The organism is Pseudomonas monteilii NBRC 103158 = DSM 14164 (genome assembly GCF_000730605.1).
Lineage (GTDB): Bacteria > Pseudomonadota > Gammaproteobacteria > Pseudomonadales > Pseudomonadaceae > Aquipseudomonas > Aquipseudomonas monteilii.
Genome location: NZ_BBIS01000006.1, coordinates 1 through 48,759 on the forward strand (window position 1 = coordinate 1; position 48,759 = coordinate 48,759).

The 48,759-nt window shown below is 62.1% G+C and carries 48 protein-coding genes and 4 pseudogenes; 15 read left to right on the forward strand and 37 right to left on the reverse strand.

Translation table 11 applies throughout. The features are described 5' to 3' along the window. Positions 1 to 880, forward strand: an 880-nt coding sequence (locus tag PM2_RS02090) for a calcium-binding protein (RefSeq protein WP_162181826.1), incomplete at its 5' end; no start/stop codon positions are given. Positions 881 to 936: 56 nt separating this feature from the next. On the opposite strand, the gene PM2_RS02095 is transcribed toward PM2_RS02090, so the two are convergent. Continuing rightward, positions 937 to 1,233: a chorismate mutase gene (locus PM2_RS02095; RefSeq protein ID WP_016711191.1), complete on the reverse strand. Its 297-nt coding sequence runs from the start codon at positions 1,231 to 1,233 to the stop codon at positions 937 to 939. Positions 1,234 to 1,906: 673 nt separating this feature from the next. Here PM2_RS02095 and PM2_RS02100 point away from each other — a divergent pair. Then, on the forward strand, positions 1,907 to 4,309 hold the full coding sequence (locus tag PM2_RS02100; RefSeq protein ID WP_028699964.1) for a hypothetical protein: 2,403 nt from the start codon (positions 1,907 to 1,909) through the stop codon (positions 4,307 to 4,309). An 81-nt stretch (positions 4,310 to 4,390) separates the two neighbouring features. Here the strand turns inward: PM2_RS02100 and PM2_RS31970 are convergent. Beyond that, positions 4,391 to 5,442 (reverse strand): annotated as a pseudogene (locus tag PM2_RS31970) (hypothetical protein); the annotation flags it as partial. A 112-nt stretch (positions 5,443 to 5,554) separates the two neighbouring features. Then, positions 5,555 to 6,478 (reverse strand): LysR family transcriptional regulator, encoded by a 924-nt coding sequence (locus tag PM2_RS02115; RefSeq protein ID WP_016711187.1) that lies wholly within the window; start codon positions 6,476 to 6,478, stop codon positions 5,555 to 5,557. Between the two features lie 103 nt (positions 6,479 to 6,581). Between PM2_RS02115 and nfsB the strand changes: the two genes are divergently transcribed. Further along, complete coding sequence (gene nfsB, locus PM2_RS02120) at positions 6,582 to 7,235, forward strand: oxygen-insensitive NAD(P)H nitroreductase (protein ID WP_016711186.1); 654 nt, start codon at positions 6,582 to 6,584, stop codon at positions 7,233 to 7,235. Positions 7,236 to 7,295: 60 nt separating this feature from the next. Here nfsB and PM2_RS02125 read toward each other — a convergent pair whose 3' ends face one another. Next, positions 7,296 to 8,450 carry a cysteine desulfurase family protein gene (locus PM2_RS02125; RefSeq protein ID WP_016711185.1) on the reverse strand — a complete coding sequence of 385 codons (1,155 nt, stop codon included), beginning with the start codon at positions 8,448 to 8,450 and terminating at the stop codon, positions 7,296 to 7,298. 187 nt (positions 8,451 to 8,637) lie between these two features. After that, on the reverse strand, positions 8,638 to 9,564 hold the full coding sequence (locus PM2_RS02130) for a LysR family transcriptional regulator (RefSeq protein ID WP_028699961.1): 927 nt from the start codon (positions 9,562 to 9,564) through the stop codon (positions 8,638 to 8,640). Positions 9,565 to 9,704: 140 nt separating this feature from the next. Between PM2_RS02130 and PM2_RS02135 the strand changes: the two genes are divergently transcribed. Further along, positions 9,705 to 10,937: an acyl-CoA dehydrogenase gene (locus PM2_RS02135; protein ID WP_028699960.1), complete on the forward strand. Its 1,233-nt coding sequence runs from the start codon at positions 9,705 to 9,707 to the stop codon at positions 10,935 to 10,937. A 69-nt stretch (positions 10,938 to 11,006) separates the two neighbouring features. Here PM2_RS02135 and PM2_RS02140 read toward each other — a convergent pair whose 3' ends face one another. The 8 genes from PM2_RS02140 to ribBA form a co-directional block, all read right to left on the reverse strand. Beyond that, entirely contained in the window at positions 11,007 to 12,359 is a 1,353-nt protein-coding gene (locus tag PM2_RS02140) for an SPFH domain-containing protein (RefSeq protein ID WP_033740979.1), read from the reverse strand. Positions 12,360 to 12,501: 142 nt separating this feature from the next. Then, complete coding sequence (locus PM2_RS02145; RefSeq protein WP_016711181.1) at positions 12,502 to 13,563, reverse strand: TerC family protein; 1,062 nt, start codon at positions 13,561 to 13,563, stop codon at positions 12,502 to 12,504. A 166-nt stretch (positions 13,564 to 13,729) separates the two neighbouring features. Continuing rightward, positions 13,730 to 15,037 (reverse strand): substrate-binding domain-containing protein, encoded by a 1,308-nt coding sequence (locus PM2_RS02150; RefSeq protein ID WP_028699958.1) that lies wholly within the window; start codon positions 15,035 to 15,037, stop codon positions 13,730 to 13,732. Positions 15,038 to 15,135: 98 nt separating this feature from the next. Continuing rightward, on the reverse strand, positions 15,136 to 16,284 hold the full coding sequence (locus tag PM2_RS02155) for an ABC transporter ATP-binding protein (RefSeq protein ID WP_016711179.1): 1,149 nt from the start codon (positions 16,282 to 16,284) through the stop codon (positions 15,136 to 15,138). 19 nt (positions 16,285 to 16,303) lie between these two features. After that, on the reverse strand, positions 16,304 to 17,113 hold the full coding sequence (locus PM2_RS02160; RefSeq protein WP_028699957.1) for an ABC transporter permease: 810 nt from the start codon (positions 17,111 to 17,113) through the stop codon (positions 16,304 to 16,306). A 5-nt stretch (positions 17,114 to 17,118) separates the two neighbouring features. Continuing rightward, positions 17,119 to 18,036 (reverse strand): ABC transporter permease, encoded by a 918-nt coding sequence (locus PM2_RS02165; protein WP_016711177.1) that lies wholly within the window; start codon positions 18,034 to 18,036, stop codon positions 17,119 to 17,121. Then, positions 18,033 to 19,058, reverse strand: a complete 1,026-nt coding sequence (locus tag PM2_RS02170; protein ID WP_028699956.1) for an ABC transporter substrate-binding protein — start codon at positions 19,056 to 19,058, stop codon at positions 18,033 to 18,035. The genes PM2_RS02165 and PM2_RS02170 overlap by 4 nt, the downstream gene beginning before the upstream one ends. Positions 19,059 to 19,321: 263 nt before the next feature. Then, positions 19,322 to 20,443: a bifunctional 3,4-dihydroxy-2-butanone-4-phosphate synthase/GTP cyclohydrolase II gene (ribBA, locus tag PM2_RS02175; RefSeq protein ID WP_016711175.1), complete on the reverse strand. Its 1,122-nt coding sequence runs from the start codon at positions 20,441 to 20,443 to the stop codon at positions 19,322 to 19,324. Between the two features lie 78 nt (positions 20,444 to 20,521). Between ribBA and PM2_RS02180 the strand changes: the two genes are divergently transcribed. Next, positions 20,522 to 20,815 (forward strand): DUF1330 domain-containing protein, encoded by a 294-nt coding sequence (locus PM2_RS02180; protein ID WP_019099489.1) that lies wholly within the window; start codon positions 20,522 to 20,524, stop codon positions 20,813 to 20,815. A gap of 52 nt (positions 20,816 to 20,867) precedes the next feature. Here the strand turns inward: PM2_RS02180 and PM2_RS02185 are convergent, their stop codons facing one another. Next, entirely contained in the window at positions 20,868 to 21,590 is a 723-nt protein-coding gene (locus PM2_RS02185) for a pirin family protein (protein WP_019099488.1), read from the reverse strand. Positions 21,591 to 21,817: 227 nt separating this feature from the next. Between PM2_RS02185 and PM2_RS02190 the strand changes: the two genes are divergently transcribed. Next, positions 21,818 to 22,882 carry a polymorphic toxin type 44 domain-containing protein gene (locus PM2_RS02190; protein WP_028699955.1) on the forward strand — a complete coding sequence of 355 codons (1,065 nt, stop codon included), beginning with the start codon at positions 21,818 to 21,820 and terminating at the stop codon, positions 22,880 to 22,882. Beyond that, positions 22,869 to 23,255, forward strand: a complete 387-nt coding sequence (locus tag PM2_RS02195) for a hypothetical protein (RefSeq protein ID WP_070087245.1) — start codon at positions 22,869 to 22,871, stop codon at positions 23,253 to 23,255. The genes PM2_RS02190 and PM2_RS02195 overlap by 14 nt, the downstream gene beginning before the upstream one ends. 40 nt (positions 23,256 to 23,295) lie before the next feature. Here the strand turns inward: PM2_RS02195 and PM2_RS02200 are convergent, their stop codons facing one another. After that, positions 23,296 to 24,315, reverse strand: a complete 1,020-nt coding sequence (locus PM2_RS02200; protein ID WP_016711170.1) for an alpha/beta hydrolase — start codon at positions 24,313 to 24,315, stop codon at positions 23,296 to 23,298. Positions 24,316 to 24,461: 146 nt separating this feature from the next. Here PM2_RS02200 and PM2_RS02205 point away from each other — a divergent pair, with 146 nt between their 5' ends. After that, complete coding sequence (locus tag PM2_RS02205; protein ID WP_033723881.1) at positions 24,462 to 25,346, forward strand: LysR family transcriptional regulator; 885 nt, start codon at positions 24,462 to 24,464, stop codon at positions 25,344 to 25,346. Between the two features lie 123 nt (positions 25,347 to 25,469). Here PM2_RS02205 and PM2_RS29645 read toward each other — a convergent pair. The 10 genes and pseudogenes from PM2_RS29645 to purU form a co-directional block, all read right to left on the reverse strand. Next, positions 25,470 to 25,946, reverse strand: a pseudogene (locus tag PM2_RS29645) (DUF1365 domain-containing protein); the annotation flags it as partial. 139 nt (positions 25,947 to 26,085) lie between these two features. Further along, positions 26,086 to 26,316, reverse strand: a pseudogene (locus PM2_RS31765) (FAD-dependent oxidoreductase); the annotation flags it as partial. 21 nt (positions 26,317 to 26,337) lie between these two features. Further along, positions 26,338 to 26,424 (reverse strand): annotated as a pseudogene (locus PM2_RS30635) (SDR family NAD(P)-dependent oxidoreductase); the annotation flags it as partial. Further along, positions 26,421 to 26,843, reverse strand: a complete 423-nt coding sequence (locus tag PM2_RS02220; protein ID WP_016711165.1) for a nuclear transport factor 2 family protein — start codon at positions 26,841 to 26,843, stop codon at positions 26,421 to 26,423. The gene PM2_RS02220 and the pseudogene PM2_RS30635, both read right to left, overlap by 4 nt. Before the next feature lie 115 nt (positions 26,844 to 26,958). Further along, positions 26,959 to 27,564, reverse strand: coding sequence for an aminomethyltransferase family protein (locus PM2_RS02225; RefSeq protein ID WP_016711164.1), 606 nt, complete (start codon positions 27,562 to 27,564; stop codon positions 26,959 to 26,961). Between the two features lie 3 nt (positions 27,565 to 27,567). After that, positions 27,568 to 30,471 (reverse strand): 2Fe-2S iron-sulfur cluster-binding protein, encoded by a 2,904-nt coding sequence (locus tag PM2_RS02230; RefSeq protein WP_028699952.1) that lies wholly within the window; start codon positions 30,469 to 30,471, stop codon positions 27,568 to 27,570. Further along, entirely contained in the window at positions 30,468 to 30,770 is a 303-nt protein-coding gene (locus PM2_RS02235; protein ID WP_028699951.1) for a sarcosine oxidase subunit delta, read from the reverse strand. The genes PM2_RS02230 and PM2_RS02235 overlap by 4 nt, the downstream gene beginning before the upstream one ends. 12 nt (positions 30,771 to 30,782) lie before the next feature. Further along, positions 30,783 to 32,024, reverse strand: coding sequence for an FAD-dependent oxidoreductase (locus PM2_RS02240; protein WP_028699950.1), 1,242 nt, complete (start codon positions 32,022 to 32,024; stop codon positions 30,783 to 30,785). Continuing rightward, the gene (gene folD / locus PM2_RS02245) at positions 32,006 to 32,917 is read right to left on the reverse strand and encodes a bifunctional methylenetetrahydrofolate dehydrogenase/methenyltetrahydrofolate cyclohydrolase FolD (protein WP_016711160.1); all 912 of its coding nucleotides are present in this window, start codon (positions 32,915 to 32,917) and stop codon (positions 32,006 to 32,008) included. The genes PM2_RS02240 and folD overlap by 19 nt, the downstream gene beginning before the upstream one ends. Then, positions 32,914 to 33,780, reverse strand: a complete 867-nt coding sequence (purU, locus tag PM2_RS02250) for a formyltetrahydrofolate deformylase (protein WP_016711159.1) — start codon at positions 33,778 to 33,780, stop codon at positions 32,914 to 32,916. The genes folD and purU overlap by 4 nt, the downstream gene beginning before the upstream one ends. Before the next feature lie 211 nt (positions 33,781 to 33,991). Between purU and PM2_RS02260 the strand changes: the two genes are divergently transcribed. The 4 genes from PM2_RS02260 (at position 33,992) to PM2_RS02275 (ending at position 36,608) form a co-directional block, all read left to right on the forward strand. After that, on the forward strand, positions 33,992 to 34,393 hold the full coding sequence (locus tag PM2_RS02260; RefSeq protein WP_028699948.1) for a hypothetical protein: 402 nt from the start codon (positions 33,992 to 33,994) through the stop codon (positions 34,391 to 34,393). 90 nt (positions 34,394 to 34,483) lie between these two features. After that, positions 34,484 to 34,705 (forward strand): MbtH family protein, encoded by a 222-nt coding sequence (locus PM2_RS02265; protein WP_016711157.1) that lies wholly within the window; start codon positions 34,484 to 34,486, stop codon positions 34,703 to 34,705. Beyond that, a complete protein-coding gene (locus PM2_RS02270) occupies positions 34,702 to 35,421 on the forward strand; it encodes a thioesterase II family protein (RefSeq protein WP_028699947.1) in 720 nt (239 codons plus the stop codon). The genes PM2_RS02265 and PM2_RS02270 overlap by 4 nt, the downstream gene beginning before the upstream one ends. A gap of 134 nt (positions 35,422 to 35,555) precedes the next feature. Then, positions 35,556 to 36,608 carry a DUF1615 domain-containing protein gene (locus tag PM2_RS02275; protein WP_019099834.1) on the forward strand — a complete coding sequence of 351 codons (1,053 nt, stop codon included), beginning with the start codon at positions 35,556 to 35,558 and terminating at the stop codon, positions 36,606 to 36,608. A 15-nt stretch (positions 36,609 to 36,623) separates the two neighbouring features. Here PM2_RS02275 and PM2_RS02280 read toward each other — a convergent pair whose 3' ends face one another. The 9 genes from PM2_RS02280 to PM2_RS02320 form a co-directional block, all read right to left on the reverse strand. Next, positions 36,624 to 37,487 carry a metal ABC transporter substrate-binding protein gene (locus PM2_RS02280; RefSeq protein WP_028699946.1) on the reverse strand — a complete coding sequence of 288 codons (864 nt, stop codon included), beginning with the start codon at positions 37,485 to 37,487 and terminating at the stop codon, positions 36,624 to 36,626. Further along, a complete protein-coding gene (locus PM2_RS02285) occupies positions 37,484 to 38,383 on the reverse strand; it encodes a metal ABC transporter permease (protein ID WP_016711153.1) in 900 nt (299 codons plus the stop codon). Before PM2_RS02285 ends, PM2_RS02280 begins: the two co-directional genes overlap by 4 nt. Beyond that, positions 38,380 to 39,129 (reverse strand): metal ABC transporter ATP-binding protein, encoded by a 750-nt coding sequence (locus PM2_RS02290; RefSeq protein ID WP_028699945.1) that lies wholly within the window; start codon positions 39,127 to 39,129, stop codon positions 38,380 to 38,382. Before PM2_RS02290 ends, PM2_RS02285 begins: the two co-directional genes overlap by 4 nt. Next, positions 39,126 to 40,028, reverse strand: coding sequence for a metal ABC transporter substrate-binding protein (locus PM2_RS02295; RefSeq protein WP_028699944.1), 903 nt, complete (start codon positions 40,026 to 40,028; stop codon positions 39,126 to 39,128). The genes PM2_RS02290 and PM2_RS02295 overlap by 4 nt, the downstream gene beginning before the upstream one ends. Before the next feature lie 18 nt (positions 40,029 to 40,046). After that, a complete protein-coding gene (locus PM2_RS02300) occupies positions 40,047 to 40,616 on the reverse strand; it encodes a DUF6162 family protein (RefSeq protein WP_028699943.1) in 570 nt (189 codons plus the stop codon). Then, positions 40,613 to 40,933, reverse strand: coding sequence for a hypothetical protein (locus PM2_RS02305; RefSeq protein WP_016711149.1), 321 nt, complete (start codon positions 40,931 to 40,933; stop codon positions 40,613 to 40,615). The genes PM2_RS02300 and PM2_RS02305 overlap by 4 nt, the downstream gene beginning before the upstream one ends. Then, complete coding sequence (locus tag PM2_RS02310; protein ID WP_016711148.1) at positions 40,930 to 41,469, reverse strand: PA2404 family protein; 540 nt, start codon at positions 41,467 to 41,469, stop codon at positions 40,930 to 40,932. Before PM2_RS02310 ends, PM2_RS02305 begins: the two co-directional genes overlap by 4 nt. After that, positions 41,466 to 42,659, reverse strand: coding sequence for a PepSY-associated TM helix domain-containing protein (locus tag PM2_RS02315; protein ID WP_016711147.1), 1,194 nt, complete (start codon positions 42,657 to 42,659; stop codon positions 41,466 to 41,468). Before PM2_RS02315 ends, PM2_RS02310 begins: the two co-directional genes overlap by 4 nt. 177 nt (positions 42,660 to 42,836) lie before the next feature. Beyond that, positions 42,837 to 44,171 (reverse strand): lysine N(6)-hydroxylase/L-ornithine N(5)-oxygenase family protein, encoded by a 1,335-nt coding sequence (locus PM2_RS02320; protein ID WP_016711146.1) that lies wholly within the window; start codon positions 44,169 to 44,171, stop codon positions 42,837 to 42,839. Positions 44,172 to 44,372: 201 nt separating this feature from the next. Here PM2_RS02320 and PM2_RS02325 point away from each other — a divergent pair, with 201 nt between their 5' ends. Next, positions 44,373 to 44,807 carry a hypothetical protein gene (locus tag PM2_RS02325; protein ID WP_028699942.1) on the forward strand — a complete coding sequence of 145 codons (435 nt, stop codon included), beginning with the start codon at positions 44,373 to 44,375 and terminating at the stop codon, positions 44,805 to 44,807. Between the two features lie 42 nt (positions 44,808 to 44,849). Here the strand turns inward: PM2_RS02325 and pbpG are convergent, their stop codons facing one another. Together pbpG and PM2_RS02335 are read right to left on the reverse strand one after the other, a co-directional pair. Next, positions 44,850 to 45,776 (reverse strand): D-alanyl-D-alanine endopeptidase, encoded by a 927-nt coding sequence (gene pbpG, locus PM2_RS02330; RefSeq protein WP_025752676.1) that lies wholly within the window; start codon positions 45,774 to 45,776, stop codon positions 44,850 to 44,852. 392 nt (positions 45,777 to 46,168) lie between these two features. After that, on the reverse strand, positions 46,169 to 46,843 hold the full coding sequence (locus tag PM2_RS02335; protein ID WP_016711143.1) for a polysaccharide lyase family 7 protein: 675 nt from the start codon (positions 46,841 to 46,843) through the stop codon (positions 46,169 to 46,171). Positions 46,844 to 47,081: 238 nt separating this feature from the next. On the opposite strand from PM2_RS02335, the gene PM2_RS02340 reads away from it, so the two are divergent. Continuing rightward, positions 47,082 to 47,408 (forward strand): DUF1654 domain-containing protein, encoded by a 327-nt coding sequence (locus tag PM2_RS02340; RefSeq protein WP_016711142.1) that lies wholly within the window; start codon positions 47,082 to 47,084, stop codon positions 47,406 to 47,408. Positions 47,409 to 47,445: 37 nt separating this feature from the next. Here the strand turns inward: PM2_RS02340 and PM2_RS02345 are convergent, their stop codons facing one another. Next, positions 47,446 to 48,270: a S24 family peptidase gene (locus tag PM2_RS02345; protein ID WP_016711141.1), complete on the reverse strand. Its 825-nt coding sequence runs from the start codon at positions 48,268 to 48,270 to the stop codon at positions 47,446 to 47,448. Between the two features lie 164 nt (positions 48,271 to 48,434). On the opposite strand from PM2_RS02345, the gene PM2_RS02350 reads away from it, so the two are divergent. After that, the gene (locus PM2_RS02350) at positions 48,435 to 48,749 is read left to right on the forward strand and encodes a hypothetical protein (RefSeq protein WP_016711140.1); all 315 of its coding nucleotides are present in this window, start codon (positions 48,435 to 48,437) and stop codon (positions 48,747 to 48,749) included. The last annotated feature ends 10 nt before the right edge of the window (positions 48,750 to 48,759 follow it).

Here is a 48,759-nt window from a genome sequence, read left to right on the forward strand (position 1 = left end):
GGCCAATTATACCCTGAGTGGCAACGTCGAAAACCTGACTTATATCGGCGTGGGCGACTTCACTGGTGCTGGTAACACGCTGGACAACATCATCATTGGCGGCGCTGGTAACGATGTGCTCAATGGCCTTGAAGGTGTCGACCGTCTGGTGGGAGGTTTGGGCAACGATACCTACGTGGTGGATAACGCTGGGGACCGGGTGATTGAGTCTGCGGGGGCCGGTACGGATGCCGTGCGTACCGCGCTGGCCAGCTACACCCTGGGTGCCAACGTGGAAAACCTGACTCATATCGGCGTGGGTAACTTCAGCGGTAGCGGTAATACGCTGGACAACATCATCACCTCAGGCGCTGGCAACGACCAACTCAACGGTGGTGCAGGCAACGACCAACTGCTAGGCAGCAGTGGCAACGACACCTTGAACGGCGGTGACGACAACGACAGCCTGGATGGTGGCCTTGGCGACGACATCCTGAACGGTGGCACAGGCAGCGACACGCTGTTCGGTGATGCTGGCAACGACATCTTGTCGGGTGGTAGCGGCAGTGACTTCCTCAACGGTGATGTTGGCGACGACACGGTCAACGGCGGTGCCGGCGATGACACGATGATGGCCACTGATGGCAATGATGTCTTCCAGTTCGCCGCCGGTTTCGGCAATGACCTGATCATCAACTTCGACAGCAACGCGACCGGTGGCCAGGACCTGCTGGATATCACGGCCTTCAACATCACTGCGGCGACCTTTGCCGCCAGCGTCACCATCGCCGATGTTGGCGACGATACGCTGGTCAGCATCGGTGCTACCGACTCCATCCGCCTGGTAGGGGTGGTGGATGCAACCACCGTAACGGCAGCGGACTTCACCCTGGCCAGTTGAGGAGCCCCAGGGTAGGTTGTTGGCTTCAAATACCGGGGCTGCTGCGCAGCCCCGGTTTATTTGCCGGCCAAACCGGCATGCACGCTCAACTCTTCATCGATGAACGCTGCAATCATCGCCCGATAAACCCGCTCCACCACCTCTGGCGAAGCCCCCGTTTCTTCGGCAATCCCTCGCACCTTGGCAATCACTTGCTCGACCCGTGCCGGTGCGCGAACGTCATCGGTGGTCTTTTTGAAAGCGGCCGCCTGGGCTACCAGTTGGCCGCGCTGGGCGAGCAGGGCGACCAGGTTCTGATCGATGTGATCGATGCGCGTGCGAACGTCTTCGATCGATGTGCAGCGTACGTCCATGTGTGAAGCTCCTTGAGGGGGTTGCGGGACAGTACCACAGGTGCTGAGGCTCAGAAGTCGTAGCGCACGTTCAACATAGCGTTCCTGGGGGCCCCGTAATGCCCATAGTTCCCCGCAAGGCCTGCTCCCAAGCGCCGCCAGTTTCAGCTGCCAGCCATTGGCAAGCCCAGCCTTGCAGTTCACAGCCCGTCAATGCCCCACAAGTTCCCCTAGCAAGCGCTGCCAGGTGTTCCTGCAATTCGCCGGTGTTCAGCGATTCGGTAAGGCTGAGCCAGACCTCTTGTGGCGGGATCAACACGTTGGCGGAAAACAGCCCGGCATTGGCGACCACCGCCCAGAGGCCGAGTAGGGCCAAGGGCGAGAGGAGCCAGGAAAGGGAGGAGCGCGCGCGCATGGCTGGCCTTGGAAATGAAGGGGACAGAGCTGTATCGCAAGAGCTGTGCCAAGGGGCCGCCCCCCGGATTGCGGAGCCGGCAGGAAGCGCTGGTGCTGGGGCAACAACGAAGTGCTGCTACAGCAGCAGCGCGGCAGCAGTTTGGCGACTGTCGTAGGGCAACGCACCTGGCAGAACTGCCAGTTGTGGCAAAGGCCGTATGTGCTTGAAATGAAGCACTGTCGCCCCGAACCCTTGGTCGGCATTCTGGCCCCGAAAGAGCACCCTCTGGAGAAAGTCATGGATCATTCAACCGCCGAACTGGTCACCTGGTTAGCTGAGGAAACACGTCTGCTGGGCTGGGATATGGTGCTTTTCATTGATGGCAGCAAGATCAATGCGGTGTTGAAGCAAGAGTCGTTCAGGCGCTTCGGTACGGCGAGCGATGTGCCACTGATTTCCGGGCATATCAGCAATGGGGCTGACTACCGTTTTGCCTTGTCCAGATGCAGTCTGGCTTTGCCGAGACTGGTTTTCGATGTGGCGCTTGCCGGGCACAAGGCGCACATGCCAATGGTCATTGCCGAAGCCAATGCGTATTCGCTGATGAACAAGGGCAATCAGTGGTATGTGCGTCAGCTGGATGTGATGGGCCCCTTGCAAGAAGCCTCCCTGAGCCTGGATATCGACCTGGAGGAATCGGGCAGCTACGTAGATGAAGATGACTCGATAAAACTTGACCTCAGTAAAACCGAGAACTTTTCCATGCCGTGCTACACCGGCGAAACGCGCCTGCTGACCGAGTTTTTCAGGCAGAAATTTTCGGCGCTGACCGATGAACAGCGTCAGTTTCCGATTGGCCAGTTGGCAAAGCGCAATGTCGAGTTGCACCAACCGGTCTCGTTCGGCCTGCGTACCCAGGCCAGGGGAAGGACGCCAACCGATGTGGAAGGTGCTGTAGTGCTGCTTGTCGACATGGAGGATGGGGCGGGAGGAGCCTACCCGGGCGCGGATTACAAGTACGCGATACCCAATGATGTAAACTATTCGGCAACCATCCTGTTCGATACGGAGCGGCTGTTGCTTGCCCAGCTGGTAAGCGCTTTGAGCGGCGTGGTCACGGGTGCTGAATATGAATGGCGCCGGCGCAATGGCGAGCCGCCGTCGGTTTCTTGCAAGGCTGGCTATATTTCATTGCCGAGGCAATGGGCGAAAGAGATAGCGATTGTCTCTGCATTTGGCAGCTACTGGGAGGTTTCGGGGAACTTTGAGTTTGATGAGGCCAGAATAGACATGCGCGATGCGTTATCCATCAGCAAGGTGGGTAACCAGTGGAAGATGAACCTGTCTTTACGTGGCAGTCTGACGGTCAGGTTCAATGATATCAATGACACCACAGGCGAAATACGCGAGAGGCTGGTCAGAGAAGACTACTCCATGGCTGATTTCCTGAAGCCAGTGCAGGCAGGTTTTCAGTATGACGCAGAGTTGGTCTACAGGTTTACTCGCGAGGGTGAAGTACAACTGGTTAACGAATCCTATGGGTTTAACCAGCGGACTGGTTTTCAACCGGTTTTCGGCGCAATAAAGCCTCCCCGTGCAAGTGACTCCAGCGTGCCTGCAAACGATTTTCTCGCGCAGTTGGTGAACCCGGCGATCGCCAGGCTGACCACCAGTCTCGGGACGCGAGTTCGCAGTCCCGGTGTTTCGGGGTTCACCACTTTGCAGGATGTACTGGTAAGAAAACTGAACAAAAACCTAGTTTTATTGACTGGCACATCAAAAATAGCAAGCGATGTCCTGAGGCTCAATTTTCATCGCACCCTCATCGGTACAAAACTCGAGGCCCCGCTCGACATAGCTTATTTCGGCAAGGTAAACCCTGCTACCAACTACTTCACCATCAGCCCGATGGAAACTTTGCTGCTTGCAGGTGAAACCAGGACATTTGTGACGGAGCCCGCTGCGCCTCTTGTGCTCTGGTCCGTTAAAGCAGTGTCCGGCCTGGCGTACGGTGTACGCCTCTCTATCACCAACGGGGTCTTTACCGCGCCGAGGGCCAGCGATATGACGAAGTCGTACGCGCAAGTGCTGGTAACGGCCACCAGTATTTTATTCCCGGCAATTCAAAGCAGGGCCTTGATCACCGTGGTTCGCGAAACGTTGATGGCCAGCCCCTCGGTCGTGGTTGCCCAGCCAGGCAGCAAGGTCAATTTCAACTCCTGGGCAATCGGCAACCCCGCTGCATTGGAATGGCAATATCAGGACAAACCTTTGGGCAAGGGCCAAGCGGTGACGGTCACCTGCCCAGCCGACCCTGGCACGGTTGCCTTTGTCGTCGAGGAAGTCCAGGTGAAAGACCCTGAAAGCCAACAGACCAGTACGTGTGTGCTGATCACCGAGATGGCGAGGAAAACACCCATGGCTGTAAGCGCCAATGTCGACACGGCAGGTGCAAAGGCGGTGCTGGAGGCAAGGGTCAATGGAAACCTGGTCGCGCCTGACAAGATCGATTGGGCCGTGCTCTACGGCCCCGGTGAAGCCCCGGCTGGCGTCTACACACCGGGCAATGGCGATACAGCCCGCTTCGCATTGATCAGCGCAACCTACGACAGCGGTGCCCTCGGTATTTTCGAAGGGTACGCCCTGCTGGCCTTGCCACTTGCCGAACATCGGGACATCACGACGGTTCAGTCAGACTAAGCCATTGGCAGATGATGACAACCTGCACGGGGAGGGCTGTTGTGCAGCCCATCCCCGAGGAGGTCGTCATACGATCTCCTATCAGAAGTCGTAACTCACGCTGGTGTAGTAGAACGCCCCCTGCGCGCATTCCGGGCTGGTGATGGAGTACTTGGGCACGCCTTACAGCTGCGCACCCTTCGCTTTGTCCGGGTGGCTGTCGAACAGGTTGATCGCACCCGCCGACAAGGTCAGGCCCAGGTCGAAGCGGTACGACACGTCCAGGTCGGTCACCCACTGCGGGCTGAAGGTCTGGTCCAGCGTCGGGTTGGCGGCGTTGCGGTTCCTCCACTCCCCATAACGGCGCTGGGCCACGGTGACGCTCCAGCCGTCATACAGCCAGTTGGCACTGAGGGTCAGCTTGTCTTCGGGGATGCCATCTTCGATCAGCCCCTGGGTGTTGCGGCCGATGATCTGGTTGCCGGGGATGCTGCCCACATCATCCAGCCCGGTTATACGGGTGTTTTTGCGCGTTAGCCGACGTTGTAGTAGCGGCCAACCGGCAGCGAGCCGTTGCTGCCATCGCCTTTGAACTGGCGGCTGTGCAGTTTGAGCAGGGCGTCCAGGTCGGGGTTGAGCTGGGCCAGGAACTGCAGACGGATAGCTTTCTTGTTCACATCACCGTAGGTGTTGCCGTCGAAGTCGTTGCTCTGGAAACCGTCACGCTCTTCGCAATACAGCGCTACTCGCCCGGCCAGTCTTTCATCGACCAGCGCACCGCCGATGGCACCGGTGACAATACGCTCGTTCTTGCTGCCGAAGCCGACAGTGCCATAGCCGTCGGTGTCGAAGGTGGGCTTCTTCGAGATCACGTTCACTGCGCCGGCCGTGGTGTTCTTGCCATACAGGGTGCCTTGCGGCCCGCGCAGGATTTCGATGCGTTCCAGGTCGAACAGCGGCCCGCCACCGGCGATGGGCGCGTTGAGGTAGACATCGTCCGCGTAGATGCCCACCGGGAATACGGTTGTCGCACCGGTATCGCCGGTGCCCAGGCCGCGGATATACCAACGAGGGCGGCCGTCGCCGTCGGGGTTGTTGGCCGAGGCGTTGGGCACGAAGGTGGTGATGTCGCCCATCGAGCGCACGGCATCGGCGGTGTTGCAGGTTGGGCAGCAGTCGGGTGCTGGGCGGGTGCTGCTGGGGCAGCAGTGGTGGCGTGCAACCTGTTGCGAGCATTTTTGCGCTCTGCTCGCTGCCTGCTGGCACTCAGTCCGGGACGATTGTGCAACCGTTGTTCAGTGCGCGAGCACGCAGGGCCTCGAAGTGGTCGCGCAGGCACAGGTGCAGTTGCGACACCGCAGGCGTGAGTTGTTTGCGGTGTGGGCAAACCAGGGTTACAGGCACGGATTCACCCAGGTATTCGGGCAGGATGATCTGCAGTTCGCCGGCTGCAATATTGGCGCTTACGTCCAGCCACGATTTGTAGACGATGCCTTCACCTTGCAGGGCCAGACGGCGGATTACGTCGGCATCGTCGCTGACCAGCGGCCCGCTGACCTGCACGGTACGGTTGCCCACCCGCCACTTGTCGTAGACCCGGTTGTGCTGCATGTACAGCAGGCAGGCATGCTCTTGCAGGGCTTCGGGCGTGATCGGGTGGCCGTGGCGGGCCAGGTACTCGGGCGATGCCACCAGCACCCGGCGATTCCAGCTGGCCAAGGGCAGGGCGATGTAGTTGGCGTCCTGGTTGAGGCCATAGCGGATGGCCACATCCACCGGGTCACGATTCAGGTCGGCAATCTGGTCGGACAGAAAGAAGCGCAGGTGCAGGGCCGGGTGCTCCCGGCGAAAGGCGCTCAGCCAGGGCAACAGCATGTTGCGGCCCAGGTCGGAAGGCGCCGACACCTGCAGGGTGCCACGCAGGGTGCCGGCGTTGCCATGCAGGTCTTCGCGCCCTTGGCGAAGGCTATCCAGCACGTTCAGGGCGGTCGGCAAGTAGCGCTCGCCTTCGGCGGTAAGGCGCAGGCTACGGGTGGTACGGGCAAACAGGCGCACATCGAGGTCGCGTTCGAGGCGTTTGATCGCAGCAGCCACTTGCCCCGGCAGCAGACCGGCTTCATGGGCGGCGGCCGTGAAGCTGCCCAGTACGCTGCTGCGCACGAACAGTTCGAGGTCGGTGATGCGCAGCATCTTCACTCCAAGTGTGAAAGTGTTGCTGCATTGTGCCGGTTTTTCTTTGCTGCAGGAAAGATAAGATGCCCGGCAAATCCCCTGTACATTCCGGAGTTGTTGCATGGATACCGTCTCGCTGGCCAAGCGCCGCTACACCACCAAAGCCTACGATGCCTCGCGCCGCATTCCCCAGGCCACTGTCGACGCCTTGCTCGAGCAACTGCGCCACAGCCCGTCCTCGGTCAACTCCCAACCCTGGCACTTCATCGTCGCCGACACGGCCGAAGGCAAGGCCCGCCTGGCCAAGAGCACCACGGAGCGCTTTGCTTACAACACGCCGAAACTGCTCGATGCTTCGCACGTGATTGTGTTCTGCACCCGTACCGAAATGCCCGAGGCGCACCTCAATGCCGTGCTCGAGCAGGAAGCTGCCGATGGCCGTTTCCGCGATGAGCAGGCGCGAGCCGCGCAGAACCAGAGCCGCCGTCACTACGTCGACCTGCACCGTCATGACCAGAAGGACGTGCAGCACTGGATGGAGAAACAGACCTATCTGGCATTGGGTACTGCATTACTGGGGGCTGCGGCACATGGCCTGGACGCCACGCCCATCGAGGGCTTCGACAGCAAGATCCTGGATGCCGAGCTGGGGCTGCGTGAACGTGGCTTCACTAGCGTGGTGATCCTCAGCCTGGGCTATCGTGCTGAAACGGACTTTAATGCCGGGCTGAACAAGTCACGCTTGCCGGCGTCGCAGGTGTTCACTTTCCTGTGAGGTCACCGGGGCGCTGGGTGCCACGGTGACGCCGTGCGGCAGGCCGCGCCAGGGCGCGGCTTACCACAACGCTGCGGATGCTGCTGTCAGTACCCGGGCAAATACGTCGATCGCTTTGTCCACTTCGGCCTCGGTGCTGAAGCGCCCGATGCTCAAGCGCACACTGTTGCGTGCCTGGTGCTCGTCCAGCCCCAGCGCCATCAGCACATGTGAGGCTGCATGGCTGGCCGAGTTGCAGGCCGAGGTGGTCGATAACGCCAACTCGCTGGCCAGCGCCGCACTGTTGAAGCCCTTGCTGTCGATGCACAGGTTCAGGGTATGGGGAATGCGTTGGCTGGCGCAGCCGTTCAGGCTGACGCCGGGCAAGGCCAGCAGGCCTTCGCGCAGACGCTTTGCCAGTTGTTCCAGGTGCTGGTACTCACTGTCACCGGGTTGGCCGGCCAAGGCAAAAGCGCTACCCATGCCCGCGATCTGGTGGGTCGCCAGGGTGCCGGAGCGCAGGCCCTGTTCATGGCCGCCGCCGTGCATTTGCGCACGCATCAGCGCACGGGCGCGTGACCCGACGTACAGCGCGCCGATGCCTTTTGGCCCGTAAACCTTGTGTGCCGAAAACGACATCAGGTCCACGGCCATCGTGTTCAGGTCGATGGCCAGCTTGCCCACGGCCTGCGCTGCGTCCACGTGCAGCAAGGCACCGTGGGCACGCACCTGCTCACCAATGGCGGCAAAGTCGGTGACCGTGCCCAGCTCATTGTTGACTGCCATCAACGATACCAGGCGGGTATCGGGGCGCAGTGCGGCCTGTACGCTGGCGGGCTGTATCAGGCCGGCGGCATCCGGGGCCAGGCGGGTAACGGCCCAGCCTTGGCGCTCCAGTTCGGCCACGGTGTCGAGCACGGCTTTGTGTTCAAGTTGGCTGGTGATCAGGTGCCCAGGCTGGCCGGCGCCTTGAGCAATACCTTTTAGCGCCAGGTTGTTGGACTCGGTCGCGCCCGAGGTCCAGACCAAGCGCTCGACGTTTGCGCCGACGCGCTCAGCCACTTGCTGGCGGGCTTGCTCCACGGCTTGTCGGGCAGCCTGGCCGAAGGCATGACCACTGGACGCCGGGTTGCCGAAGTTGGCTTGGCTGCCAAGGCTGGCGAGCATGGTTTCGATGACCCGGTCGTCGACTGGAGTGGTGGCGGCGTAATCAAAGTAGAGCGGGGCGCTAGGCATTGAGGCAGGTCCATGTCTGTCGCCGTGAAATCGGCGATTGATGGAGTAAGCGTATCCGCCATCCGAGAGAAATTTTTTACTTCCCACAGTGCGTCTTTGGGTGCTGCCACATAGATTTTCTATTTATTTGTAGCTTTGTAGGATTTTTTCCTCCTTGGTGGTCATGAGCGATCCCTTGTGCGTATCTTCAGGCGGGCTCCGAGGCGCTTTCTTCCTCAGCTACCACGCGTTCGCACAGTTCGGTGATTTGCTCACGCATCCACCGGTTGGCCGGGTCTTGGTCGGTGCTTTCATGCCAGTACAGGTGCGTTTCGAGCGCGGGTACTTCCACTGGCAGGGGGTGATAGCGCAGCTGATGGCGGCGGGCGAAGCGCTCGGGTACGGTCATCGTCATGTCGGTTTGCTGCAATACCTGCGAAGCCATCAGGTAGTGCTGGGAGCGCAAGGCCACTTTGCGCTGTACGCCCATCTTGCCCAGCGCCAGGTCGACATAGCCCAGGCCGTTACGGCGGCTGGAGATATGGATGTGGGTCATGCCCAGGTAGCTGTCGAGGGTCAGCTTGCTGTCGGCCAGCGGGTGGCCCTGGCGCAAGGCACAGACATAACGGTCTTGCATCAGCTTGACGTGGCGTACCTGCGGGTCGGTGTTCAGCGGGGCATCAATGGCGAAGTCCAGGCGGCCGGCGGCGAGCTCCTTGGTGGTTTCGCGGCGCTTGCACAGGAAACTCTCGATCAGCACCGCCGGCGCCAGGCGGCGCAGGCGCTGAAACAGCGGCGGCAGGATTACCGCCTCGGTCAGGTCGGTCATGCTGATGCGAAAGGTCTTGTTGGCTTGTTGCGGGTTGAAGATACGGCTTTCCTGCACCGACGTGCGCAACAGCGCCAGGGCGTTGCGCACCGGGCCGATGATGTTCTGTGCCATGGGCGTGGGCACCATGCCCTGCGCGGTGCGCACGAACAGCGGGTCGTTGAAGGTTTCGCGCAACCGCGAAAGGGCGTTGGACACCGCTGGCTGCGTGATACCTACAATCTGCCCGGCGCGGGTCAGGTTGGCTTCGGTGTAGATCGCATCGAACACGATGAACAGGTTGAGGTCGACCTTGCTGAGGTTCATGGGCGCCGCTCTTTGTTGGAGTTATTGGCGGATCATATATCGGTTATGAATGTTTATACACGCGGAAAATAGACTAGGTGGATGGGCGCATGCTGCTCTAGGCTCTGGCCCATGTACTCCGAACCGTGAAGGTAGCCCCGATGGATTTCGCCTATTCGCCCAAGGTCCAGGCACTGCGCGAGCGCGTCACTGCGTTCATGGACGCCTATGTCTACCCCGCCGAAGCGGTGTTCGAGCGCCAGGTCGCCGAGGGCGACCGCTGGCAGCCCACTGCAATCATGGAGGAGCTCAAGGCCAAGGCCCGCGCCGAAGGGCTATGGAACCTGTTCTTGCCTGAATCGGAATACGGCGCCGGCCTGAGCAACCTGGAATACGCCCCGCTGGCGGAAATCATGGGCCGCTCGTTGCTTGGCCCGGAGCCGTTCAACTGCTCGGCGCCGGATACCGGCAACATGGAAGTGCTGGTGCGTTACGGCAGTGAAGCGCAGAAACGCCAATGGCTGGAGCCGCTGCTGCGTGGCGAGATCCGCTCGGCGTTCGCCATGACCGAGCCGGACGTGGCCTCCTCGGACGCCACCAACATGGCCGCCACGGCAATGCGTGACGGTGACGAGTGGGTGATCAAGGGCCGCAAGTGGTGGACCTCCGGCGCCTGCGACCCGCGTTGCAAGGTGATGATCTTCATGGGCCTGTCCGATCCCGAGGGGCCGCGCCACCAGCAGCACTCGATGGTACTGGTGCCCACCGATGCGCCCGGTGTGAAGATCGTCCGCCCGCTGCCGGTGTTTGGCTATGACGATGCCCCGCATGGTCACGCCGAAGTGCTCTTCGAAAACGTGCGGGTGCCGTATGAAAACGTAATCCTTGGTGAGGGCCGCGGTTTCGAGATTGCCCAGGGTCGCCTTGGCCCGGGCCGTATCCACCACTGCATGCGTTCGATCGGCATGGCCGAACGTGCGTTGGAACTGATGTGCAAGCGCTCGGTGGAACGCACTGCCTTTGGTCGGCCGCTGGCACGGCTGGGTGGCAACGTCGACAAGATTGCCGACTCGCGTATGGAGATCGACATGGCCCGGCTGCTGACGCTGAAAGCGGCCTACATGATGGACACCGTCGGCAACAAAGTTGCCCGCAGCGAGATCGCGCAGATCAAGGTGGTGGCGCCGAACGTGGCCTTGAAAGTGATCGACCGGGCGATCCAGATACATGGCGGGGCAGGGGTGAGCGGCGATTTCCCACTGGCCTACATGTACGCCATGCAACGCACCCTGCGCCTGGCTGACGGGCCGGATGAAGTGCACCGGGCGGCAATTGGCAAGTATGAGATTGGCAAGTATGTGCCGGTGGAGATGTTGCGTACCAGCGGGCGGTGACAGGCGTTGATTGTTGTTAGCCTGTACCGGCCTCTTCGCGGCTTTAGCCGCGAAGAGGCCGGTGAGGGCTTACTTGGTTTTCAGGTCAATCACCAGATCTTTGGCGGCCTTCGTAGCCAGTACACTCATGAGCTTGCTCATTTCATCCTGCCGCCCAACGCCTGATTCGGGGCCCCCCATCATCACGCTCGGCACTGGCGCCCTTGCAGCAGCCTCTGCCCAGGCCCGGTTGATCTTCACCATCGCATCCAGTTTGGTTTGCAGGGCTCCATCCGCCTTGAGCGTGGCCTCACGGGCGTAGGCTTCGGCATCGGCCGTGATCTTGGTCGCTTCTGCAGTGACACGGGCCTTGTCCCGAAGCAACTCGGCCGTCTGTTTGTCGATCTCGGCGCGCCGCTTCTCCCGTTCCGCGTTGATTAGCGCAAGCTGTTTTTCGGTCTCGGCTTCGGTGGTACGTTCAATCTGCTGGCGCAGGCTTTCCTGACGTTTGGCCTCGACGTCCTTGGCACCACGAGCAGAGACCAGTTCCTTCTCTTCTTCTTCCTTGAGCCGGTTTTGACGAGCCACGGCCAGTTCGGCCAGCGCCTGTTGTACGCGGACCATACGTTGCTGATACTGCGGGTTGGGGTCGATATGAGTGACACGCGCGTCGACTACTTCGACGCCAAACAGGCGGAATTGCTGTTGCTTGCGCAACTCCCGACCATCTTTGTCGAGCTTCTTTTCGATGACGAAACGCGTAGCGCTGTTGTCGCCAAAACTACCCTGTTCGGTGCCAGCCTGCAGAATCGCGGTTTGGGCCGGATGATTATCACGTTGAACGCGGATCTCCTTGCGACTGGTCAAGTACAGGCCGTTGCGCAGCTGATTCTCGAACTCGGCACCGAAGTGACTACGGTTACCCGCATAGTAATCGTCGGCACTCATCAGTGAGGCCGTGGCTTGCAGTGTTTCCTTTACCGCCGGCAATAATGCACGTTGCAGGAAGTTGTCTGGCGTGCGGTACTCTTGGGCGATTTTCAAGAAGGCTTCACCCGAAGGCAGGCGAAACTGGGTACTGAATTCTGCCTTCGCATCGACATTGCCCAGAAACACGATGGGCAGATTGTCCAGTGTGATGGACGGATGGCCGCCGCGAGTGTCTTCCGGGTTGTCCATGCGCAAGGAAGATTGGACGCCGATGGTACGGCGCCAGGCTGTACTGCGGCCAAACCATTTTGTGGCGTAGCCAACGTCTTCAACCACTTTCTCTTCGCCAAAGATCGTACGTACGTGGGTCATCTGACCCGCTTCGTTATAGAAAAACACTTCATTGAACATTGCTGCGAGTACGCCAGCGGCCAGGATCGGGATGCCAACGACTGTAACCAGCTTGCGGTTGATACGAAATTGGGAAAGGTCAGGAATAGACAGCTTTTGCATGGAGCACTCCTTGTGCGGAAAGTCACCATGCTGGCGAAGCTGTTCCTGTGTTCACAATCAGACCACTCGCATACCTTGCGTAGGAAAAATCGTTGGATTGATTAGGAAAAAATCCACCCTGGTTAGGCTGCATCACAGCAACTCAGACCCGCAGTTGCGGGTCTTCGTCTTTTTCTCGTGCCATGGTCGCATTCGAAACAGGATTCGGTTGCTCAAACTCGGCCGCCACTTTCTGTCCTCTGGTCTTGACCAACGAAACCACCACCCCACCCAGCAGCAACCCGAATGTCACCCCTAACGACAGCAACGCCGGCACCTTGCTCACCATGCCGTGGTAGAAAATCTTGCAGCCAATAAAGATCAACACCAACGCCAGCGCGTACTTGAGGTAAACGAACCGGTGCATCAGCGCCGACAGCGCGAAGTACAGCGAGCGCAGCCCAAGGATGGCGAAGATGTTGGAGGTGTAGACAATGAACGGGTCCTGGGTAATGGCGAAGATCGCCGGCACGCTGTCGACGGCGAACACCAGGTCGGCCAGTTCGATCAGCACCAGCGCCAGAAACAATGGGGTGGCATAGCGCAGGGCCTTACTGTGCCCAGGCGGGGTCTTGCGCACGAAGAAGTGCGAGCCGTGGATCTGGTCGGTGACCCGCATGTGCCGGCGTACGAACTTGATGATCGGGTTGTTGGCCAAGTCCGGGTGGCTGTCTTCTTTTGACAGCGCCATCTTCACCCCAGTGAACAGCAGGAAGGCGCCGAACAGGTACAGCACCCAGGCAAAGTTCTGCACCAGCGCCGCGCCCACGCCGATCATGATCGCCCGCAGGAACACCACCCCCAGGATGCCCCAGAACAGTACGCGGTGCTGGTAGCGGCGGGGGATGGCGAAGTAGCTGAAGATCATCGCCATGACGAACACGTTGTCCATCGACAGCGACTGCTCGACCAGGAAGCCGGTGTAGAACTCCAGCGCCGACTGGGCGCCCAGCTGGTACCAGACGCCGGCGCCGAACAGTACACCGACGCTGAAATAGCCCGAATACAGCAGCAGGCTTTCGCGCATTTCGATTTCCCGGTCGTGCCGGTGCAGCACGCCCAGGTCGAGCACCAGCAAACCGATGACGATGGCCATGAACACCAGCCACAACCAGGCGCTGGTACCGAGAACGGGGGTGGTGAGGAATGCGTGCAGAGCTGTCATGAGCCCCTCCTTGAATGTCGACGTTGCAAGGCAACAGTGATCCGACATGGCGGCTTGGCAGCCGTCAGAGGGGCCCGGTATCACATGGGCTAGAGCCTAGACCCGTTTGCCATGGGTGCCGAATGGGGAGCTGTTACATTTCTTTGCCAGGGCCGCAATCACGGCTTCAATACACCCACACCTCTACCCGACGGTTACGCAGGCGCCCTTGCTCCAGTTCATTGCCGGCCACTGGCAGTTCATCGCCCATGCCTGTTACCTCAAGCACCTCGACACCATCGCGTGCCAGCTCGCGGCGCACGGCCTGGGCGCGAAGGCGGGAGAGCAGGGCAGCGCGCCCGGGCGTTTCCTTGGGGTCGCCAAACCCTACCAGCACGGCCTTGCTCTGCAACTTGCCTGCCTGGCGCAGGTATTCGACCACCCGCTGCACATCGCGCAGGGCCTTGTTGTCGAGGCTGGCACTGCCTTCCTGAAAGCGGAAGTTCACGCTCAGCCGCTGCGCTTTCTGGGCCAGGGTGCGATAGCGTGGCGGCATGTCGGCCAGGGGCGGAACCGGCTGAGCCTTGATCTGCTGTGACACGAAACCCTGCTGGGCAACGATCGCCTGGCCAGCCGGGCTTTGGGCGAAATCGGCCAGGGCCTTGGCCTGTGGCTTGGGGTTGGCCGGCAGATAGAAGTACAGGCGCCGTGACAGCGGGTAGTCTTCGCTGGCCACCAGCGCGCGCTCTGGCAGCATGGCGGGTGCGTCGCCTTCGGCCACCGCTAGCACCTTGGCACCATGCACTGCGGCCAGGCTACTGAAGCCGATGGCCTGACGGTCGGTGGCTACTTGCGAAGCCAGCTCGTCGCTGGACTCGAAGCGCCGCGCCTTGGCTGATAGTTCGTCGTGCAGCGGCTCCAGCACAAGCGCCTTGAACGTCTCGTACGTGCCGGAGCGGTCGTCACGGGCATAGAGGTGGATGGCGCCGCCAGCAATGCCCAATTGTTCCCAGCGCTGGATCTGCCCGGAAAAAATCTGCGCCAGTTGCTGGGTGTTCAGTTGTGGCAGCGGGTTGTCAGGGTGGACGATGACCGCCACGCCGTCCAGGCCGATGATTTGTTCGGCGCTGGCAGCGCGCAGGTCGCCCAGAGCACGTAACTGATGCAATTCGCTGTCGTTGATCGGCCGCGAGGCGGCCGCCAGGTCGGCGTCGCCACGGCCGAGGGCGATGAAACCGGTGCTGGACCCGTGAGCGGCAACATCGATGCGTATTGGCTGGGCATGATCGTCCTGCGCGGTGATTACGGTCTCGTTGGGGACGTTGCCCGGTTGCTGTTGGATGGCGGTGGCTCGCTGCGCACGCAATTGCCCCTGCACCAGTGCCGGCAGCAAGGCGGCGCCGATGGTGTTGGAGCCCTGGACGCGCAGGTGAGCGGGCTCGGCCGGGGTCGCTAGCGGTAGCAGGGTGAGCAGCAAGACAAGCAGGCGCAGCATGCCGGGTGACCTATGGCATAGAGTTGGCCGGCAGATTACGACAGTGGCGTGATGATAATGTGACAGTCGGTAGGGGCCGCAAAGCGGCCCCCGCGATCTCAATGCGCCCCGGCCGACTTGCTCAAATCACTTTCGGCCCACTCGGTATAGATACATGCATCCGCCACCGCCCAGCGCACTTTCACGCTATCGCCAGGTTGCATAGGCATACCCGCAGCCGACAGCGCCTTCACCGTCAGTTCGGTACCACCCGCCGTCACCACATGGCAGGTCTGGCTCTCACCCAGGAACAGCACTTCGCCAACCTTGGCACTGACTTCGTTCCAGCCCGCCGGCAGCGGCTCGCGTGCAGCCTGTTCGGCGGTCAGGGCCAGGGCTTTTTCCGGGCGCACCATGATCAGGGCATCCTGCGAGGCAGTGAGGCCCGGGGTCAGGCGAATGGCCACCGGCTGGCCCTCGAAACTGCCCGCGCCATTGCTGCTGGCCTTGATACGCAGGAAGTTGGAGTTGCCCAGGAACGACGCGACAAAGGCATTCGGCGGGTTCTGGTACAGGTCGTAACCGGTGCCCAGGCCGACGATCTTGCCATGGCTGAAAATGGCGATGCGCTGGGACAGGCGCATGGCTTCTTCCTGGTCGTGGGTGACGTAGACGATGGTGATGCCGAGCCGACGGTGCAGCTGGCGCAGCTCATCCTGCAGGTCTTCGCGCAGTTTCTTGTCCAGCGCACCGAGCGGTTCGTCCATCAACAGGATGCGCGGCTCGTACACCAGCGCCCGGGCAATGGCCACACGCTGTTGCTGGCCTCCGGACATTTGCGAAGGCTTGCGGTGGGCGAACTTTTCCAGCTGTACCAGCTTGAGCATGGCATCGACGCGCTTGACGGTTTCGGCCGCGTTGAGCTTGCGAATGGCCAGCGGGAAGGCAATGTTGTCGCGCACGTTCAGGTGCGGGAACAGCGAGTAGCGCTGGAACACCATGCCGATATCACGCTTGTGTGGCGGCACGTTCACCAGCGACTGGCCATCGACCAGGATCTCGCCACTGCTGGGCGTTTCGAAGCCGGCCAGCATCGAAAGGGTGGTGGATTTGCCCGAGCCGCTGGAGCCGAGGAAGGTCAGGAACTCGCCGTCCTGGATTTCCAGGTCGAGGTTGTCCACGGCGGTGAAATCGCCGTAGTGTTTGTTCAGGCCGCGCAGGCTGACCAGGGTCTTGCCGGGCGCGTTGTCTTTGATCACTGCACTCATTGTTGTTTTCTCCGCGCGCTCAGGCGTTTGTTTCGGTGCGCCGGCGCAAGGCGGCGGCAATGAACATCACAAGCAGCGATAAGTCGATCAGCAGGGTCGAGGCCACGGCGATGACCGGGCTGAGGTCCTGGCGCAGGGTGGTCCACATCTTCACTGGCAGGGTCTGCAGGTCGGGGCTGGCCATCATCACACTCAGCACCACTTCATCCCACGACACCAGGAAGGCGAACAGGCCGCCGGCGATCATCCCCGGGCGAATGGCCGGGAAGGTGACCTTGAAGATGGCCTGCAGGCGCGAGGCGCCGCAGATCACCGCGGCATCCTCGATCGACTGGTCGAACAGTTTCAGCGAGTTGATGATCGAGATGATGGTGAAGGGCAGGGCAACGATCACATGGCTGACCACGAAGGCGAACAGCGTGCCGGTGTAGCCGAGCTTGAGGAACAGGGCGTACACCGCCACGGCGATGATCACCAGTGGCACGATCATCGGCATGGTGAACAGCCCGTACAGCAGCTCGCGGCCCGGGAAGCGGCCCCGTACCAAAGCGAATGCACTGGGCAGGCCCAGCAGCACGGCGGCAATGGTGGTCAGCACGGCCACCTTGAGGCTGGCCAGCGCGGCGTCCATCCACTCCGGGTTGGAGAAGAACTGGCCGTACCACTTGAAGGTCCAGCCCGGTGGCGGAAACACCAGCCACTGGGACGAGCCGAACGACAGCAACACGATGAACACCACCGGCAGCAGCAGGAAGGCCGCAATGACCCCGGTGGTCAGGTACAGGCCCGTGCGCAGCGGGCGGCCCATGGCATTGGGAGACAGGAGCATGGCGGTTACCTCGCGTTGCCAACCGGGGATTCCGGCTGCAGCTTCAGGTACAGGTAGAAGAGCACCAGGGTGATCACCACCAGCAGTGCGGCGGCGGCGCTGGCCAGGCCCCAGTTGAGGAACGACTGCACCTGCTGGATGATGAATTCGGGCAGCATCATGTTCTGTGCCCCGCCCAGCAGCGCCGGGGTGACGTAGTAACCGAGCGACATCACGAACACCATCAGCGCCCCGGAGAACAACCCCGAGCGGCACAGCGGCAGGAACACCTTCCAGAAGTTGGTCCATGGGCTGGCGCCGCAGATGGAACCGGCCTGCAGCACCATCGGGTCGATGGCGTGCATGGTCGCTTGCAGCGGTAGCACGATGAACGGGATCATGATGTAGCTCATGCCGATCACCACGCCGGTGAGGTTGTGCACCATTTCCAGCGGGGTATCGATGATACCCATGGCCATCAACGCCTTGTTGATCACCCCCGAGCTTTGCAGCAGCACCAGCCACGAGTAGGTACGCGCCAGCAGGCTGGTCCACATCGACAGCAGCACGATGTTCAGCAACCAGCGGCCCCAGCCCTTGGGCACCAGGGTGATTGCCCAGGCCAGCGGGAAGCCCAGCAGCACGCTGATCAGGGTGACCACGCCGGCCACCGAGAAGGTGTTGAACAGCACCCGTGCGTAGGCCGAGTTGGCGAACAACTGCTCGTAGTTGCCCAGCCCCGGCGTTGGCTCCAGCACCCCGCGCAGCAACAGGCCGACCAGCGGGGCGAAGAAGAACAGGCCAAGGAACAGCAGGGCCGGCAGCAGGTTGCGGCTGCCTTTCCAGCGCTGGCTCAGGCTGGCGCGGCGTGGGGCGGTACCCGAGGCGCCGGTACCCGTGGGGGCACCTTGCGCGTTATGCAGGGCGTTGATGGCGACTTTCATTTGACCAACCACTCATTCCAGCGCGCGGCGATGGCCTGACCGTTCTTGGCCCAGTAGGCGAAGTCCAGGGTGACCTGGTCCTGGGCGTAGGCGGTCGGCAGGTTGGGTGCCAGGTCTTTGTCGAGCTTGGACACGCTGTCGACATTCACCGGTGCGTAGGCAGTCTTGTTGGCAAACTCGGCCTGGCCTTCGGCGCTGCTGGCGTTGGCCAGGAACTTCATGGCCGCGTCCTTGTTCTTGGCGCCTTTGGGGATGACCAGGAAGTCGGCCATGACCAGGTTCTGTTTCCAGCTCACGCCCACTGGCGCGCCATCTTGCTGCAGGGCGTAGACGCGGCCGTTCCAGAACTGGCCGAGCGAAGCCTCACCCGAGGCCAGCAGCTGTTGCGACTGGGCGCCACCGCCCCACCAGACGATGTCTTTCTTGATGGTGTCGAGTTTCTTGAAGGCGCGGTCCAGGTCCAGCGGGTACAGCTTGTCGGGCGCTACGCCGTCGGCCAGCAGGGCCAGTTCCAGCACGCCGGGGCTCGGCCATTTGTACAGGGCGCGTTTGCCGGGGTAGGTCTTGGTGTCGAACAGCGCGGTCCAGTCAACCGGCTTGTTGGCACCGAGCTTGCCTTCGTTGTAGCCCAGCACGAAGGAGAAGAAGAACGAGCCAACGCCGTGGTCGGAAACGAAACGCGGGTCGATCTTGTCACGTTTGATCTGGTTGAAGTCGAGGGGTTCCAGCAGGCCTTCGCTGGCGGCACGCAGGGCAAAGTCGGCTTCGACGTCGACCACGTCCCACTGCACGTTGCCGCTTTCGACCATGGCCTTGAGCTTGCCGTAGTCGGTTGGGCCGTCCTGGACGACTTTGATGTCGGTGGCTTTGGTGAAGGGGACGGCCCACGCTTCTTTCTGGGCGTCCTGGGTGGTACCGCCCCAGCTGACGAAATTCAGGCTGTCTGCGGCCACTGCGGCTTCACAGGCCAGGGTCAGCAGGCTGGCGGACAGCACTGCGGTTACACGTTTGCTCAACAGCATGGTTACGCCCTCGTTGCTTTTGTTATTCGAGGCGGGGCTTGTGGTGCGCCCGCCAACAGTGTTCGGGGAGCAGCTAAAACAAAGTGTCTGGGTGGCCGTTTGTGATTGTAGGTGCCGGCCTGCAGATTCAAGGTCTACGGGATATCATATTATGGTATTCCAAAATTTTGGCAAGAGGTATGAGGCGACCGGCCATCACTCCGCCCGTTCAGAAACGCTGCGGGGCCCCGCAGGGCCCCGCCAAATCAGATGCTTATGTGTTTTCAGCCGAGCATCCCGGGCTCGAAGGGAATGCTCTGCACCACCTCCAGTTCATACCCCGCCAGCCCGGCATACTTCAGCGGAGGCCCCAGATGGCGAAGCTTGCCCACGCCTAGGTCCTGCAGAATCTGTGCCCCGGTGCCCACTTCGGAGTACACCTTCGATTGCCCGCGCTGATAAGGGCGCAACGGCTGGGTCAGCTGCGGCACGCGCTCCAGCAGGGCTTGGGAGGATTCATGGTTGGCCAGGATCACCACTACACCAGCCCCTTCCTCGGCCACCTTCTGCAAGGCCGCCCATAACGTCCAGTTGGCTGGCCCAGCGTATTCGGCACCTACGAGGTCGCGCAGCGGGTCGATCACATGCACTCGCACCAAGGTCGGCTGCTCGCGGCGGATATCACCCATGACCATGGCCATGTGCACGCCGCCTTCGATGCGGTCTTCATAGGTGACCAGGCGGAAGGTGCCATGCACGGTCGGCAGTTCGCGTTCGCCGATGCGCTTGATGGTCTGCTCGGTGCTCAGGCGGTAGTGGATCAGGTCGGCGATGGTGCCGATCTTGATGCCATGCTGCGCGGCGAACACTTCAAGGTCCGGGCGGCGGGCCATGGTGCCGTCGTCGTTGAGCACTTCGACAATCACCGAGGCCGGGCTGAAGCCGGCCAGGCGGGCCAGGTCGCAGCCGGCTTCGGTGTGGCCGGCACGGGTCAGCACGCCGCCTTCGCGGGCGCGCAGGGGGAAAATGTGGCCGGGTTGCACCAGGTCTTCTGGGCGAGCGTCAGGGGCCATGGCCGCGGCCACGGTGCGTGCCCGGTCGGCGGCGGAGATGCCGGTAGTGACGCCAGTGGCCGCTTCGATCGACACGGTAAACGCCGTGCTGAACACGCTGCCGTTGGCGGGCACCATCTGTTCCAGCCCCAGGCGTTGGCAATGTTCATCGGTCAGGGTGAGGCAGATCAGGCCACGCGCTTCGCGGGCCATGAAATTGATGGCCTGGGCGTCGCAACGCTCGGCGGCGATCAGCAGGTCGCCTTCGTTTTCCCGGTCCTCGTCATCCACCAGCAGGACCATCTTGCCTTGCCGGTAGTCCTCGAGAAGTTCCTCGATGGTGTTGAAAGCCATGTTGCACGCTCACTGTGGTGGGGTGATTTTTATGGTATACCATCATACACAAATATCGCCGTAACAGGAGAGCAGCGCATGAAGGCCTATTGGATCGCCCATGTGGACGTGACCGACCCCGAGCAATACCAGCAGTACACTCAGCGCGCCCCGGCTGCCTTCAAGGCGTTCGGCGGCCGCTTCCTGGCCCGTGGCGGGCGCAGCGAGGCGATGGAAGGGCGGCATACCCCTCAGCGTAGCGTGGTGATCGAGTTCGATTCGTACGAGCAGGCGGTGGCGTGCTACCGGTCGGAGCTGTATCAGGAGGCCTGCAGCCATCGCCAGGGCGTGGCCAAGGCCGAGGTGATCATTGTGGAGGGGTTCGAGGCTTGAGTTGCATTTGTCGGCCCTTTCGCAGTTTTACCCGCGAAAGGGCTGACTCGGTTCAAGGCATACCTGGCAATTCATGCGGACGCAGGTCAAACACCAGCACCTCGGCATCTACCCCATTGCCCAGCTCAAGTACCTGTTCCTGCCTGACCCGCACGCCATCCCCTTCATTCAGCAGTTGCCCATTGAGCTCGATGCTGCCCCGGGCCACATGCACATAGGCATGGCGGTTTTCCGGCAAGGTCAGCGTGGCGCGTTCGTCGCCGTCGAACAAACCGGCATACACCCGCGCATTCTGCCTGACCTGCAACGACCCCTCGGCACCGTCCGGCGAGATGATCAGGCGTAGCTTGCCGCGCTTTTCCTCCGCACTGAAATGCTGTTGCTGGTAACGCGGTGTTGCGCCTTGCACGTTCGGCACGATCCAGATCTGCAGAAAGTGCACCGGCTGCGCCTGGCTGTGGTTGAACTCACTATGGGCCACGCCGTGGCCTGCGCTCATCAGTTGCACATCGCCCGGGCGTATCACCGAGCCGGTACCCAGCGTGTCCTTGTGCTCCAACGCGCCTTCCAGCACGTAGCTGAAAATTTCCATGTCGCGGTGAGGGTGTTGGCCAAAGCCCTTGCCAGCGATGACGCGGTCGTCGTTGATCACCAGCAGGTCGGAGAAACCTTGCTCGTCCGGGTTGCGGTAATGGCCGAACGAGAAGGTGTGGAAGGACTTCAGCCAGCCGTGGAAGGCCAGGCCACGGTCTTGGGCGTTGCGTAGGGTGAGCATGGTGATTCTCCTTGAAAGCCGGGGCCGGGAGGGCTGGCGGGCTATTGATGGAGATAACTTTACTGTCACCTGAATGTTGGAAAAATAGTGTTGGTGTTGAATTACTGTCTCGTGACAAGTGACAGTCGGACATGGCCTTTTGTAGGACATTTCTGTTTTGGGGACTGATCGGTTCCCGTCCATTGCGTGGGTGATAGCTTCCAGACTTTCCATGCAGGGAGCTACTTATGACACGTGTATCGATACACGGCAAAGGACAGGCACTCGATGGCGACCTCACCACCACCGGTGCGGTGTGCATTGCCAGCAGCACCCACTACCGTGCGAACAACCAGCGGGCGCTGAGGCTGGGAGATATCACCACTGAGTGCCCGAATTGCAAGAGGCCCGGCGTCATTGTTGAGGGCGTCCCGTTCTTCAACATCGAAGGAAAACCAGCGGTGGTAGAGGGGGCGCTGGTCAAGTGTGGCTGTTCAGAGGGTAGTAACCGTGTCATGGCCATGGGAGGACCAGGCTTAGCGGCAACCCCCTCGGCGGCACAGCAGGCAAGCCAGGCGCCCATGTCAGGTCAAGCCGACTCCACTTCCCCCTTGAAAGCTTCGCTGTCAGAAGCAAAAGCGCAGCCTGTAATGTGCAAACATTCTGACATGATGGAGCAGGTTGCCAGCTATATCGCCGGAGAAATGAATCGCAATATCACACATCCATCCGTGCTGAAAATGCGGAAGCTAACCAGCTTTGACGCGACAGAGGAACATGCAAAATTTCAAAAGCTGCCTTGGTATGCACGTCTTTTGCCGCCTGACTTTCAAGCAATGATGGTGGGTAACACTGCTGCCGCGATGGCGCTTTGGACAGAGAGGGTTGGTCAGAACAGGCCCTGGGATCACAAGGTGGCGATCGCACACCGGTTTGGTAGGGTTTGGCATAAACACGGTGAAGTCGACTACTACTACGACATCTGGTCGAACATCCACTATGGCTATGTAGGGCGGGCGGGGGGCCTTTCAGAAAGTGTTCTTCTGGATGGTGCCGGGCTTGAGCAGATTGCATCAGACAGCATTCGGAAGGTTCAAGATTGGGATGAACAAGATGGGCCTCGTCGCTACGCAGACATCGACGGGATGCGGGCTTGGGATGATATAGGCGATCGTGTTTCCATCAGTATTGGCATCAAACTGTATACGCAGCACCCAAACGGTGGGATTACGGCAAAGGTGCTCATGGAAGAGGTATTAGCATTGCCACTGTCAAGCTGGGGAGGTAGCGTACGTGATCATGTCTGCAACTAAACCGAAACGGCATCTCTGGCGCTGGGTGGTTGCGATAATGCTCGCCCCAATCGTCTTTTGGTATGTCGCCACACCCTGGGTAAGTTTTCATTTTTCTGACAAAGGCCAGGGTCGCCTTGGCTATATCTTGAATGTTCAGCACGACATATCAAAAGGTGAGATCTACCCAGGTGAAACCACCGGCGGCCCCGGCCACATCTTCCCGAACGACCAATTTTTCATGCAGCTCGATTGGAACAACGGTGGAAAGTGGCACTGCATTCGGGCCAAACCCAAGTGGCCCAGGATCGATATCTACATCGGGGCGGACGGTGGCATAGATAGCCGCACCGATGGCAGATTCATTGAAGCCTGCGGGCCATTTCCGCAATAGAAGCAAAAGACCCGCCTAGGCGGGTCTTTTGATTATCGACTCACTGCAGATGCTCTTTAAGTTCGGTACCCGCCTGCCTCATCGCCGCCTTTACCGCCGGCACCTGGCTCAACGGGTTCAACAGCCCATAGTCATGAATCATCCCGTTGTAGCGCACCGAAGTCACGGTCACGCCGGCCGCATTCAGCTTGCGGGCATACGCCTCACCTTCATCGCGCAGCACATCGAATTCGGCGGTCTGCACCAGTGCTGGCGGCAACCCTTTCAGCTGTTCACTGCTGGCCCGCAGCGGCGAGGCGTAGATCTGGTTCCGTGCCTTGGCATCGGTGGTGTAGTTGTCCCAGAACCACTTCATCATCCGCGTGGTCAGGAAGTGCCCTTCGGCAAACTGTTTGTACGATGCCGTCTCGAAGCTGGCATCGGTCACCGGCCACAGCAGCAACTGGAAGCGCAGGGCAGGGGTGCCGGCTTCTTTGGCCTTGAGTGCTACCACCGCAGCCATGTTACCGCCCACGCTGTTGCCGGCTACGGCCAGACGTTTGCCGTCAACGCCGATTTCCTTGCCATGCTCGGCCACCCAGCGGGTAGCGGCATAGGCCTGGTTGATCGCCGTCGGGTAGTGCGCTTCTGGCGAGGGGGCATAGTCCACGTAGACCGCTACCGCACCCGAGCCGACCACCAGGTCGCGGATCAGCCGCTGGTGGGTCGGGAAGTCGCCCAGCACCCAGCCGCCGCCGTGGAAGAACATGAACACCGGCAGGTCGCCCTTGACGTTGGCCGGGCGTACCACTTGCAGCTTGATCGACTCGCCGTTGGCTTGAATGGTGCGCTCTTTTACCTCGATACCGGAGAGGTCGACTTTGACCGAAGCCTGGGCGCCGCTGAGCACTGCGCGGGCGTCTTTCGGGCTGAGTTGCTCCAGTGGCTTGCCACCGCCTTGTTCCAGGGCTTGGAGGAAGGCCAGGGTGTGTTGCTCGACACCTGGGCTGCCAGCGGCGAAGGCGCTGGAGACGGACAGGGTCAGAAGGGAAGCGGTGAGGACTTTGTGGACAATGTTCATGAGCGAATCCTTTTCTATGCAAGTGTTGGTAATGGGCGTCTTGCCTGGCCTGCCGGGCCATCGCTGCGACTTGTGCGTAGATTAGGCAGATGCATTCGCGGGAAAAAGCCGCTATAAAGCGTTTGACTGTCACTATGAGCGAGACAATGAACCCCTACGAAGACATGCGCATTTTTGCCCAGGTCATGGAAGCCGGCAGTTTCACCGCCGCCGCCGATCGCCTGGGGATGTCCAAGCAATCGGTCAGCCGGCGCCTGATGCAGCTTGAAGAGCGTCTTGGCGTGCGCCTGCTCAACCGCTCCACCCGGCGCCTGGACGCCACGCCGCTAGGCCAGCACTACTACCAGTCGGCGCTGCGTTTGCTGGGTGAAGTGCAGCAGGTGGAGCACGACATCAGCGGCCAGGCCCAGGCCTTGCGCGGCACCTTGCGCCTGAGCGCGCCACTGTCATTTGCCATGGCACACCTGGGTTGCCTGCTGACCGAGTTCCTGCAATTGCACCCTCAGGTGGATGTGGAGGTAGACCTGAGTGACCGGGCCGTAGACCTGATCGGCGAGGGTTACGACCTGGCACTGCGCATTGGCGCGCTGGAGGATTCCAGCCTGATTGCACGGCGTATTGCCCGTGTCGAGCGGGTGTACTGCGCGAGCCCGGATTACCTGCGAGCGCGGGGCGTGCCGACAGCACCGGACGAACTGGCAGGGCATGACTGCCTGCCTTATGGGCATTCGCGTCAGGTGCAGTGGCAGTTCCGCCAGGGCGGCAAGGCTCAGGCGATTCAGGTGGCAGGGCGGATGCGTGCGAACAACGGTGAGTTGCTCCGGGATGCAGCCATCGCCGGGATGGGGGTGACGTATCTGCCGACCTTCATTGTGGGGCAGGCGTTGGCGGCGGGGCGGCTGGTGAGTGTGCTTGAGGACTGGACGCCGCCGGCATTGCAGCTATCGGCGGTGTATCCGCAACACCGTCAGGTGGCCCGGCCGGTACAGGGCTTTGTCGATTTTCTGCGTGAGCGGCTGGTGCAGCTGTAGGCTTGCACCGGTCCAGCAGCGGTGCCCGACGCGCCTGCGGTGCGGCCCAGAGCAATTGAGCCACGCCGATGGTCCGCTCCTCGAAACCGCCCTGGCAATAGCACAGGTAGAACTCCCACAAGCGCTGGAATGGAAAGCCTTGGCCACGGAAAATGCCCGGGCCAGGTCGCCGTCCACGGGGAGCACATAGTGGAAGCGTTCACGCCATGGGGTGTTGCGTACCTCCAGCAGCACGGCTATCAGCTGGCCCTGTCGGTCATGACAGAAGTAGGTGCTCACCGGGTTGAAGGACAACCCCCAGCAGCGCGGTTGGGTAAGCAGGTGCACGGCGCCTTCGGGCACCTGGCCAATCGCTTGGCCGACCAGTTGCCGGGCGGCTTCGGCCAAGGGCTTACCTTGGCGGGTCAGCGCTGGCAGGTAGTCGGTTTCGCGCCAGCACAGGGGGGCCAGCCGTGAGGGCCCAAGCCAGCGGCACAGGTTCGTCAACTGCTGTTGTTCGTTCAGGTCCAGGTAGAGTATGCCGATCCGGTAGCGAAACGCATGCGGCCTCGGGCTCAGGCGCTTGTGGCTGACCCACCCATGGCACAGGCTGCTGTTCACAGCTGCTCTCCAAAATGCCGGGCCACGTTCAGCGCGCTCAGCACACCGTCTTCGTGAAAGCCGTTGGCCCAGTAAGCGCCGCAGTAATAGCTGTGCAATGGTCCTTGCAGTTCGTGCTGGCGGGCCTGTGCCGCCAACGCGGCCAGGCTGTATGCGTGAGCAGGCGGATGAAGTGCGGGTAGGTCCAGTCGTTGAACACGATGAAGCCGGTATCGACGGCATAGTGTTGGCCCTGCCAGTGCATATCCACGGTATGGGTATGCCCGCCAACCCGCTGCGCTGCCTCGAACACCGTGACCTCGTTTCGGCGTGACAGCAGGTGGGCGCAGGTGAGGCCGGCAATGCCGGTGCCGATGATCGCGATGCGCATGGGTCAGCCCTGTGAGGGGCGCGCTAGATGGCGGCCTTGCTCCAGCAAGTGCAACGCCAGTGCCGCGCCGATGCCGCTGCTGGCGCCGGTGAGCCAGCAGCGGCTCATGCCAGCCTGCCTTTGAGCCAGCGAATCGCGCTGCCCATGACGGGCACATGCTCGTAAAGCAGGGCGCCGGCATCGAAGTAATCCTGGTGAAAGTGCACCCGCTCCTGCCAGCGCAGGTGGCTGCAACCTTGCAGGCTGATCAGTTGTCCACGGGCAAGCTGCGGGTGGCGATAGTGCAGGGTCCAGCGGATGTAGCCATGGCCCGGCGCCAGTTCGTCGGTGCCTTCGAACCGGTAATGCACGTCAGGCACCTTCGCGTACAGCTGGGCGAAGTAGGCCCGCAATGCGCGAAGGCCAGTAAGCTGGTGCAGTGGGTCGCGGAACGCGACATCCTCGCTGTACAGGTCGTTCAACAGGTCGAGGTTATGCGAATTGAGCGTGGCAAAGCGTTCGGCGAAGTACTGGAGGTAGGTGGACATGCACAATACCTGTACAAAACTAAGTTGTTGTACAAGGTATAGTGCAGGTCGCTGTGTAAAGCTATACAAAATAAATTTTCGTACAATTCTGCAGGGCTACTGGGTCAGACTGCTATCAACCCAGTAATGCGCCCAACTCGACCAACCCGCCATCGAACTCATCCATCGCATCCAGCACCGCCTCACGGAAGTACGCTAACGACGCCCGATCGAACAACAACTGCAAGGCCGGCTGTTCATCACTCCCCACATTCACCACGATCACATTGATCCGCGCCGCAGAGGTTTGCGCCACGGCACCGATGGGAAATGCCTGCAAACGCAGGTCGACTCCGCACAACTTGGCCATGACCGTACTGCCATGCGCCCCCGACAGCTGCAACCAGGCATGGCTGTCCTGGCGCGGCAGCAGGTAGTTACGTTGGGCATCCTGCGCCCACTCGGCCTCTGTGGCGGCCACCCGCGTGCCTTCGTCAGCCAGGCTGCCCAGCAGCAGGTACTCGGTCTGTGACAAACGCGCTACCCAGCCGCCGTCGTCCTGGCGCACGGCCTGGTTCGGCTGCTGCGGTAATCGGTAGCCACGTTGTTGCAGGTAGGCGGCGCTGTCGAGGCCGCGAAAGCCGGCCCGCGCCACCTCGGTCAGGTCGGTCAACGCGCAGGCGTGCAACAGCTCGGCCCGCGGGCTGCGAGGGATAAACGCTTTGGCTTGCAAACGGGTCATGGTTCAGAGCTCCTGGCGCAGGTTGTCGGGGTCGTGGAACGGCAGTTGCACTACCTTGGCATGCACCATCGCGCCGCCCTCCACGCGGATCGGGATGTGCATGCCGGGGGTGGCCTGGTGGGCGCCGGCATAGGCCAGGCCGATGATCTGCCCCAGGGTTTGCGAATACTCGCAGGAGGTGACGTTGCCGCTGATGTCCGGTCCGTCCAGCACCAAGTGGCCCTCCAGCGGCTGCGTGCTGCCTTTGGGCAGGGTGAAGCCGACCAGCTTGCGCTTGAGCGGCTGTGCTTCGAGGATTTCGATGGAGCGCTTGCCGACGAAGAACGGCTTCTTGCGGCCAATGGCCCACTGCATGTCGATTTCTGCGGGGTGGGTCATGCCGTCGGTGTCCTGGCTGATGATCACATGGCCTTTTTCCAGGCGTAGCAGGCGTTGGGTCTCGACGCCAAACGGGCGAATGCCCAGGCCCGCGCCGGCCTGCATCAGGGCGTCCCACAGGCGCTCGGCATGGCGCGCCGGCACATGCACTTCATAGCCCAGCTCACCGACGAAACCGACCCGCAGGATGCGCGCCGGGATGCCGGCCACCTTGCCCTGCCGTACGCCCAGGTACGGGAAGGCCTCGGCCGAAAGCTCGACATCGTCACACACCTTGGCCAGCACCTGGCGCGATAGCGGCCCGGCCAGGTTGACGGCAGCCAGGGCGGCGGTGACGTTGGTGATGTCCACGTCCAGGCGCCACTGCGCATTCCACTTCAGCATCTGCTGGTAGATGCGGTCGACGCCGCTGGTGGTGGCGGTGACATAAAAGTGCTGCTCGCCCAGGCGCGCACAAACGCCATCGTCGATCACCACACCGTGTTCGTTGGTCATCAGCGCGTAGCGGGTGCGACCGATGGCCAGTTTGGCAAAGCCGAAGGTGTACAGGCGTTCCAGCAGCTCGGCGGCGTCCGGGCCGCGTACGTCCAGGCCACCCAGTGTGGACACGTCGATCAGGCCGACCTTCTCGCGCACATGGCGGGCTTCTTCCTGCATGCAGCGCTCGCGGTCTTCGGGTTTGCCGTAATAAGCCGGGCGCTGCCAGATACCGGCCGGCATCATCTTCGCCCCGGCTTGCAGGTGACGGCGGTGCATGGGCGTTTGCCGATAGGGGTCGAAGGCACGGCCGGCGACATGTGCCAGCTTTTCTGCCTGGAACGGTGGGCGGGCGGTAGTCACTCCGGTCTCGCTGATGCTGCGGCCGGTGGCCTGGGCCACCAGGCGCGCCGTGGGCAGCGCCGAGTGGCGGCCCTGGGAAGGGCCCATGCCGACCGTGGAAAAACGCTTGACCAGTTGCACGTCACGGTAGCCGCTGCGGGTAGCGTTGACGATGTCGCGCACTTGCAGGTCTTCGTCGAAGTCGACGAAATCTTTGCCTTTGGGGTGGGGGAAGATCGGCCAAGGGAAGTTGACCTTGGCTTCGGCGCCGAACGCCGACAGGGCTGGTGCTTGCAGGCCCAGCGCTGTCACTGCGTCGGCAGCCCCGCGTGTGGCATCGGCCAGCACGTTGGCCAGCGCGTGGCGGCCGTTCACGGAGCCGGCGATATCCAGCCCGGCCGGCAAATGGCTGATGGCGAATTCGTCGCGGTTGACGTCATAGGCCAGCTTGCCACCGGCTTGGCACAGCAACTGGTATACCGGCATGTAGCCCGCCGACATGCACAGCAGGTCGCACGCCAGGCGCAGCCCGTGCGGGCCGACCTTGCCCTGGCCGGTGATCGGGCGAATGTCCACGCCACTGACATGGCGCATGCCCGCTTCATGCAGGGCTTCATACACGGTGCTGCCCAGGTGTACGGGAATATCGCGGCGCTTCAGCTCGGCAGCCAGTGCGGCATCGGCCGGCGCGGCGCGCATGTCGACCACGGCGGCTACGGCCACGCCTTGCTCCTGCAGGTCGAGGGCGGCGAGGTAGCCGTCATCGTGGCCGGTGAGGATGACCGCGCGCTGGCCCGGCTTGACCGCGTACAGCTTCATCAGCCGCTGGGCAGCGCTGGTCAGCATCACACCCGGCAGGTCGTTGTTGCGAAACACCACCGGCTGGTCGAACGAGCCGGCTGCCACCAGGCAACGGGTGGCGCGCACCTTGTACAGACGCTTGTGCTGGATTATCGGCAGGTAGTTGTCGGTGAACCAGCCGTTGCAGGTAGCCTCCAGCAGCACCTGGATGTTCGGGTGGCCCTCGACGGCGGCCAGCAGCTCTAGACGCAGGCTGGCGGCGCGGGTGCCGGCGATGTCGAAGCGGGCGTAGGTGAGCGAGCCGCCAAGCACCGGTTGTTGTTCGATCAGCAGCACTTTGGCCCCGGCGTTGGCTGCGTCCAGGGCCGCACGCAGGCCAGCAGGGCCGGCGCCGATAACGGCCACGTCAACGAACAGATAGGCTTTGTCGTAATACTGCGGCTTGAAGCCGAGGTCGAGCACACCCAGGCCGGCTTTCTTGCGGATCAGCGGCTCCCACACTTTCCACATGCCCTTGGGCTTGTAGAACGAGCGGTAGTAGAAGCCCACCGGCATGAAGCGCGAGAACTTGCCCAGGTAGGCGTCGCGGTCATGCTGCAGGCTGCCGTTGAAGTTCTGCCCTTCGATCACCTGGCCTTCGCGGACGGCCTCCAGGTCGGCCAGTACGTTGGGTTCTTCAGGCAACTGCACCAACGTGTTGGCATCCTGCCCGGCCATGCTCAGCGGGCCGCGTGGGCGATGGTATTTGAACGAGCGCGACAGCAGCCAGCGGCCATTGCCGAGCAGGGCGCTGGCAATGGTGTCACCGGCAAAGCCCTCGCAGGCCTGGCCGTCGAACTGGAAGCGCACGGGCCGCTCGCGGTCGATCAGCAGGCCCATGGGCGCGGGGAGGCGAGTGTGGCTGTTCATCCGGCAACCTCCGGGGTGGCGGGGGTGAAGTCGACGCGACGGTCGAACAGTGCTTTCGGGTCGAAGGTGCGCAGCACCTGGTCGCTTACTGTGTGACGCTCGGCCAGGAACCAGTAGCTGGAGGCGTTGTGCAGCCACCACTCGGTCACCACCCCGGCCAGGTTGTCGGTGTTGAACACATAGTCGGCCCACTCGGCATCGCTGCAACTGGCCGGGTCGGGCATGTGCTTGAACTCGCCGCCGTAGGTGAACTCGCTGATGTTGCGCGGGCCGTTCAAGGGGCAGGTCAGGATCTTCATCGTCGTGTGCTCCTAATGGCTGGCCGCCGTGGCGCCCATTTCGTTCACTTGCTGGAAGCGGCTGAAGCGCTCCAGGGCGAAGGGCGCGATCATTTCGGGTACTTTGCCGCCGCTGGCGACAAGCTCGGCCATGGTCTTGCCGCAGATGGGCGTGGCCTTGAAACCCCAGGTGCCCCAACCGGCGTCCAGGTAGTAGTTGTCGACCGGCGACAGGCCCATGATCGGGCTGTAGTCCGGGGTCATGTCGGTCATCCCGGCCCACTGGCGCATCAGCTTGGCGTTGGCCATGAACGGGAACATCTCGATGGCGTGGGCCAGCAGGCTTTCCTTGAGGTCGAGGGTGGAGCGGGTGTTGTACAGCGGGTACGGGTCGGAGCCACCGCCGAAGACGATCTCGCCACGGCTGGTCTGCTGTACATAACAATGCAGCGCCGACGAACTGACCAGCGGGTCGAGGAACGGCTTGAAGGGCTGGGTGACCATGGCTTGCAACGGGTAGGTGTGGATCGGTGCGCGGATGCCGGCCTTGGCCATCAACAGCGAGCTGGCGCCGGCCACGGCCTGGACCACGCAGCCGCACTGCACGGTGCCACGGTTGGTCTTCACCGCTTCGATGCGGCCATTGCGAATCAGCAGGTCCTGTACTTCGGTCAACTGGTGGATTTCCACGCCGCGCTTGGCCGCCTGCTTGGCGTAGCCCCAGGCCACCGCGTCGTGGCGTGCGGTTGCGCCGTCGATGTGCCATAGGCCCGCCAGCACCGGCAAGTGACCGGGGTCGAGGTTGAGGCTGGGCACCAGTTCACGAATCTGTTGGCGGTCGATCATTTCGGTACGACCGCCGAAGTGCTTGTTGACCTCGGCGCGCTGGCGGAAGGCGCGCACGGTAGCGTCGGTGTGCGCCAGGGTGAGCTGGCCGCGCTCGGAATACATGATGTTGAAGTCGAGCTCGTTCGACAGGTTCTGGAACATGCGCACCGATTCTGCATAAAAGCGCACGCCCTCGCTGGTGAGGTAATTGGAGCGGATTACCGCCGTGTTGCGCGCGGTATTGCCGCCGCCCAGGTAGGCCTTTTCCAGCACGGCGACATTGGTGATGCCGTGATACTTGGCCAGGTAGTAGGCGATGGCCAGGCCGTGGCCGCCGCCGCCGATGATCACCACGTCATAGCCTGGTTTGAGTTCGCACGGTGGCGGCAGGTCGACCTCCACCGGGTAGTCGGCGCTCAGGCCGTATTTCAGCAGGGCGAAAGGCATACGGTGCGCTCCTGGTGGGCGGCCTGTTGCTGCAGGTCGAGGGCGAGCAGGGTGTTTTTCATCAAATAGGCGATGGTCATCGGGCCGACGCCACCGGGCACCGGGGTAATGCCGGCCACCTGGGGCAGGGCGGCAGCGAAGTCGACATCGCCGACCAGGCGGCTGTGGCCGCCTTCATCGATGCGGTTGATACCGACGTCGATCACCACTGCGCCTGGTTTCAGCCAGTCGGCACCGATCAAGCGCGGTTTGCCTACGGCTGCCACCAGAATGTCGGCCTGGCGGCACAGCGCCGGCAGGTCGTGGCTGCGCGAATGCACCACCGTCACTGTGCAGTCGGCCTGCAGCAGCAGGGCAGCCATGGGTTTGCCGACGATGTTCGAGCGGCCCACCACCACCGCGTGCTTGCCGCGCAGTTCGCCACAGGTGTCACGCAGCAGTCGCATGCAGCCGCTGGGTGTGCACGGGGTGAGCACATCGCGGCCCTGGGCCAGGCCACCGACGTTTTCGCTGTGGAAACCGTCCACGTCTTTCAGCGGGTTGATGGCCTGCAGCACGCGGTGCGCGTCGATGTGCGCGGGCAGCGGCAGTTGCACGAGGATGCCGTTCACCTCGGTATCGCGGTTCAGGCGATCGATCAGGGTCAGCAGTTCGCCCTGGGTGGTGTCGGCGGGCAGGCGATGCTCCAGCGAGCGGATGCCTACTTCGTCGGCGCGCAGCACTTTATTGCGCACGTACACCTGGCTGGCGGCATCGGCGCCCACCAGCACCACAGCCAAGCCCGGTTGCACGCCGCCCTGACGCAGCTCCTGCACCTGCTCGCACACCTCGGCCAGTACACGCGCGGCAGTGGCCTTGCCGTCGATCAGCTTGACGCTGGGAATGGCGTTCATTTGAAGATCACCGTGCGGTCGTGGTTAAGGAACACCCGGTGCTCAAGGTGGTACTTCACCGCGCGGGACAGGGCAATGGTTTCGGTGTCGCGGCCGATGGCCACCAGGTCGTCCGGGGCATAGGCGTGGTCCACGCGCTGCACTTCCTGCTCGATGATCGGGCCTTCGTCCAGGTCGCTGGTCACGTAGTGGGCGGTGGCGCCGATCAGCTTGACCCCGCGCTGGTAGGCCTGGTGGTAGGGCTTGGCACCTTTGAAGCCGGGCAGGAACGAGTGATGGATGTTGATCGCCCGGCCTGACAGTTGGCGGCACAGGTCGTCGGACAGAATTTGCATGTAGCGCGCCAGCACCACGAGCTCAGTGCCGGTGTCTTCGACAATGCGCAACAGTGCGGCTTCCTGTTCGGCCTTGGTTTCCTTGGTAACGGGCAGGTAGACGAAGCGGATGCCCTGGCGCTCTGCCATGGGGCGCAGGTCCAGGTGGTTGGACACCACGGCGGTGATCTGCATGTCGAGCTCGCCCTTGGCATGCCGGTACAGCAGGTCGGACAGGCAGTGGTCGAACTTGCTCACCATCAGCAGCACGCGCATCGGCCGGGCGCTGCTGTGCAGGCTCCACTGCATGTCGAAGCGTTGGGCCACGTCGGCAAAGCCCGCCTCCAACTGCGGTGTGTCTCCTGTGGTACCGGTGTTGTAGCGGAACACTGCGCGCATGAAAAAGCGCCCATTGTCCTCGTCGTCGAACTGCGCCATCTCGCTGATGTAGCAACCGTGCTCGGCCAGGTAGGTGGTCACCGCAGCGACGATGCCGGACACGGCCGGGCAACTGACGCGCAGGATGAAGTGATCGGGAGCGGGGTGCATGTCGGATAGGCCTCGTGAGGGGGTGGGGCAGATCGGGCACAAGGGCAAAAGAAGCTTCGCGAGCAGGCGAAGGGTGTTTCTTGATAGGAATATAAATTTCCTTCAGGCGATTTATAGGCGAAGTGAGGGGTGTCGGTCTAGGGGGTTTGTGAAATTTTTTATCCTGACAGGAAAGTTTTTTGAGGGCGCTTTGTAGGGCTATGCTTGCACCATGACCACACTACCCCCCTTGCGCCAACCATGCCCCCCTGGTGCCTGCGACTGCGGCCGCGAACATCTGGGCGAGCATCCGCAGGCCGCACAACGCATCCTGCTACTGACCCGTCAGGAAGAGAAACGCCTGCTCGAACGCCTGGAAAACCTCAAGGACCTTGAGGACCTGCAACGCCTGCAGCAACGGATGTACGACAATCTCGGCATCCGCGTGCACATCGCCCCCGGGTTCAACGAAGTGCGCACCATGCGCGGCATTGTCATCGAGCTGGATGACCAGCCAGGATTGTGCCGCAGGACCCGGCAATCGATCCCGGCGGCCATCCGGCGCGGGCTGGAGCGCAATCCGCAGGTGGCGTTCCGCCTGCTCGATGCACACGACCTGTTGCGTGATGCCTGAAACGTTAATTTTTCAGCGGCCGGTTACGTCTACTTGAAAGCCCCCCTGCGCCACGCGCATAGCGGCATTCATCATTCAAGGAGACAGGCAATGACTTCCGTATTCGACCGCGACGATATCCAGTTCCAGGTAGTGGTCAACCACGAAGAGCAATACTCGATCTGGCCCGACTACAAGGCCATCCCCAACGGTTGGCGTGCCGTGGGCAAGAGCGGCCTGAAGAAGGAATGCCTGGCCTATATCGATGAGGTCTGGACCGACATGCGCCCACTGAGCCTGCGCCAGAAAATGGCCGAAGCCGCCGCCCAGTGACCGCACTGAACCTGCTGTGCCTGCCGTATTCTGGGGCCAGCGCCATGGTCTACAGCCGCTGGCGGCGCAAGCTGCCGGCGTGGCTGCAGGTGCGCCCGGTAGAGCTGCCCGGGCGTGGCGCACGCATGGCCGAGCCGTTGCACACCGACATGCAGGCGCTGGCCCGGCAACTGGCCGCCGAGCAACGCCTGGCGGCCAATGGGCCCTATGCGTTGCTCGGCCATAGCCTGGGGGCGTTGCTGGCCTTCGAGCTGGCCCATGAACTGCAGGCGCTGGGCTGCCCGTCACCACTGGCATTGTTTGCCTGCGGTACCGCAGCGCCAACCCGGCGCGAGGATTACGATGGCAAAGACTGGCGCGAGCCCAAAAGCGACGCCGAGCTGATCAGCGAGTTGCGCGAGCTTCAGGGCACGCCTGAAGAAGTGCTGGCCAACGCCGAACTGATGAGCCTGACCTTGCCGACCTTGCGCGCGGATTTTCTGCTCTGTGGCACTTACGCCTACCGTCAGCGGCCGGCCCTGCAGTGCCCGCTGCACGTGCTGGGCGGCGTGGACGATCGGGCCAGCGAAGAGCAGTTGCAGGCCTGGCGCAAGGAAACCCAGGGTGACTTCTCGCTGCAGATGTTCCCGGGTGGCCACTTCTTCATCCATGAGCACGAAGACGCCGTGCTCGATGCGCTGACCGGATCATTGCAGCCGCTTCGGCTGTCTGCCTGATTGACGTCACCTCTTGCCTGAGGGAGGCTAGGCCTTTTTCCAGGCAAGGGGCAGACAATGCTGATCGATCCACACAAGGCCGCACTGCTGGTCGGTGAACAGCCCTGAACGGCCGGTTACTGGCTGTCGGGTTGATGGCGTTGGCGCTGCTGCAAGGCTGCGTCGGGCACCGTGACGAAGCACCCGAGGCGGACCCGGCCAAGGTCCGTGCGCAACTGTTGCGGCTATTGCCGGCCCAGACCAAGGACCGCGAGGGCTGGGCCAGGGACATTCAGGTGGCGTTCGAAACCCAGCGCATTACCCCAAGCAAAAGCAACCTGTGCGCGGTGCTGGCCGTGACTGAACAGGAATCCACTTTCAGCGCCGACCCGCAGGTACCCAACCTGGGGCGGATCGCCCGCGAGGAAATCGACCGCCGTGCGGCACGTCTGCATATCCCCAGGCTGTTGGTTGACGGTGCGCTGAAGACGCCTTCGGGCAACGGCCAGAGCTACCAGCAGCGCTTGCAGGCGGTGCGCAGCGAGAAGCAGCTGAGCGCGTTGTACGACGAAGTGATAGCCCGCGTGCCACTGGGCAAGACCTTGCTGGACGGGCTCAATCCGGTGCACACCGGCGGGCCGATGCAGGTCAGCATCGACTTTGCCGAAAAGCATGCGCAGGGTTACCCCTACAGCCACGATGGCAGCATTCGCCAGGAGGTATTCAGCCGGCGCGGCGGCATGTACTTCGGTATTGCCCACCTGTTGGGCTACCCGGTCAACTACGAGCGCCAGCTGTACCGCTTTGCCGATTTCAATGCTGGTTGGTACGCCAGCCGCAACGCCGCATTCCAGGCCGCACTGAACAAGGCGACTGGTGTGACGCTTGCCTTGGATGGCGACCTGATTGCGCCGGGTGCGATCATGCCCGGGGCCACCGAACTGGCCGCGCGCAAGCTGGGCGGGAAGCTGGGGCTGCGCAACCCGCAGATTCGCAGCCAGCTGGAGGAGGGCGACAGTTTGGCGTTCGAGGACGGCAAGCTGTACAGCGGGGTGTTTGCCTTGGCAGATGCCAAGGCTGGCAAGCCGGTGCCACGGGCGGTGCTGCCGGGGATCGAGCTGAAGAGCCCGAAGATCACCCGAAAGCTGACCACGGCGTGGTTTGCCGGGCGGGTGGATGAGCGCTACCAGCGGTGCATGAAGCGGTAGCCGGTACAGGCAACATCAGCTTTCGCCCAAGGCCCCAACCACTTGGTCGACGCTGGCCTTCAACCCGGCAAACGCATCCTCAGGGTCGCTCTCCACCACCACCAGTTTCGCCCCGGCTGCCTTGATCACCTCGGCTACCGCCGCGTCCGGCTGCCGATGGTCCAGCACCAGTGCCACATCCTGCGTTTTCAGGTTTTCCTCCAGCGCCTTGAGCGCGGCAGCGTCCCATTCGGTCGGCAGCGGCTGCTCTACCACATCCAGGTTCAAGCCGCTGGCCAGGTAACCCAACCGCCCGGACAAGCTCACCACCGTCAGGTTGTCGACCTTGGCCAGACGTGTCTGGCTGCTGGCCGATAATTCAAGCAACTGACGCTTGAGCCCTGCCAGGTTGCCCTGGATCTTCGCTTTGTCATCCGGTGCCAGCCGCTCGAGATCATTGGCCACTACATCGGCCATGCGCCCGAGGTTGGTCGGGTTGAGCCAGGGGTAGGCGCCGTAGGCATCATCACCTGTGACCGCAATGCCGGGCAGCGCGCCATCCACCGGCCGTGCGGCATCGATTTCGACGATGCGGATGTTGCTGCGTCGGGCCATCGGGTACAGCGGGTCGTCACGCCAGATCGAGCGTACACCGATCACCGCGTCGGCCTGCTGTGCGGCTTTCTCCAGGCTGGGGCCACCGCGCGAGCTGAAATACGACGGCTGGCGGCTGGCCGGCAGGTTGGCCGGTGCCGCACGTTTGAGTTGTACCGCCGTGCCGTCGAGCAGGGCGCTGGCCAGGCTGTGGGTGATGGGCAGGGTGGTCAGCACTTGCGTGGCAAAAGACAGCGACGGCAGGCCGGCCAAGGCCAGCGCCAGAGTCAGGCGTTTCAGGTTCATGCCGGGTTTCCTTGCAGGCGTGGGACGAGGGCGCGGGCCAGGGCGGCCAGGGCAAAGCAGATGCCGGCGACCAGGATGATCGCGGCGCCCGACGGCACGGGCAGGTCGAAGACGATTGGCAGCAGAATGCCGAGCAGGGTGCTCAAGGTGGCGATCAGTACCGAGACGAAGAAGAACCCCTTGAGCGACTGGCTGACCAGGCGTGCAGCCGCAGCGGGGATGACCAGCAGTGCACCGACCAGGATGGCGCCGATTACCTTCACGGCAGCCACGGTTACCAGGGTTACCAGCACCACGAACAGGTAATCCAGGGTTTTCACCGCCACCCCGCGCACGGCTGCCAGTTGCGGGTTGAAACTGGCCAGCATGATGCGGTTGTACAGTGGCACAGCCAGGGCCAGCACCAGCACCGCGACGATACCCAGCACCACCAGGTCCTGGCCGCTGACGGTCAGCACCGAGCCGAACAGCACGTTTTCGAGGATGTGCACATTGATCTTGCCGGCCAGCATCAGCAGCAGGCTGGCACCCAGCGCCAGCGACACCGATAGGAACACGCCGATCAGCGTGTCCGGTGAAAGACCCGTGCGGTTGCGCAGGAAGTTGAGCAAGATGCCGAACAGCAGGCAGTAGCCGAACAGGCTGCCATAAGGGCCGGTGTAGGGCTCACCGAGCAGGATGCCGATGGCTACCCCGGTCAGTGCAGCATGGCCCACGGCTTCGGAAAAGAACGCAAAGCGCTTGACCACCACCAGGGTGCCCAGGCCGCCCAGTACCGGGCCAATCATCAGGCCAGCCAGCAAGGCATTGACCACGAAGCCGTAGGCCAGTGCCTCAGGCAAGTAACCAGCCGTGGCCCAGTCCTGGACCAGTTGGCGAAATGCTTCAAAACTCATGAGGCAAGGCTCTCGCTACGCGGGTGAACAGAGAACAGGCCAAGCAGGCGCTCTGGTGTGAGGGCCTGGGCCGGTGGGGCATCGAACAGCACCTGGCGGCTCAGGCCAGTGACCCGGTCGGCCAGGCGCAGCACGGCCTCCAGGTCGTGTTCTATCCACAGCACCGTGGTGCCGGCCTGGCGCCAGCCCTGCAGTAACTGCTCGAACACCTGGATACCGGCTTCATCGAGGGCCGACATGGGCTCGTCCAATACCAGCAACTGCGGCTCGGGGATCAGGCCTTGGGCCAACAGCACACGCTGGCGTTCGCCACCAGACAATGCGCCCATGCGCCGTTTGCGCTTGTCGAGCATGCCGACCCGCGCCAAGGCCGCATCGATGGCCGGCTGCACGCGGCGCGACAAGCCGAGAAAAGCCGGGCGCCGCTGGCACATGGCAGCCATGAAGTCATCAACGGTCATTGGCAACCCACGGTCGAACTCCAGCGCTTGCGGCACATAACCGATCACCTCACGCTCGCCTGGCCAATGCAGGGTCAGCTGGCCGTGGTGTGGCATTTGCCCGAGCAGGGTCTTGATCAGCGAACTCTTGCCACCGCCGTTGGGGCCGACGATGGCATGCACGCTGCCAGCAGCAACGCCAAAGCTGACGTGTTCAAGGATGCGGGTACGGCCCAGGGTGAGGTCGACGTCGGCGAACTCGATGCGTGGCCCACAGGCCTTCACCAGGTTGGCGGCGGCGGTCATGCGCGGTTCTCCTGGATGGCGCGCACCACGGTGTCGAGGTTGCGCTTCATCTCCACTTCGTACTTCTCTTTGGTGTATTCACCGTAGGAAATGTGCGTCAGCGGGTACAGGCGCACGCCGGATTCACGCTGGATGGTTTCGACATAGGCGGACGGGAAGTCCATTTCCGAGAAGATCACCTTCACATGCAGGGCTTTGAGCTGGTCGATGGTCTTTTTCAGCTGGGCCGGGCTGGGCTCGATGCCGTGGGCCGGTTCGACCACGGCGGTCACCTCCAGGCCGAAGTCGCGCACCAGGTAGTCGTAGGCAGCATGGATGGTGGCAACCCGAAAGGTGGCGCTGGGTGCTTCGGTTACCTTGGCCAGCGCCTCGGCACGCAGGGCGCGCAGGCGCTTGGCGTAGGCACGGGCGTTTTGCGTGTACAACTTGGCGTTGTCCGGGTCGAGCTTGCCCAGTTCGCGGGCGATGTTGTTGACCTGGGCGATGGTGGTGCTGATCGACAGGAAGGTGTGCGGGTTGACCACCTTGCCGGCGCCGCGCGCTGCAATGCCCGTGGCCGCCAGCAACGGCACGTTCTGGTTGGCCTCGATGGTGGCGATGCCGGGTTTTTCGCTGGCGGCGATCATGCGGTCGGCGAAGTCGTCATGGCCGACGCCGTTGAGCACCACCACGTCCAGCGTGCCGATGCGCTTGATGTCCTCGGCCCGTGGCTCGTAGGCATGCGGGTTGAAGCCCGCGGGAATCAGCGGCACCACTTCGGCCTTGTCGCCGACGATGTTGGTCACATAGCTGTAGTAGGGGTGCAGGGTGATACCAATACGCAGCGGCTTGCCGTTATCGGCCAGGGCCAGTGCCGGCAGGGCAAAGGCCAGGAGCAGGGCGAGGGCGGAGCGGAACATAGGCGGGAGTCCTTGGGTTCAGTGACGGTGTTCGCGGGTAACCCCGGCGTCGTAGTGGCTGACCACCTGTTGCCAGCCCGCAGCGATCAAGGCCGCCTGGCCGAGATCGTCCGGGAAGACGGCAGCGCTGTCGCGGCGCAACCAGACATCGGCCTGGCCGGTGCTGTCCGTCGGCAGGATCAGCAGCAGGCTGCCGGCGACTTCAGGGGCCTGACTGCGGCCCAGGTAGGCGCCGGATTCCAGCCACGACCACTGATGACTGCCACGGCTCTGGCTGCCGGCATCCACCACGAATGGCGGCAGGCCTTCTTCGGCCAGTGTCTGCACGCTCGGCATGGCGGCGTTTTCTTCACGCAGCGCCTGGATCTCGTCGAAGGCCACCCGCAAGTCGGTGTACAGGCCTTGCTCGGCAGCGGTGAGGTCGCGGCGGGCGTCAATCTGGTGGCTGGCGATGGCCTGTTCGTCTTCGCGCTCGCCACGCAACAGCACCACACTGGCGGCGAGCACCACGATCAGCAGGTTGGCCAGCAGCACGTACAGGGTTTCGTGCCCGGCGCCGGCCGGGCGAATCACTTGAGCGCGGCTCATGGCTGGGCGATATCGGCGTAGTCGACTTCCACCACGTGCCCGGGGCCGGCATCGAACAGCACGTAGAATTCGCCTTCCGGGCGCTTGAAGGTGAGCGTGGAGTCGTCGCCCAGCTTGCCGCCGACCAGTACTTGCTCGTCATAGCCGATCACGTCCAGGGTCACCCCAGCGGCACCGCTGCCGTCCGAGAAGCCACCGGTGCATTTGACCTGGCCGCTGGCCAGTTCTTCGCATTCGCACATCGGGTTGTGTGCCAGGGCAGGGCCAGCGGCCAGTACCAGCAAGGGCAGGGCGAGGGTGCGCATCAGGTGTTTCATTTCTTGCCTCCTTGTTTCTCGAGCCAGGCCACGGTGGCAGGCGATGCCTTGGCCAGGGGGACGGATGCCTGGTGCATGCTGCCGTCCCAACCTTCAAGGGTGATCCAGATTTGCGCGTCGGGTTTGGTACGCGGCGGGATGGGCAGGTTGGTGCCCATGCGGTAGGGGGCGCCAAAGAAGATGGTGCCGGCAGCGCGCAGGCTGCGGGGTTTGCCGATGCGCAGGTAAACGGCCTTGACGTCTTTCATGCAGGCTTTGCACAGGGACGCGCTGAAGGACTTGAAGTGGCCGGCGGGGCCGTCTTCGCGTGGCGCTTCGTCACGCAATTCAGCCAAGTCCAGCGTGTAAGGGCCGGCCTGGATGCCACTGACCACGTTCGCCCCCAGGCCCGCGTCACCACGAAACAGCTTGGCGTCGCTGAAATACTTGGGCATGAAGCCCAGCGGGACGAGGATCAGCAGGATGTTCAGATGAAAGCGCCACTTCAGCCACCACTGCTTCAGCGGGCTGGCGGGCACGGCCTGGGCGTGGCTCATGGTTGGGTCTCCAATGTGGTCTGGCGGCGTGCGGCACGGGGAGCACGGTCGCTGCGCTTGAGGGCGGCTGCGGTGGCCTGGGCGGTACGCTTGGTCCAGATCAGCAAGCCGCTGAGCACCATCAAGGTGAGTACCAGGCCGAAGAAGAACCAGATCAGCTTGATGGGCAAACCGCCAAAGTCACCGGTGTGCAAGGGGCGCATGGACTCAGTGACGAATTCCAGCGTGGAGCGGTCGCTGAGCAGGAACTGGCTGTCGACGTTGCTTGTGTAAGGGTTGACCGCTGCACTCTGGAACATCAGCGGATACCAGCCGCGCCCGCCCATGGAAACGTGGCTGTAGGCGGTCGCCGGCAACGAAATGAAGGTAATGTCCAGGCCTGGAATCGCCAGGCCGGCGATACGTGCCGCCTCATCAAGGTCAATGCGCGGGGCAGGGGTGCCATCCGGCATTTGCGGCACATCTTCACGGGCGATCACCGGCACGATAGGCCGGCTGGAAATAGTGATGTGGTTGTCTGAAAGCAGTGCCTGGATCAGGAACCAGGTGCCGGTGATGGAAATGACCGCGATGAACCAGATCGACCACACCCCCGCCAGGCGATGCAGGTCGCCCCAGAAGATGCGTGAGCCGTGCCCGGTGCGCACCGGTTTGAAGAAGCCTTTCCAGAACTTCTTGTACACCACCAGCCCGGTGACCAGAGAGGCCAGCATGGGCAGGCCGAGAAGCGAAACCAGGTACCAGCCCCAGCTGAAACCATTGGTGAACGGCACCAGCCACCAGCCGTGCAATGCACGGGTAAAGGCTTCGAAGTTGAAGTCAGGGGACTTGCCCTGGATGACGCCGGTGTAGGGGTTGACGTACAGCGTCGGGCTGGTGCCGTCGGGGTACGTGACATCGGCCAGCAGGGCAAAGTGCGAGCCGTCGGGCTGCCTGAGCGACTCCACGAACATGTCTGGCTCGGCTTTGCGCATGGCGTCCAGTACCTGCTGGAAGCTCAGGCGCTCGGCATCACCGTCGGGCTTGCTCGCGCGGACATCCGGGTTGGCCAGCCAGACGATTTCCTGGCTGACCACGGCGAGCATGCCGGTGAAGCACACGATCAGCACAAAGAACCAGATCGGCAAGGCGAGCCAGCTATGCACCAGGAACCACAGCCTGGATTTGGATTTTTTCGGTGATTTGGCCATCAGACGGTCTTCTGCAATGGGTGGTCGAGCGTGTGCCCAACCAAAGAGGGCTGTACTGATAAGGACGAATGAGAATCGAAAACCTGCCGCTTTAAATGCAAGCAAATGTTTCAGAAAGCACAAGGCCGAGCTGCGCGCGAAGCGACAGGCCGGCCTTGAGGGTGCGTAGCACAGGGGTCAGGCGCGGGTCAGGGCCGCGGCTGGATGTGCTTTGCCGTGCAATTGCGCCAGGTCCTGATACAGGGCGCGGCCAATTTCTGCGGCACGGGCCGGCAGTACCGAGAGCAGGGTGTCACTCAGGCCGTGGCTGTTTTCGCAGAAGCCCTGCAAGTACACCGAGGCCTGCAGGTCGGGGCTGGCCAGCACGCGGTAGTTGCGGTCGACGCTGAAGTCGTCCAGGTAGCCGGCCAATGGCGCCAGCAAGTCACGGTGCGAGCGGCGCTCGTAGCCGGTGGCAAGGATCACGGCATCGTAGCGGTGGGTTTGCTGCTGGCCAGTAGCGAGGTCGCGCAGGGTCAGCTCCAGGCCTTCGCGAGTGGCCACCACGGCTTCCACCTGGCGCCGGCACAGCACGTTGTGGCGGTGCTGGTGGGCGACTTTCTGCCGGTAGAGGATGCCGTAGATGCGTTCGATCAGGTTCAGGTCGACCACTGAATAGTTGGTGTTGTGGTACTCGCCCAGCAACTTGCTGCGCTGGTCGGCGGGTTCGTTGTAGACCAGGTCGGTGTAGTCCGGCGAGAAAATCTCGTTGACGAACGGGCTGTCGTCGGCCGGTTTGAGGGCTGAACCGCGCAGGACCATGTCGACCTTGACGGACGGGTAGCTGTCGTTCAGGTCGATAAACGCCTCGGCGGCGCTCTGGCCCGAACCGATCACGGCGATGCGCATCGGTTTGCCGTCGGTGCACGGCAGCTTGTTCAGGCTGCTCAGGTATTGGGAGTGGTGGAACACCCGTGGGTCATCCTTGAAGGCGCCGAACTTTTCCGGAATTTTCGGCGTGCCGCCGCTGCCGACCACCACCGAGCGGGTGCGGCGGCTGTATTCGCGGCCCTGTGCGTCGCGTGCGATTACGCGCAGGTGGTTTACCCGGCCATCCTGCAGTTCCGGTTCGATACGCAGCACTTCCTGGCCATACACGGCCTGGGTGGCGAAGTGTTCGGCGGCCCAGCGCAGGTAGTCGTTGTACTCCAGGCGGCAAGGGTAGAAGGTGCCGAGGTTGATGAAGTCGGCCAGGCGCTGCTTCTGGTGCAGGTAGTTGACGAAGCTGTAGGGGCTGGTGGGGTTGCGCAGCGACACCAGGTCTTTCAGGAACGAGATCTGCAGCTCACTCTGGGTGGCCAGGGTTTCGCCGTGCCAGCGGTAGTCCTGTTGCTTGTCGATGAACTGCGCATCGAGGGCATGGCCCTGGGACTCGGCGAGTTCTTCCAGGGCGATGGCCAGGGCCAGGTTGGAAGGGCCGAAGCCCACGCCGATCAGGTCCTTGATAGTTTCCGGGTTTGCAGACTGGCTCATGGCTGCGGTTCCATAATGGTCGAATGTGGACGCCGCCGGGAGGGGCCGGCGCTTGCGTTTGTACATTGGGTGGAACGAGCCAAATGATGGGGAATTTACTGGCGGGCGGCCGACCCACTGCTACACGGGCTAAAGACCTGCGCGCTGAGGCCGATAGGCAGAACCATGCAAGGACCCATTTTGCGACGCAGGGAGACAGACATGACAGGAATTGCAGCAGTCAGCATCAGCACCACGGCCCAGGCGTTGAGCACGACTCAGAGCGCCGAGAGCCAGGACGCGAAAAAGGCTGAAGAGGGTGGCACAGTCGCTCAGACCGACGCCTCCAGGGCGAACGGTGGCGGCCAGGCCCAAGGGGCCCAGGGCAGCAGTGAAAGCTCGGAGCCTGCGCACATCAAGCAATTGCGCGAGATGATCAAGAAGCTGCAAAAGCAATTGGCCGACGAACAGAAACAACTGGCCCAGTTGATGGCGCAGAAGATGGAAGAAACCGCCAAGATGGCCGCTGTGAGTGCCAAGCAGGCGAGCATCGCGACCATCAATGGTGAAATCCTGCAGGCAACTGCGCAGTTGCTCGAAGCGCTGCAGACGTCAGGTGGCAGCAGTGCAGGGGGGATGGTCAATACGCAGGCATGATACGACTGGGGCCTGCAAAGGCCCCAGCGAGACCGTTTGAGTTTACTCGGAAACCAGGCGTCCCTTGTTCTGCCGGTCTGCCTTGTACTGCATGGCCACTGCGGGTGCCGGTTTGGCGGCACCGGTTTCCAGCCACTGACGCATGCGGCTGGCATCGGCGAAGTGGGTGTACTTGCCGAACGCATCCAGGATGACCATGGCCACCGGGCGGTTGTCCATGCGGGTCAGCAGCACCAGGCAGTGCCCGGCTTCGTTGGTGAAGCCGGTCTTGGTCAGCTTGATGTCCCAGTTGCTCTTGTTCACCAGGTGGTCGGTGTTACGGAAGCCCAGTGTGTAGTTGGGCTTGCGGAAGGCCACGGTTTTTTCGCGGGTGGTCGACAGCTCGCTCAGCATCGGGTACTTGCGCGAGGCCATCAGCAGCTTGGCCAGGTCACGGGCGGTGGACACGTTCTGCGTCGACAGGCCGGTCGGCTCGACATACCGGGTATGTGCCATGCCCAGGCTGCGGGCCTTGGCATTCATCGCCTTGATGAACGCCGGATAGCCACCTGGGTAGGCGTTGGCCAAGGAGTTGGCGGCACGGTTTTCCGATGACATCAGGGTAATCAGCAGGGTTTCGCGGCGGTCAAGCTGGCTGCCCAGGCGCACGCGCGAATACACGCCTTTCATTTCCGGGTTGTTGGCAATGGTCATGGTGAGCATCTCATCCATGGGCAGTTTGGCATCCAGCACCACCATCGCGGTCATTAGTTTGGTCACCGAGGCAATCGGCACCACGCGGTCGGCATGGCTGGCGTACAGCTCCTGGTTGGTGTTCAGGTCGATCAGCAAGGCGCTGCCTGAAGCCAGGTGCAGCTTGGACGGGTCGCGTTGAACCTGGGCCGGGGGTTGTGCAGCAGCGGTCGACGGAAGGGTCGCGGTTCCTGTGAGCAACAGCAGCAGGCTGAGGATAGACAGGGATGTTTTCACGTTGAGGCTCACTAAAAGTTGGTATGTCGTTGGCTGTGCAAGGGTTTTCCCCCTAAACCGCTGCATTGTGGAGTATGGCCCAAACGCTGTCGAATGCCTTATGACTAAAGGGCGCAAGGTGAAGGAAATTTAATCCTGTAGCGGAGCAGTGCCTGATTTCAGGCGTACGGCCGCGATGGCCGCTCGGCGCGGCCTTGATCAGGTCGGATAGCAAATCAGTCTGTACGCAGGATGGGAAACAGCTCTTTTGGGTTGCGTGATTCTGCGTTCATCAATGTACACGCGGCCGCCGCTTCGGACTTGTTGACATATCACTGGCTCGGCGTGTCACGGCGATCCCGGCGCAACCCGTGTTGGGCAGGGCACCGGGATGCCTTTCGGGCTTGCATCGTTCAGCGGTGGATCAGCGACAGTTCGCTGATGATGCAGATCGAGCCGTCATCGGCCGGTGTTGTATCGGTGTAGTCAACCTGGTTGTAGATGCCGCCGTGGAATTCGAACAACCGTGGCGCCCAGGTACTGTCGAGTTGCAAATTACCTGACGAGCCGGAAACACCATTGTATTTGGCCGTCACGTTGACCACGCCGGCAGACGTGGTGTGGATGCTGACGATGAACCTGCCCCCCAGCGGCACGCCTTTCAGCACTGTCGAGTTCACCGGGTCGGCCTGGTTGTAGGTGCGCCGAAAACCCAGCGTGATGTTGCCCTTGTTCCAGAACACCTTCACCGGCGGGCTATCGTCCCCACGTACGTGCATCTGGGCGATGACCACCTTCTGCGCAGCGTTGACCTTGGTCAGCGTCATGGTTTGGTAGTTCCAGTGATCCTGGGCACTGGCCAGTGTCCAATCCTCAGTTTCCGTCCACTCGCAGCGGGTCCTGCGGGTGCTTTTGCTTGAGGCGCCTTTAGTGGGGGCTGAGAACTGGATCGAACCATCGCTGAGGACCTTGACGATGCTCGGGTAGCTGGCAATCGCTTCGGCACCGTTGAGTTCGAGTGCAACGGGGTTGGTCGAGGATACGGCTACCGGCGTAGCGATGATGAGGTTGCTGATGTCTACGGTCATGTGAACTCCTGACGCAAAGCGAGGATTGGCTGGGGGCTCTGGCGGCCGCGTTTGCGGCTGCGGGATAAAAATTAGCGCTAGGCTAAATTTAAGTCAATCGCTTAAAGCTAAATAAATTTCGCTTTGCGCAAAATTACCCACTCGGGAAAATTTTCAGCGAGGGGCTTTACGCTGGATTTGGCGGTGAGATAAGCTTTTCTCGGATACTGTACAGATATACAGCTTTCAGGGTGAGAATATGTCTATGCACATGCAGTCAACTTCCCGGCAGCGTCAGGCAATGACCGGAATCGAGCGTCTTAGCCTGCGGGTGTCGTCGATGATCAACCACCCGGTCGCGCAGACCCAACGCTGGGTTGTGGTGCATCGCCTGGATACCGACGGTGATGCGGAGTGGGAAGAGGTGATGGGCCTGTTGTCCGAAACGTCCGAGTTGGACCTTACGTTCAACGATGACGAGAGCGTTACCGTACGTTGGGCGCGCAGCAGTGTGGAGGAGCGCGATGATTTCATCGTTGAGCAGGACAGCAAGGCGGAGGAGGTCGAAGCGCAGGCGCCGTTCTGAGCCTCATGAAGAGCCCGCCTGGGGGCGGGCTTGGGCGTTATACCAAGTGTGCATTCCACACCAGCAGCACCCGGGCCTGGATGTAGGTTTCTTCGCGGCGAATCATGCGGTCCTTGTGCCGTGAGTTGTCTGAGATCATCTCGAAGTGGTCCTCATCCGCGATTTGCAGCCGCTTGATGTAGATGTGATCGCCCCAGGAAAAGAAGTAGATCCCGTCGCCCACGAAATCCCGGATGCTCACGTCCACGATCAGTGGGTCACGGTGCTTGATGGTCGGCTCCATTGACTGGCCCCAGCCGGTCACCATCTTGAGGTGGTGGTGTTCAGTGAATTCCACGCCCAGCTCGCGAAGATGGCTGGGACTGACGCGAACGTCCTTGAACATTTCCGGGTAATCGTGGGGGATCTGGCCACCGCCCATGGCAGCCCGCACGTCGTAGTGGGCAATCCATACTTCATCACCCACCAGGCCAGGGCGGACAAGCTCAGCTTTCACCCGTGTGGCGTCCAGCGGCTCTTCAGCTGCGGCCAGCAACCGCTGCCGGGTTTCTTCGGGGATGCCTTTGCCACTTCTGGCAAGCATCTGCTTGACCAGGTCGGCCGCAGAAAGCTTGCCGTCGCCGGTTTCGACCGGCAACTGTACCGAGTCACCTGTCGACAGTGCGTCGAACCACCCGCGTGGCAGCCCTTCGATGCCCTCAATTCGGCGGGCCACGTCATCGCCCAAGTTTTTTGCGGTCTTGTCAGAAAGGATCTGGCTCAGGTGTGCAGGCGCCATCCCCCAGCGCTCTGCGCAGGATCCCTTTCTCTGGCTGCCGATCAACTTGACCAGGTTGTGTTTGCGAATGCCGTAGATGTCCATAGGGCAAAGCATGCCAGTGTTTAGCTCGCTGCTAAATGTGCGCATGGCTAAATTGCCTCTTGTGGTGAAATTAGCTGCAGGCTAAATTAAAGCGGCAAACAAGGAAAGCCAGCGAGACACTTTTCTCTAGGGCTCATCACATCATCATTGGTAATGAGGTTCACATGGATCCGACCGACCTCGGCCCGGGCACAGTCACTTGGCTGAGCGGTACGGGCACTGTGCTGCTAGGTGCGTTTCTGTGGCTGCGCAAGTGGTTGTCCAAGGATGCGGCCGAGCGTGCGATGGACAGCGCGGATGTTGCAGTCATTCGCCGCCTGACCGAGCTGCTGGACATTGAGCGGGATGCCCGCCGAGAGGCAGAAACCAAAGCGGACCAGCTGGCCAGGGAGCGCAACGAGCTGGTGCTGACGGTAGGGCGGCTTCAGGGCAAGATCATGGTGCTGAGCAGCCAGTTGAGTCGTAGCTCGCAACGCTGAGGGGCCCAGG

Bases quoted from the DNA above. Each gene is read 5' to 3' on its own strand.
- PM2_RS02340 (WP_016711142.1), top strand. From the start codon at position 47,082: ATGTCTATGCACATGCAGTCAACTTCCCGGCAGCGTCAGGCAATGACC.
- PM2_RS02180 (WP_019099489.1), top strand. From the start codon at position 20,522: ATGAAGGCCTATTGGATCGCCCATGTGGACGTGACCGACCCCGAGCAA.
- PM2_RS02185 (WP_019099488.1), bottom strand. From the start codon at position 21,590: ATGCTCACCCTACGCAACGCCCAAGACCGTGGCCTGGCCTTCCACGGC.
- PM2_RS02190 (WP_028699955.1), top strand. From the start codon at position 21,818: ATGACACGTGTATCGATACACGGCAAAGGACAGGCACTCGATGGCGAC.
- PM2_RS02100 (WP_028699964.1), top strand. From the start codon at position 1,907: ATGGATCATTCAACCGCCGAACTGGTCACCTGGTTAGCTGAGGAAACA.
- PM2_RS02300 (WP_028699943.1), bottom strand. From the start codon at position 40,616: ATGAGCCGCGCTCAAGTGATTCGCCCGGCCGGCGCCGGGCACGAAACC.
- folD (WP_016711160.1), bottom strand. From the start codon at position 32,917: ATGAACGCCATTCCCAGCGTCAAGCTGATCGACGGCAAGGCCACTGCC.
- PM2_RS02130 (WP_028699961.1), bottom strand. From the start codon at position 9,564: ATGAACCTCAGCAAGGTCGACCTCAACCTGTTCATCGTGTTCGATGCG.
- PM2_RS02345 (WP_016711141.1), bottom strand. From the start codon at position 48,270: ATGGACATCTACGGCATTCGCAAACACAACCTGGTCAAGTTGATCGGC.
- PM2_RS02235 (WP_028699951.1), bottom strand. From the start codon at position 30,770: ATGAAGATCCTGACCTGCCCCTTGAACGGCCCGCGCAACATCAGCGAG.
- PM2_RS02305 (WP_016711149.1), bottom strand. From the start codon at position 40,933: ATGAAACACCTGATGCGCACCCTCGCCCTGCCCTTGCTGGTACTGGCC.
- PM2_RS02350 (WP_016711140.1), top strand. From the start codon at position 48,435: ATGGATCCGACCGACCTCGGCCCGGGCACAGTCACTTGGCTGAGCGGT.
- PM2_RS02335 (WP_016711143.1), bottom strand. From the start codon at position 46,843: ATGACCGTAGACATCAGCAACCTCATCATCGCTACGCCGGTAGCCGTA.
- PM2_RS02220 (WP_016711165.1), bottom strand. From the start codon at position 26,843: ATGTCCACCTACCTCCAGTACTTCGCCGAACGCTTTGCCACGCTCAAT.
- PM2_RS02290 (WP_028699945.1), bottom strand. From the start codon at position 39,129: ATGACCGCCGCCGCCAACCTGGTGAAGGCCTGTGGGCCACGCATCGAG.
- PM2_RS02230 (WP_028699952.1), bottom strand. From the start codon at position 30,471: ATGAACAGCCACACTCGCCTCCCCGCGCCCATGGGCCTGCTGATCGAC.
- PM2_RS02125 (WP_016711185.1), bottom strand. From the start codon at position 8,450: ATGCCTAGCGCCCCGCTCTACTTTGATTACGCCGCCACCACTCCAGTC.
- purU (WP_016711159.1), bottom strand. From the start codon at position 33,780: ATGCACCCCGCTCCCGATCACTTCATCCTGCGCGTCAGTTGCCCGGCC.
- PM2_RS02285 (WP_016711153.1), bottom strand. From the start codon at position 38,383: ATGAGTTTTGAAGCATTTCGCCAACTGGTCCAGGACTGGGCCACGGCT.
- PM2_RS02195 (WP_070087245.1), top strand. From the start codon at position 22,869: ATGTCTGCAACTAAACCGAAACGGCATCTCTGGCGCTGGGTGGTTGCG.
- PM2_RS02135 (WP_028699960.1), top strand. From the start codon at position 9,705: ATGGATTTCGCCTATTCGCCCAAGGTCCAGGCACTGCGCGAGCGCGTC.
- PM2_RS02205 (WP_033723881.1), top strand. From the start codon at position 24,462: ATGAACCCCTACGAAGACATGCGCATTTTTGCCCAGGTCATGGAAGCC.
- PM2_RS02160 (WP_028699957.1), bottom strand. From the start codon at position 17,113: ATGCTCCTGTCTCCCAATGCCATGGGCCGCCCGCTGCGCACGGGCCTG.
- PM2_RS02310 (WP_016711148.1), bottom strand. From the start codon at position 41,469: ATGAGCCACGCCCAGGCCGTGCCCGCCAGCCCGCTGAAGCAGTGGTGG.
- PM2_RS02275 (WP_019099834.1), top strand. From the start codon at position 35,556: ATGGCGTTGGCGCTGCTGCAAGGCTGCGTCGGGCACCGTGACGAAGCA.
- PM2_RS02165 (WP_016711177.1), bottom strand. From the start codon at position 18,036: ATGAAAGTCGCCATCAACGCCCTGCATAACGCGCAAGGTGCCCCCACG.
- PM2_RS02170 (WP_028699956.1), bottom strand. From the start codon at position 19,058: ATGCTGTTGAGCAAACGTGTAACCGCAGTGCTGTCCGCCAGCCTGCTG.
- PM2_RS02240 (WP_028699950.1), bottom strand. From the start codon at position 32,024: ATGCCTTTCGCCCTGCTGAAATACGGCCTGAGCGCCGACTACCCGGTG.
- PM2_RS02315 (WP_016711147.1), bottom strand. From the start codon at position 42,659: ATGGCCAAATCACCGAAAAAATCCAAATCCAGGCTGTGGTTCCTGGTG.
- PM2_RS02280 (WP_028699946.1), bottom strand. From the start codon at position 37,487: ATGAACCTGAAACGCCTGACTCTGGCGCTGGCCTTGGCCGGCCTGCCG.
- PM2_RS02145 (WP_016711181.1), bottom strand. From the start codon at position 13,563: ATGACAGCTCTGCACGCATTCCTCACCACCCCCGTTCTCGGTACCAGC.
- PM2_RS02095 (WP_016711191.1), bottom strand. From the start codon at position 1,233: ATGGACGTACGCTGCACATCGATCGAAGACGTTCGCACGCGCATCGAT.
- PM2_RS02200 (WP_016711170.1), bottom strand. From the start codon at position 24,315: ATGAACATTGTCCACAAAGTCCTCACCGCTTCCCTTCTGACCCTGTCC.
- PM2_RS02295 (WP_028699944.1), bottom strand. From the start codon at position 40,028: ATGTTCCGCTCCGCCCTCGCCCTGCTCCTGGCCTTTGCCCTGCCGGCA.
- PM2_RS02150 (WP_028699958.1), bottom strand. From the start codon at position 15,037: ATGCTGCGCCTGCTTGTCTTGCTGCTCACCCTGCTACCGCTAGCGACC.
- PM2_RS02320 (WP_016711146.1), bottom strand. From the start codon at position 44,171: ATGAGCCAGTCTGCAAACCCGGAAACTATCAAGGACCTGATCGGCGTG.
- ribBA (WP_016711175.1), bottom strand. From the start codon at position 20,443: ATGGCTTTCAACACCATCGAGGAACTTCTCGAGGACTACCGGCAAGGC.
- nfsB (WP_016711186.1), top strand. From the start codon at position 6,582: ATGGATACCGTCTCGCTGGCCAAGCGCCGCTACACCACCAAAGCCTAC.
- PM2_RS02265 (WP_016711157.1), top strand. From the start codon at position 34,484: ATGACTTCCGTATTCGACCGCGACGATATCCAGTTCCAGGTAGTGGTC.
- PM2_RS02140 (WP_033740979.1), bottom strand. From the start codon at position 12,359: ATGCAAAAGCTGTCTATTCCTGACCTTTCCCAATTTCGTATCAACCGC.
- PM2_RS02225 (WP_016711164.1), bottom strand. From the start codon at position 27,564: ATGACCCGTTTGCAAGCCAAAGCGTTTATCCCTCGCAGCCCGCGGGCC.
- PM2_RS02260 (WP_028699948.1), top strand. From the start codon at position 33,992: ATGACCACACTACCCCCCTTGCGCCAACCATGCCCCCCTGGTGCCTGC.
- PM2_RS02325 (WP_028699942.1), top strand. From the start codon at position 44,373: ATGACAGGAATTGCAGCAGTCAGCATCAGCACCACGGCCCAGGCGTTG.
- PM2_RS02155 (WP_016711179.1), bottom strand. From the start codon at position 16,284: ATGAGTGCAGTGATCAAAGACAACGCGCCCGGCAAGACCCTGGTCAGC.
- PM2_RS02115 (WP_016711187.1), bottom strand. From the start codon at position 6,478: ATGCTGCGCATCACCGACCTCGAACTGTTCGTGCGCAGCAGCGTACTG.